Below are 55,117 nucleotides of genomic sequence, written 5' to 3'. Positions count from 1 at the left end.
ACATCAATTAACCAAGATCGAGGTACCAGCGGACGACTCCAGTGAGTTGACCAACAATTCCATAGCCCGTAATTCGTTCAACAACAATTGCAGCCATGAAGCCCAGCATTGCCGCCCGACCATTGAGCAGCTCAACCTCTCCAAGGGCTGAGCGATTCCACGGACGAGCTGTGGTTAACGATTCGCCGAATCGTTCCGGCGTCTCATATTTAAAAGTCTGACGGGTCATGGGAGCGAGCACATCCAGGCGACCTTAACGGGCGTGTCGGGTCGACTGGGATAGGCACTCCATCTGCCGATCGAATCCTGGCGATCCATCCGTCCTGCATCACAGTCTGCGCGCATCGGTATCACCTTGGCTTTCCACTCCGACTGATCAGCACGTTTTAACAGCAGACCAGCTTCGATCTCCACGACAATCCCATCCGATCTGGTCGTCGAAACACGCGGCGAGCGCAAGTATTCCGCCGCTTGGAGCTGAGGTTTGGCCATGGCATCAACAAACGTCCAACCCCCACCAGGGAGATGCGTTTTCCGCAATTGACTCCAGAAGATGGGTTCGGGCTCGGGATGCCAATTGGCACGAACAGGGCAAGAAATCATTGCGACCAGCCCACTCAAGCAACACAAAGCGATGGATCGACACGCCAACATGGGAGAACTGATTGGTAAAGGGACGCTGACACAGACACGAATCACTTTGGCCGAGCTGCTGCGAAATCATCCAAGCTCGGAAAAGATTTTCGAACTCGTTCAGCAGCTTGAGCAGGAACAGCCGGCAGATCTCTCCGATCAACTCGATCAGTTGACCGGCACTTGGGAGCTGCGATGGAGTAGCTCAAGTCAACCGTGGTTGAAACAATCACCAGGGCTTCTCAACCTACAAATCCTTGACCCCGACCAAGGCCGAGGACGCAACATTCTTCAATTGGGTGGTCCGCTTGGACAATTTGCAGGAATCCAGGTTGATGCAGACATCAGCGTTGCTAGTCAGCAACGGGTGAATGTGTGCTTCAAACGGGGCGGTTGGGCTGGACCAAGCATTGCAGGACGGAAACTTCAGCTCTTGCGCTCTATTGAACAAAGTTTCCCGGCTTGGCTTGATATCACCGTGCTGGATGATGCATTGCGCATCTGTCGTGGGAATGCTGGAACCATTTTTGCCTTACTCAAAAGACCCGATATCCATCTTCCAGACTGGACTCAGTAGCTCGCTGCACAACATGTTGGCGCAGTCCACATCCCATCAACCAAGCAAGAAAGCCTTCAACAAAATTCGACTCATCAAAAACCAATTACAAGGGTCAATCCAGAACCGCCCCTAGACGTTCATCCATCTAGGTTCAAGTTATGTATACTTTTTAAACGTTGAACCGATAGTTGTCGGTTGCAGTTAGAGCCAGGTCACGCAACGGGGTCCTGGTCGCTGTGGAGACTTGTATGTCACCTCTCGCCCTCGCTCAACGCCTACAGAAGCGTAAGCATCGCCTCAACGAGGCTCAAATGGCACATCTGCGCCAAACCGCTTATCGGGGTGTTAATACCACCGCCCACCAAGCGCCAACGAGTCAGTTTGAACAGACGATTTGCGTTCAACGCGGTATCTCTTACATCAACTGATCCAAATCAAAAGCCCCACCGGGGGCTTTTTTTTTGAGTCACCGTTAAACGGTTGTCATCCTTGAAAAAGGGAGGCCGCCCCTCCCGGATGGAAGAGACGGCCGATCTCGCTCGTTTGTTCATGGATCTCCCAAACAAGGCTTGAAGTGAGAAACCAGCCCACCTACGACAGGGATGGGGGGATTTCTCGTATTCCTCGCTTCCGAAACCACTGCTTCCTCTTCCAAAAAGCAGAGATCATGTCGTAGTTCAATCACTGAAAGAAAGTGAACTGAAAGAAGAAGAGCGAAGCGACTGGCTTGGTGGCAAACCCTGGGGCCATTGCGACCAGGTGTGAAACCTCTTTTCCTGCTGGGGCACCTCAACGATGCAGAGGAAAGTCGACTGGGTTGACGCTCAGCGTTGTCGCGCCAGACGGACGGCTCACGGATGGGTTGAAAGTTGGAGCAGGGGCCAGAAAAGTCAGCGTGCTTCTAGCGCTTGCTCAGGTGGAGTTTCGGCCGTCATGGGCACCTCCGATTTCGATGCCCATACTTTTGCCCAGCACAGCTCGTTTGCCATCGGTGTTAAGGCGCATTGCCCTCTCAAGCAAAACCTCCGACAGTGGAAACGGCGTGCTTAGCAACCGCAATACAGGCCAAACGACCACTGCCTTGAAACTTCCACAGCCCCCAATGGGCCGGAAAGGCCTAAAACTCTCTTTCCCAGCGCGAACCGGACGGAATCTTGCAAACACTCAATCGATCGATACTATTTGAGAAGGATTTTCACAGCCAATGATGCCCTTAAAATCATCACTAAAGAATGCCAAGACATGGTTAAAAGGTCTTATCATTAGTCGTCAATCACAATTCAAATCAACCGAAACGTCAAACCATAACATGAACGCATTAACTCAATATCCAATTCAATGGGTAGAAAAGTAAACTGCACATCCATCACGCTTGCCAATAAACAATTGTACTCAAATTGATTTGCATTTTAGAACAAAATAATTGAGTCTTTGCTCTCTACTTTCAAAAACGTGTTTATTGGTATCGTAGATAAGCTCAACAAAGAAATGACAGTTTTTCTAAATGGCAGCGCCAAAATCCACAACCTGCGCAAATGAACGCTGTTGGGTTTGGTTCAAAGGTGATCCACTGAAACAAGACGGCTCATGGAAAGCAGGCTTCTATGGAGCTCCTTCTATTCTTGGTGGAATACGCATTGAAAGCCCAGACTTTGTACCTTGTCGTGTGCCTGAATGGCGCGTGCTCTTCAAGGAGCCCAAAGACCTTAAACAAACTCCAGATATCCCAGAGGGTGATTGGAAACTCTTTCCAACTGAACCAAAGTAAAGCCAATAAACTTAATTTTTTAAAACAATTATCTTTTCGGCCTTCATGCTTAGGACACAACCTATATTGATATCATTTCAAACAGACTAGTAATCAATCACATTGTACGATCTTCCTAAGCTAAAACCAAACACAACGGAGTTGATTCACCCATGGCTAATTTCCTTGACGAGCCAACCCGAGGTGACGGAACATCCTGGAAGCTAACCAAACAGAACTTTAATAAACCACCGCACTTTCATGATCCAACCATCGAAGAACTAAGAAATCATTTAGAAGAGCAAGGTACGAAGGAAAGCACGCGCGACAGTTTTCTCGCAAAGAGCAATGAAAATGTGCGTACTCCTGCAAAACTTGAATTATTGCTTCGAAGACCTGGCAAGGGATTATTTGCACAAAAATACAAAAATGGCGCACAACTTTGTTGGATGAGTGGATTCTGGTGTGGATCCCTTGAGCTAGAAGATAGTGAGGGAATCGAGGACACTTATCCACGGTGGAGTCTTTCAGTTTTAGTTGGTGACTTTTACAAAACCGGGGCCAAACAAATTCGTGAAGCCATCGTCACAGGCCACGGAGATAAGGCCTATGGGCAGTGGAAGCGGGCTGTTTTGGAAGATAAAAAAGGACGAACAGAAGTGCTTGACGCAATTGCTCATACCTGTGGGAAGAGGAAGAAGTTTGCTATCGGTTTTACCAAATCGGATTCATCCAAACGCCTTCTCAAAAGCCATGGGATTCGCATTGATGAAGATTGGACTTTTTTGTATCCCCACTACAAAGGAAACTGGAAACCGGTTCGTAATCCTTATACAGAGGTCGAGAAGAATACTAAACAGACATAAATGCATCTGAGTGCCAGCCAACAAAGTCACTATGCATCACCGAAACCTTTCTTATCGGATTTATTTTGACTTAGCTTTTTCTTCTTGGGTACGGAGATTTGAGTTTCATCATCACTAAATATCTGCCCATCAATCCAAATCGTTAGAATGTAGACAACAAGCAGGACGGGAACAATAACAAACCATTCATTCTCAAATTCATAAGGAAGTTGCCTTACGCCAAAAATGGCTAGGTATCCCGTGATCAAGGTCAATATAAATCGTCGAATAGAAGCTGGATTCACCTTTCAATCTCGGGTCTTTAAGCTTAGTCTGTTCATGGGAGAACACAATTAATCAATCAGCTCTCGACCCAACCAATGTTCAACGGCTTAACGGTTGAACGCACAAGGCTCCTAATCAGAAAACTCAGACTTAAGTGCAGCGATTAAAGCCTGGCACGAACGCATCGGCATTCCATTATCAAGGCTCGGTTGCAGTTGATCTTCCAGATCCTGAATAATTTGATCCGCAGGTTCACCACGGCTTACCAACTCTCGAACCGCGAGAATGGCAGCCTCTTCCGTGAAGCCGAGCAAATATTCCTTTAATTGCTGGGTAGAGGCTTGGGCAATAATCGAAGCCGTTGGATGCGGCATACCACATTTCCAATGGACAAAATTCTACGACCTAATTGATAGATTAATTCCAAACCACTCGGATCAAATTAAAAATTCATCAATCCATCGACCCACACCAATACACAACGTTCGACCGATAAATAAAATCATTGCATGCAGATCTAAACAATAGCTATCAATACACTTTTAGTTTCGTTTTATTTATATTTATGCTCGCAATTATTGTTCTCAGCATTATTTCTTACCGACGTGTGACATGAAATCTAGATTTTTTTCTTGTTCTGAGATCCAGCCATGCTGACAACAGGGATTTGTGTTGACACACTCAATTGAGGATTAAACCGCTTATGGACCATTCAGATCTGCTCTCCCTCGTTGAAGATATCGGCAAGGGAAATGTCCTCGACTCAGAAATGCTTCAGGGCTGCAGCGTTGCTGCCCATGAGTTAGATGAGATGGATGAGGTGATGGCGGCCAGCGTTGCGGCTCATGTCTTTCAAGAGCTCTACGGCCACAACGTTCAATCCATCAAGGGTGAACAAGCCGATCCAGATGAAGGAATCTGGACAGGCCAGGTGGAGGATTTTGATTTCCGCATCACCCGCAATATTGAAGGTGACTTGATCGTGGATTTTTTAGTGCGCGAGTAAAACCGTGATTTAACGCCTGATTAGACATTTCTGACTGATTTACCAGGCTGTTCCATAACTTCATGAAGCGTTGAAACGCAAACATGAATCAATAGCTATGGCGCCAAGCCCACACCAAATGCCACGGTGAAGTCATACGGGGCATCTTTCATGGCCAATCCGATTCAGGGCCGCAACCCCTACACCGTTCGGCATAAGACTTCAGACGGCGAGAAACTTGAATCTTGTTTCTATGCCAGCGACGCTTTCGAAGCGCGGATGTTGGCGATGGAATTCAACGCCTACATTCGGGCTCACCCCAATTGCATCGATTCGATTCTTAGGACGGAGGTTTGAGCGCGGTTCGCCGCCTTTCAACCTGCACAAAAATCAACCAAGCCAAACTGGCTAGGCCAGCACTCGTCCAATCACTGCGCAACAGTTCGAGGATGGCAATCGTGCTCGCTCCAATCCTGAAACCGCGCAGGATGAAGCTAGTGATCAGCTCTTTTCGGCTCGGTTCCGGTTGCATGGCTTCGTTCCGGAAAGATGGCTGCACTGCTTCGCACCATGATCACAACAGCACCGCGTCCCGATAGAGCAACTCTGTTGAATCTCGAGCGAGAAGCTCGTCGCAAGGGCAGTGGTATCCAAGCAGACCAACTTCAAGGATGTTGGAGACTTCAAACCACATGGAATCGTTCAGGCGCCCCCTCAACACCGGGAACGGACGCTTGTCTTCGGGCCTTCGATGCATGCTTAATTCTCACGGTCTCGCCTGAGCTCGACTCGCCTCAGTCCGAACACATACAGATCGAGAACCGAGTTCAAGTTGCCGGATTTCGGCTCAGTTTTCAGGGGGCAGCTCAGCTCAAAGGAAATCGCCCACTGCTGTTTTTCAGCTTTAATCGCGTCCAGCTAGAAGTTGCAGACAAGGTCTGGTTCAGCAAAGCGATCGACACACCTTCGATACAACGTATGCCCTTTTTTGCACTGATTCATCTCGACCCAAGCCAGGGTTTGTTGATTGCCCGCGGTCGTGGTGGTGGGTTAGCTCTTTGGAACAAACGTTCGATCGAAAGCGAATGAAACGCGAGGTGGCTTTGGCCGTTCTCGAACGCGACGGAGCATGGCTCCTACAACTCAGAGATGACAAGGAATCGATTCTCTATCCCGGCCACTGGGGACTGTTTGGAGGCCATCTTGATCCTGATGAAACACCTTCAGAAGCCGTACATCGTGAATTGCTCGAAGAAATCAATTGGAAACCAGCCTCTCCGCTGAAGCACTGGTTCACAAGTCAAGATGGACCTCGCATTGCCCATGTCTTTCGCGGTTGGCTCAGCGTGCCCGTGGAACAGTTGACGTTGCTAGAGGGGCAAGACCTCAAACTCACGTCCAAATATGAGCTTCGTCAAGGAAGCATCTGGAGCGATCGACGCAGTGAAGCCCGACCGATTGCCCCAGGTCTCGACCAAGTGATTAAACGTTTGCTGATTGATTGATTTGGGCTCAACTACCTGGCTCGAGATCCGCCACGGAGAAGCCTGGCTAGGAGGAGCACCTGTGCTCCACGACATCAACCTCGACTTGAGGCTTGGTGAGTCGACCACTGTTTTGGGCCCCAATGGTGCAGGAAAGAGCTGTTTGGTGAAGCTGATTGATCGTTCGCTGCACCCGATCGTTCAAGACCAGGCCTACCTGCATCTATTCGGACGTTCAAGCGTGAATCTTTGGCAACTGCGACAACGCCTCGGAATTGTCAGTACTCCGATGGAGGAGCGCATCCCAGGAGCGATCACCGCCCTTGAACTAGTTCTTGCTGGATTTTTTGGATCGACACGCCTAGGGCACGACCAAAACCCAACCGATCGTCAACGCATCCGAGCAAGACACGTTCTTGAACAGCTCAATCTTCAGTCGATTTCTGATCAGCCCTATGGCCAGCTCTCAGATGGCCAACGGCGACGTCTGCTGATGGCCAGAGCCTTAGTGCATGAACCAGACGTTCTTGTTTTGGATGAACCAAGCCGGGCATTGGATTTGAGGGGATGCCATCAGCTGATGCACACCCTTAGTGCTCTCTGCCGTCATGGCACCACCCTTGTGCAAGTCACCCACAGGATCGACACGATTATTCCAGAAATGAAGCGGGTTCTCTTTCTTCAAAAAGGGCGCATTGTTGGTGATGGAACGCCCGCTGAGATGCTCACATCGACGAAACTCAGCGCGTTGTACGACACACCAGTAGCGGTGGTGGAAGCCCATGGATTTCGGCAGGTTTTTCCGGCTTAACAAACCCTTTTTTGGGCGCAACTCCACAGCAGGCTGAGCCACGCGCCAGGATGTAACAAATTCGTTACATCCACCCCATGACTGTCGGAGAAGTTGTTCTCGAATCCTTAACGACCGGTGTTATTACAGAGGCTGAGGTCGGTTGGCTTGCATCCCATCAAGAATCGTTCAGTCGCGCTGAAGAAGCCGCCGCCATCCGCCTTGGTCGTCTGATGGACGACGGAGAGGTGAATTTGGGCTGCCGGATCGCGAATTCCGACACAGCCAGGGCCCAATCCCACCATCAGCACGTTTTGATCGATTGGATTGAACCCCTGGGACGAAATCGAGGAGCAGTAGCAGCCTGAATCTGCTAGCTAGCGCCTGAACGCTTTCGGACGACACGAGGAGTTGAGCGGGATTCTTCGACGACCACGGTCTTATCTTCGCCAGTTTGTTCGCTCTGCTTTGCGTCAACCGGCTCATCGTCAGGTTCCTGAGCCTCGATCACGCCAAGAATCATGGCGGCCTGAAGTTGATCGCTGATATCTCCGAGTGTCAAAAGGGCTTTAAGGACCAGTTGAGCCCTGGGGGCCTTTGGTAATCCGGGACGGAGCTTCTTCGTGGTGTTCCAAAGCTCCAACGCCACTTCCTTGAGCAGCTCCTTGTCAGCGGTCATTATTTGATGGATGTATCCATACAAGGAAGCACATCGGATGGACCATGACAGCGACTATCGCGAAGCCTGGGCCGATGAGGGAACGAAACGTTCACGTCACGCCAGTGAGTTTCTGTTCCGAGAAGCAGGTGTAGCCAGGTTTAACGATGTGTACGACGACGATGAAGCAGATGAGGAGATGGCTTAGCACCAACAACAGCATGTCTTTGTCCCCACACCAGATGGATCCCACCGAACGAGCGCTCAGGGCATCTGGTCACCGTCATTGGTGTCACCACTAAGCGACGGCATCGCCGCGTAACGACGCAACACTCCATGCCGGGGGGCAAACAAGAAAGCGCAGAGAAATTGCGCGGTTTGCACCAGCACGATGCACCCCGCCGTTGAGCTGTCGGTCCAATAACTAATGAAAACCCCCAACAAGCTCGACAACACACTGCTAGTGACAGCTAGCAATGTCATTCGATCAAAGCGATCGGTTAAGAGATAAGCCGTGGCACCGGGAGTGACCAACATGGCCACCACAAGAATGATTCCAACGGTTTGCAGTCCTGCAACAGCCGCGAGGGACAGCAGTCCGAGCAGCATGTAATGCAATACCCCTGTGTTGATGCCAATGGAGCGTGCATGCGTGGGATCAAAGCAGAACAGCATCAAATCCCGACGAAACACCAACAACGTCACCAAGACCAAAAGCGAAATCAACAAGGTTTGAACGATGTCGGCCGCGTTAATACCGAGCACATTTCCAAACAGGATGTGCGTGAGATCAATATTGCTGCGTGTTTTCGACACCAGAACTAAACCGAGGGCAAAAAATCCGGTGAACACCAAACCGATCACGGTGTCCTCCTTCACCCTCGATTTCTGCTTCACAAAGCCAATCGCGGCGACTGAACCCACCCCAAATACAAACGCTCCAAGCGAAAACGGCAGGCCAAGGGCGTAGGCCACTACAACACCGGGCAACACCGCATGGGAGACCGCGTCACCCATGAGCGCCCAACCCTTGAGCGTCATATAGCAAGACAGCAACCCACAAACCCCACCAACCAGAGCACTCACCAACAGGGCACGCAACATGAAGGCGTGACTCAGGGGTTCCAAGAGAAGGTTCATCGAATCAGTATGGGCGTGTCACCCGCAGGCACGATGCCCCGCGTCTCAACCCAATTCGCTCGTCCTGCCTTACGACGGTTGCCCACCAGGTCCAGCCGTCCAGTCCAGAGCCTTGTCGGTCGACTACTACCCATGGTCTTCCGCGTCCAAGGGTTAGAGGTCTGCAATGGAAATGCAGCAGAAGGCTTGGCCAAAGCCTTCCAAGCGCACCAAGCCGGAGAAACCACCCTTTTGATCGCCTTTCGGCATCCCAGCACTCGGGATCCACTCGTGCTGGCTGATCTGTTTTGGAACCGGACAGCCAATACAGCTCGCCAGCGCAACAGTCCATTGGCTCGCCCTGTGGAACTGCGCTTTTTGTATGACCGTGGCATTCCCATTTGGGCTGGACCGTTGATTGGCTGGCTACTGCAACGTTGTGGCGGAATCGCAATTCATAGAGGACGACTCGACCGTCCCGCTCTGGCCGAAGCACGTCAGGTGCTAGCCCAAGGTCGCTACCCCCTCGTGATTGCCCCGGAGGGAGCCACCAATAATCTCTCCACCGAGATGGCCCCCCTAGAACCGGGAGTTGCCCAACTGGCCTTTTGGGCGGCCGAGGATCTCGAAAAAAGTGGGCAAACCCAGGACCTTCAGGTGCTCCCCGTCAGCCTGACCTACAGCTGGAGGCATCAGAACTGGACCGCTCTTGATGCTCGCCTTCAGGCACTTGAACGCCATCTCGGGGTTCAGGGAGAACCGCTGAATGAGGAATGGGATGACCCCCACCAAGTGCACCGTCAGCGATTTCTGCGGATCGGTGACGCCCTGATTGATGCCCTTGAACACCTGGAGCGGCTACAGCACGAGCCAGACCAGCCGCTGGTTCATCGCATCACGACCTACCGCTTGCATGGATTAGCCAAAGCCGAATCCCATTTCGGTTTAAAAGCAGCGGGCACATTGCAGGAGCGCTGTCGACGCATTGAACAGGCGGCATGGGACCGGATTTATCGCGAGGGTCTTGAGCAGCTGCCCCCCCTTGAACGGAGCATTGCCGACTGGGAGGCCAGAGAAGCGGACCTCCAACTCAGCCGCATGCGGCTGGTGGAGCACTTCATTTGTGTGACCGGCCAATCGATTAGCGATGAAGCCAACTTCGACCGATTAGCAGAAATGCTTTTGTTAGTGGAAGAGACAATTGGCTGGATTGAGGACCGCCCCTGGAAGAGTTCCCCATCGCTAGGTCCTCAACGGGTGGAATTGAGCTTGGGGGAACCCATGGCAGTCCTCCCCCGGTTGAACTCCTATCGCCACAACCGTCGTCAAGCTGTCCAAGCGTTCATGGCAGACCTCCAACAAGCGCTCCATCAATTAATGGATGGGGTTTGAACATCAATGCTGCCTAGCGATCTGTTCAAATTCTCAGCCGGCATCGCTCTCATCAGCCTTTCGCCTCCTGAAAGAACAATCCCACCAACCCGATGATGATCAGGCTGGTAGCTGATCGCCCGTGGAATAGCCCGCACAACGCTGCTCATCCAGATGAGAAATATGCTTACGCTCCGTGTAATAAAGCTCTTGATAACGCAGAGCATCACGATTCAAATCATCGAATAACGCTTGGATTCGCATCTCCATATCCGTGTTGTCGTGGGGGTCGGTGATCTGCTGGATCTGATCGATCAGAACAGCAATACAAGACTCCAACGTTTGCAACCGCTGACCACCCCATGCCTCCAAGAGATGGCGGCAGCGCTTCAAACTTTTCTGACGCTCCAACAGCGCTGCCGTGCCACGCAGGAGCTCCAGCGGCTCCGCCAACGAGACCCGTTGGAGTTCTCCAGGTTCCAGCAAGGGCGTCAGACGCGAGACCAAAGCACTGTTTTCCAGCAAGAGTTGATCGGTCAACAAACGGGGTAGATCCAGATCATCCAAACCGTCTCCGGCATCGTCACAACGACTAATCGCCTCCAATCGACCCACCCCCAGATTCGTTTCCTCGAGTTCGGTAATGGCAGCCCATAGATGGCGATGGTGCTGGATAGCGAAATCTTCCAGCTCCCGCTGACGCAACTCCTGACGAATCACAGCTCGATGGCGAGGGCAATGCAGGTACAACCGCAGCAGATCGGCTTCGGAACGCTCTCGCTGGCTGATCTCACCGGGCTGCTCATGGCGGCTGGATCGGCCATGCCAACGCTGCCCCTTCACTTGTTGACGCAGGTCTTCCTCGAGCTGCAAGGCAAGGCGTCCCTGACCTCCGCTCAGCCGCTCTGCCACCCGCTGGAGGTAATGGGTGCGCACGGCCGACTGGGGCAGCTTCCCCAACAACGCCACCAGCGAACTGACCGCTTGCTGAAATTGATCTGCACGACTCAGATCACGATCAGCCAGAGCCTGCTCGATCTGCCAATCGAGCCAGAGCGGCGCCTGATCCAAAAGCGCCCGGTAATCGCCAGCGCCGTGATCTTTAAGGAACTCATCAGGATCCTTACCCGTGGGCAAGTGAAGAACGCGCAGCTCCAGTTGACCCTGAAGCGAGAGTTGCTCCACCTCACCGATCGCTCGATTCGCCGCACGAACCCCAGCACCATCTGCATCGAAATTGAGCACGATGCGCTTGCTGTCGGTAACGCGACACAGCTGGGTGATTTGTTGACTGCTGAGGGCCGTCCCGAGAGATGCCACCGCATTGGTGATTCCGGCAGCGTGAAGGGCGATGACATCGAAATACCCTTCGACAACCACGGCGCGGTCATCCTTTCGGATGGCATTGGACGCCTTATCAAGGCCAAAGAGGTGTTTTCCCTTCTCAAACACCTCCGTTTCTGGAGAGTTGAGGTATTTCGGCTCACTGCCATCGAGGCTGCGACCACCAAAACCGATCACGCGCCCCTGGCGGTCGTGAATCGGCACGATGACGCGGTGACGAAAACGGTCGTAAAACCCGTTTCCCCCCTTACGGGGAACCACCAATCCAGCCGCTTCGAGCAAGTCTGGAGCCAGTCCCTCCACTTGCTGCAAATGATTCAGCAGGCCATCCCATTGATCCGGGGCATAACCCAATTCAAAGGCGTCCTGGACGGCCGGACTGAGTCCACGTTGTTCCGTGAGGTAGTTGAGGGCCTCATGACCAGCTGGACTGCGCAACTGGGTGCGAAACCAACCCGAAGCGAGGGCCAAAGCGCGTTGGAGCTTGTCGCGACGCGAGAGCTGTTGGCGTAATCGTTCCTGCTGTGGACCATCAACCGTCTCAATCGGTAGCTGGTAGCGACGCGCCAAATCCAGCACCACATCGCTGAAGCTCTGACGCTGAAACTCCATCAAAAACTTGATGGAGTTGCCCCCTGCCCCGCAGGAGAAGCAGTAGTAGAACTGTTTAGCGGGAGACACCGTCATCGACGGTTTGCTGTCGTCATGGAAAGGGCAGATGCCGACGAACTCGCGTCCCTTTTTCTTCAGAACAACGTGCTCACCAACCACGTCAACGATGTCGGCCCGCTCCTTCACGGCCTCGATCGTTCGGGGATGTAAGCGGGCATTGACCATCACACCATTCTGCGAAGTCGCAGGACACCGTCTACCCCGCGATTCTCAAACCGATGCCTGACCCCCAGACGGCCTCCCCTTGGTGGGCCAGTGAGCAGGCAAAAGGCAGTCGCTCCCTGATTCTCAGTTCGCTTGCCTTCAGTTTGATGACCGTCTGCGTCAAGCAACTGAATGGCCGAATCCCTGTCACTGAAATCGTGCTCGTTCGGGCAATCATCAGCTTGGCGCTCACCGGGATGGGCTTGCGGTTGGCGGGGGTACAACCGTGGGGCACCGCCAAAGCTCGCGGACTTCTCTTCGCAAGAGGGATCGCAGGGAGCATGGCGTTGCTGTGCTTTTTTCAAGCCATCGACACATTGCCCCTCGCCGCTGCAACGGTGCTGCAGTACACCTACCCAACGTTCACCGCCCTCGCAGCCCTGTTCTTGCTCGGGGAATCCTTGCGCAAAAGAATTATTTTTGCGGTGTTGCTTGGCTGGGTGGGTATCACGTTTGTGGTTCAACCGGACTGGTTAACCGGTGATGTTCAAGCGTTGCCTCTAACGCCAGCTCTGATTGGCATCTTGGGTGCGCTGTTCACAGCCTTGGCATATGTGAGTGTGCGCCGGTTATCGGCCACCGAACACCCCCTGGTGATCATTCTGTATTTCCCACTCATTTCTGTTCCGATCACTCTCCCTTGGGTCATCGGAACAGGGGTTTGGCCCATGGGAGTGGAGTGGATATGGCTTCTGGGCGTTGGCGTGCTCACGCAGCTAGGCCAAATCTGGGTGACGGATGGGCTGCGTCGCCTCCCCGCGGCAAGGGCCACATCGATCAATTACATCCAGGTGGTTTTTGCTGCGAGCTGGGGTTGGCTGTGGTTTTCTGAATCGATCAGCCTTTGGCAAATTGGCGGAAGCGGTCTTGTTCTGATTGCGACGATGATCAGCCTCTCTGCGAAAAACAATCAGCCAACTTGAAGGATTGAATCAATAATCAAGGCCAGTGATTCCACCTCAATGGCTTAATTTTAGGGGAATATTGAGAATTTTTTTCGTTCAGACATTCTCGGACCTAATAACTAAAAACTTAAGACCAAGGACGAGTCAAATCCTACTAAAAGAACATCAATAAAATAAAAATGGTTGATCAGTTCATTCGATCAAGCAATGGAGGCAAACAGGCAACATTCAAACGATGGGCGCTAAGCCTTGCTCTGACCCAGCGGATACAGCAACCAAGACTGTTGATCCTGGTCTGGACCATTTGGCCGCGCCAGCCGCCAGCTCTCGCCACGCTCACCCCGCTGTAGATAAACCTCAAAAGGACTATCGACCTGCACGCGATCGCCGGGCAGCTGCCAATCAAACCGGCCTGACACCCGAAGGCCACGCTCCTCCCCAAGATTGAGGGCTTCTTGTTCCTCGACGCGCACACGGCTGACGTTGGGGGTCAACGAAATGGGTGGAAGATTCAAGGATTTTGAAATGGCCGTTTGGGTGAGTTGAATCTGCAGGGAGAGCGCCTCATTCAACAAAGCCCTGGGGGGCTGAGATCCGCCACAAGCCGTCAACGACAAAAGCAGCAAGAGCACGCACAACCCATGGACGACGTAGCGCCAAAGAGCGCTGCCAGGATGGGATTGGGACGGGACAGACAGAGACAGCTGCGGCAACATGACGCGGTTGATTCGTTTCTCCATGATCGGCTGGCTGCAAGGACGGCACATGGAGTGCTGGACCCAGGGAAATCGCAGCGGAGTGCTGCTGGTGTGTGCGGGAGTGGGCTACGAGGTGCAACTCACCTCACGCCATCAAAAACAACTCCAGCCTGACAGTGAACTCACCCTTTGGATCCACCAAGTGCAACGGGAGGATGGAAGCAGCTTATTTGGCTTCCCCTGTCGCCAAGAACGGGACCTGTTTCGCCTGCTGATTGGCGTCAATGGCGTTGGGCCCCAAGCCGGTTTAGCGCTTCTGCATGAATGCAAGCCTCATGAATTGGTCGCAGCGATTAGCGGTGGAGACCTCAAACGGCTTTGCCAAGCCCAAGGCATCGGTAAACGCACAGCCGAGCGCCTCGCCGTCGACCTGCGCACCCCGATCGCGGCATTTGGCGGGCTCGATCCCCAACCATCCCTCGTGGAGGGACTGGCCTCAGAACAAATCCCCGAAGCGGGAGAGGACGTGGAAGCCACGCTGATCAGCCTGGGCTACGACGAACTCGAAATTCGCCGAGCCATACGCGCCATTGCCGATGGGGCCAGTGGTGTGCCGCCCTCCGGCACCGATCAAGACGGTTGGCTACGGAGTTGTCTTCAATGGCTGAGCAGGGAATCCGCTTAATCGGAGACTTCGCGTCGAAAAGGGGGCCATCAGTCGGTAAGATGCTTTTTTGCAATGACAGGGCCGCCCCCCGCGCATGTCGCTTGATACCACCGAAAAGCAACAGCTGATCAACTCCCACCAGACCCACGGCACCGACACCGGCTCCGCAGAGGTTCAGGTGGCCATGTTGAGTGAGCGCATTAATCGCCTCAGCAGCCATCTTCAGAACAACATCCACGACTTCTCTTCCCGTCAGGGACTACTGAAGATGATTGGACGCCGCAAGCGCCTTCTCAATTACATGCGCAGCAAGAGCGAGCAGCGCTACAGCGAGACCATCTCCAAGCTGGGCATCCGCGGCTGATCGGGATCCCTCATGGCTGAGCAACGCAGCCCGCTTCCCTTTGAGCCAAAAGGCTCAGGGAAAGCGGCAAAAGAACCTGCTGGGGTGAAGCAAGAAGCCATTCCCCGTTATGTCGCAGACCGGATGGCCCGTCGCGTCGCGATTTTTACAGGACTTCCGTCCCTTGCGGGCATGGGGGTTTTTGTTGCCAGCTACTTCGTTGTGACACGAGATATTGCAGAGATACCACCTGGTGCAACGTTGGTTGGATCGGGTTTTTTCTTTGTTCTTGGCCTCGTTGGCCTGAGCGTCGGGGTCCTAACGGCCAGCTGGGACAAGGAACCTGGATCTCTTTTGGGATTCGAGAATTTCAAGCCAAATGTTCAACGCATGCGTGAATCGATTCGGGCGCAAAAGCAGTCAAAGGGAAACGGAAAAGATCAATAAAACAAAGAAATCTGTGGACAATAAAATCCCTTCCCCAGCATACAAAAATCCTTAAACAAATTAATTACCTTATGAAATCAATGCAATAACTGATAACAATAGGCCATAAAAGCTTAAAGTTAACATCTATTCGCCAATATTTCTGTTGAGCCAGGTCTAGCAATCAGCGCTATACATCAACCCAGCACAAGCCGATCACTACAACGCGCTGTAAACGATTGATCATTCAATGCTTGCACGGCAGCAACTGGATCTCGCACACAGAATTGTGCACCAAGCCGAACATAACGAACCGAGTCTCCGAGACAAACCTCAGCCACCACTGGAACTTTCACGCCGAGCTCATCGCGCTCAGGACGATATTGCGTCAAACATTCACGTAATTTATGTTGAACAGCGATGTCATTAGCTTGATCAGAGGGAATCTGAACAAGGAGCAATTTGAGGTCATCAATGGCACGACAGTCGTCAATGATCAACTGAACACGTTCATCGCGTCGATCGACGCCAGCCCACACGAGCAAGCGAGCTTCTGCCATCAGATGGTCGGCCAAGCGGGCATAACTTTTGGGAAACACAACCGCTTCACAACTACCGGTGAGATCTTCAAGTTGCAAAATGGCCATCCGATCGCCTTTTCGCGTCGTGACTTGACGCAATTCAGTGATCATCGTGATCGCGCTGACCTTGGCTTTATCCGGCTGCTCCTCCAAGGAACCCAAGCCAATGGGTGCCAACAAACGCGATGAAGGAGTGAGCTGTTTAAGCGGATGATCTGAAAGATAAAAACCAACAAGATCTTTCTCCAGTCTGAGCTTTTCAGAGGGGGGATAGTCCGGAACAGGCGCCGCTTTCGGCGCCATGCTGAGATCCGTCGGACCATCGTCCTCCGCTGGGGCAGCCATGAGGTCGAACAGATTTCCCTGACCACTATCTCGATCCTTTGCTCGAGAGGAGGCCCAATCCAAAAGCAGATCGAGATCTGCCATTAACTGCGCTCGGTTGGCATTCGGATCCATGGCATCCATTGCTCCGCAATGGATTAAGGATTCCAAGCCACGGCGATTCAAAACGCTGGATGGAAGGCGATCACACAGATCTGCCAAGGAACGGAACGGACCATCATTTTCACGGGATTCGATCAAGCGCCGGATCGCACCATCTCCAAGATTTCGAACCGCCGACAAGCCGAACAAAATTCGATCGCCGTTGGGAGTGAAATCGATGAGTGAGGCATTCAGATCGGGAGGCATCACCTCAATCCCCATGGCATTGCAATTGGAGATGTAGCGCTGCACCTTGTCGGCGGCGCCAGCATTCACGGTGAGCAAAGCCGCCATATAGGCCACTGGGTAGTGGGCCTTCAAGTAGGCGGTTTGATACGTCACCGCTCCGTAGGCAGTGGAATGACTCTTGTTGAAGCAGTACTCGGCAAAGAGCACCATCTGATCAAATAATTCGTCGGACACTTTCACATCGACACCGCGCTCTTTCGCACCCTCCACAAAAATGCCGCGATGCTTTTGCATCTCGGACACCTTTTTCTTACCCATCGCCCGACGCAGGAGGTCTGCCTGCCCCAGGGAATATCCCGCTAGATCTTGCGCGATCCGCATAATCTGTTCCTGATAAACCATGATTCCGTAGGTTTCACTCAAGATCGGCTCAAGAATCTCGTGGGCAAAATCAATCGCCTCGCGGCCATGTTTTCGATTAATGAACTTTGGAATCAAGCCGGCATCAAGCGGACCAGGCCGATAGAGGGCCAGAATTGATGAAATATCTTCAAGGGATGAGGGCTTCAGATCTCTAACGATCTGACGCATGCCGCTTGATTCAAGTTGAAAGATCCCCTCTAAATCACCACGAGCGAGCAACGCAAAGGTGTCGGCATCCTGGGGAGGAAGCTTGTCGGGATCGATGCGTGTCCCGCTACTAACCTCAACAAGTTCCAGCGTCTTATCGATCATTGTGAGGTTTTTAAGCCCAAGAAAATCCATCTTGAGTAAACCCATCGACTCAACATCTTCCATGAAGTATTGAGTAATGACCTGACCATCGTTGTTGCGCTGGAGGGGCACAAGTTGATCGAGGGGATCAGCAGCAATCACCACACCTGCCGCATGAACACCAAAGGTTTTGTTAGTACCTTCAATCCGCATCGCCATATCAACCCAGTGCTTCACAGCAGGGTCACCTAAGTATTTTTCGCGAAACTCCGGATTGGGCGACTCATCTCCGATCATGGCCTTCAATTTGGCCGGCTTACCCCGAACGACAGGAATCAACTTGGCGAGACGGTCGGCATCTCCATAGGGAATATCGAGCACCCGGGCCACATCCTTGAGGACGGCCTTGGATGTCATCCGGTTAAACGTGATGATCTGGGCAACTTTGTCGTCGCCATAGCGTTCAGTCACATAATCGATCACTTCACACCGACGTTCAATACAGAAATCGGTGTCGATGTCAGGCATGGACTTCCGTTCTGGGTTGAGGAATCGCTCAAACAGCAAGCCATTGCTCACCGGATCGATGTTGGTGATCCCCAGGGCGTAGGCCACCAAGGAGCCCGCAGCAGACCCCCGACCTGGCCCCACTGGGATGCTCTGCTCCCTCGCAAAACGGATGTAGTCCCAAACCACAAGGAAGTAGGTGGGGAAACCCATCTGCTCCATGATTTCGAGCTCATGGCTCATCCGATCGGCATAGTTTTCAGCAATCGGATCGTCGGCCTTGAGCTCCAGTCGGTCACGCAACCCCTGCAGCGTCACCTCACGGAGATAGGTCACTGCCGTGTGCCCATCGGGGATGGGGAAGCGTGGCATTTGGTACTTACCGAGGATGTCGTAGTCCTCAACCTTCTCCGCCACCTTGGCAGTGTTCGTAATGGCCTTTTGGACAACATCAGGGTCTAAATGATCCGTAAATAAACGGCCCATCTCTTCTTCTGTCTTGATGTATTCCGTACCGGTGTAGCGAAGCCGTTTTTCATCGCTAATTAACTTTCCAGTAAGCACGCAGAGGAGCGCATCGTGCGCCTCCACATCCTGTTTCGTGAGGTAGTGGGCATCATTCGTGGCCACCAATTGAATGTTGAGTTCCTCGGCGATCTTGACAATTTCGGAATTAACAATTCGATCTTCAGGAGAACCATGATCTTGGATTTCTAGATAAAAATCGTCTCCAAAAACGTTCTGATACCAGCGGGCAACATCGCGAGCGACTTCGGGACGACCGCGCAAAATCGCTTGGGGAATCTCTCCTCCAAGACACGCCGTGGCAATGATGAGCCCTTCGCTATAGCGCTGGAGTAAATCTTTATCGACGCATGCCCGGGAAAAGATTCCACGGCCCCGCATGCCACGCAGATGACTAATGCTGGTGAGCTTCACCAGATTGCGGTACCCGATGGCATTCTTCGCCAAAACAACGAGGTGATATCGCTTCTCTTTTTTCGGCTGAGGATCATCAATCGAACCATTGATGACATACATTTCGTTGCCAATGATTGGCTTGAGATCGGTTCCCTTACAAAGTTTGAGCAGTTCAATCGCGCCATACATCACACCGTGATCGGTGAGGGCGATAGCGGGCATGCCCAGCTCCTTCGCCCGTTCCACCATCGACGGCAGCTGAGACGCCCCGTCGAGCAGGCTGTAGTCGCTGTGGTTATGGAGGGGAACAAATGCCATGGACCCAGATTAGGGCCCAACGCAAGATCAAGCGTATCGCTGCACGACCAACCACCACATCTGGCGCTTTTTAAGGCACCAAAGCGGCCTGCGGGCGTTGGGACAACACATCAGCCGCTTGTTCGTATTGGTGGGCAACCTGCAACAAACGCGCCTCATCGAGCACATTGCCGATCAACTGCACGCCGATGGGCAGCCCCGCCTGACTAAAACCGCAGGGAACACTGATCGCAGGTAAACCAGCCAAATTGACGGGGATTGTTAGGAGGTCCGCCAGATACATGGCCAAAGGATCATCTTTATGGGCACCAGCCTTGAAGGCCGTCGAGGGCGCCGTAGGGGTAAGCAGCACATCCACCGATTGGAACGCGGCATCAAAATCGCGGCGGATCAAGGTGCGCACCTGCTGTGCCTTTTTGTAGTACGCATCGACATATCCCGCGGAGAGTGCATAGGTGCCGATCAAGATCCGCCGTTGGACCTCTTCACCAAAGCCTTCAGCCCGACTGCTCGAGGTCATCGTGGCCAAACTCTCCGCATCCGCAGCCCGAAAGCCGTACTTCACGCCGTCGTAACGAGCCAAATTGGCCGATGCTTCTGAGGGAGCAATCACGTAATACGTAGCAATGCCATCGTTAAAACGAGGGCAACTCACCTCAACCAATTCAGCACCAAGGGCCTCAAGCTGTGCGGCTGCCGCCTGTACAGATGCTTTGACTTCGCCATCCAACCCCTTGGCGTCAAAGCATTCCTTGATCACCCCCACCTTCAACCCCTTGATCGACTGATTCAGACCTGCTGAATAATCGGGAACGTCGACGTTCAGACAGGTTGAATCGCGCGGATCAGGTCCGGCAATCACCTGCAACAGCTCAGCCGCATCGGCCACGGTCGTCGCAAAAGGGCCCACTTGATCAAGGGAGCTCGCAAACGCCACCAGACCCCAACGACTTACGCGGCCATAGGTGGGTTTCAAGCCAACAACACCGCAGAAAGACGCTGGCTGACGGATCGATCCGCCGGTATCAGAACCCAGCGACGCAATACAACTGCCAGAGGCAACCGCCGCCGCACTTCCACCAGAGCTACCGCCAGGAACGTGGTCGAGATTCCAAGGGTTGTGCGTCGCCCCAAACGCCGAGGTTTCAGTCGAGCCACCCATCGCAAATTCATCGAGGTTGGTTTTACCAACCAGTACGCCTCCGGCCTGCCACAGACGCTCCGTGGCGGTGGACTCATAGGGCGGAACGAAATGTTCAAGCATGCGGCTTGAACAGGTGGTTCGCACACCTCGGGTGCAGAGGTTGTCCTTAATCGCCAGCGGCAAACCAGCTAGCGGACCAAGCGATTCACCGGCGGCACGGGCAGCATCGATGCGATCCGCATCGGCCCGAGCTCGCTCAACCGTGATCTCGTTGTAAACACTGAGGGCCGGCTCAGCTGATTTCAGCCTGTCGATGTGCTGATCAACAAGCTCACGGGATGAAATATCACCGTTCTGCAGTTGCTGACGCCACGCGCTGATCGTCATGGTCTTGCGATCCATTGCAGGGCCGACGCTATCAGCCGTCTGTCACCCCTCACTGGTGATGGTTAAGGGTTCACCCCTTCGTGTGCGCAGCAATGAATGGCTGATGGACTGGGGATGCTCGGAATTGATGTCGTCCAAGAAGGTGGACAACTGGGACTCCAAACCTGATTTGCTGATAAACGGACCGAACCAGTAGGTGACATCTGGCCCAGACGTTTGGATCCGAGCCCACCAGGCAACACCGAGGCCATTGGCGAGGCTTCGCAGTGGCCGAATCAGGGGGCTCATTGGGGCAAAGGTGAGTAAGAGCATTTTGACCTGCGGACAGGCCATTGAGCTCATCAGTTATGGGGAAAGCTTGATGCTCTGATCGAACTGAAGGTCCAGTTCAGGTTTAGATCCGGTCAAATCAAGCTCAATCGTGGGTGCAAGGGGAGGGGAATCCTCTTGAGGAGACTCCGTTTTCATCACATCCGAGTGTTCAGAACCCGTATCGGACAACTGTCGATTGAGCGATGCGTTGTCTTCGCTTGCGTGGTCAGATGCTGATAGTTCAGTGTTCGAAGGATCAACATTCGACGGATCTGTCTTCGACGACTCTGCCTTAATCGTTTCGAGCACGGGCGTTTCAGACACGGGAGGAACCGGGGGGGAGACCACTTGCGTTTTCACCTGGGGACGCACAATCGGCGGCGACGGAGCCTGGCCATGAATGTCCTTCATCCAGTTGCGACGAGCCACCTCGTACACACACATCGCAGTCGCTACCGAGGCGTTCAAGCTGGGGGTGATACCACGCAAGGGAATCCGCACCAATTGGTCGCAATGGCGCCGGGTGAGCAACGACAGACCCTGGTCTTCTGAACCAGTCACCAAGACGAGCGGACCATCTAAATCCACATCCATGAGCGTGACGTCTCCCTCGGCGGCGAGGCCGATCACCCTGTACCCCGAATCCTTGAGCTTCTCAAGGGAGCGATTGAGGTTGACGACTCGAGCTACTGGCAGATGTTCCATGGCACCCGCAGCCACTTTGGCGGCTGAGCCCGTTAAACCTGCACTCCGACGTTGTGGCAGAACAAGACCATGGGCCCCCATCGCCTCGGCAGACCGGACGACGGCACCAAGATTGTGGGGATCGGTGATCCCATCGAGGGCAAGCAACAAGGGGGGCTCACCAAGCTCGGAGCAACCATCGATGAGGGCGTTTAGATCCAGGGTGTCTGCAGCGGCGGTCTGGAGAGCAATGCCCTGGTGAACAGAGCCTCCTGTGACTTGCGCAAGCCTCGCCCAGGTGACTTCTTCCACCAACACACCCGATGCTTTGGCTTCCCGGAGCAATTGGAGAAATTTGGAAGCACTGCGCATCTCTGGCGTGCACCAAATCCTGTGAATCGGGCGGCCTGATTCAAGGGCTGCCTGGGATGCATGGCGCCCCCAAATCAAATCATCTGCAGGCGGCGTCGAGGCTTCAGCCTCGGGCGGCAGATTGGGACGCTGGGAACGGGGAGCCGAGTCGCCAAAGCGGGGCCTTTGGGACGACTGGCGACGTTCATCGCCGGAACGGTATCGATCGGGTGATCGTTCAGAACGATCACGGAAGCGTCCTTGGGCCGAGCGATCCGAACGGAACCGATTCGGAGCCGAGGAACGCGCGCCCTGGTCATCACGACGTTCATAGGGACGCTTGCCATCGTCATCAGGGCGACCTGAAAAGCGCGGAGAACGATCTTCTCGGCGATCTTCTCGGCGTCCATAGGGGCGCGATCCCTGCTGATCCCTTTGGCCGTAGGGGCGAGGGCTAGAGCCGTCCCGGCGTCCGTAGGGACGATCGCCTGATGAACCGTAACTGGAGGGTCGCTCTCTCTGAGGACGATTACTAGACGAACGATTACTGGAAAAGCGATCTTTCGAAAAGCGATCACCCGATGGGCGGTCGCTTGACGACCGATCGGAAGGGCCGCGATCGCGAGAAAAGCGGTCATTCGTAGAACGATCGTTCGAATAACGCTCAGTTGATGAGCGACTGCTGGATGAACGATTCCCATAAGGACGATCACCGCTCGGGCGCTCCCTCGACGGTCGGCGGTCGTCATATCCCCGCGGCGATCTGCTGTCGGAATTCCGGCTGGAATAACCAGACGATGACGGGCGTCCTCCAGACGAGCGACCACTGCCAGACCCTCCCTGGCGACCATCGCGGGAGGGGCCGCCGGAACGACGTTCAATGCGAGGGCTCATGGAGTTGGGGGCGGGGTTATCGAATTGGATCCGGCCATCTCCAGTTGATCAAGGAGCTCAGCCAGCCGGACTGGGTTGTTCAGAAACAGCCAGCCAACCATTGTCTCAAACCCTGTGGCCCTTCCATACACAGCCGCGTCCGCTCGCCGCGGACCACGCCCCGCACTATTACGACCCCGTCGGACCAGATCAAGCTCGTCATCGTGAAGCAAATCATGTTGTTCAAGCCAGGCCAAAAGGTTCGACTGGGCATCAGCGCGAACCTCGGCGACGACAGCCTTATGCAATGCATCGGAGCGTCCTGGACGAGCTCCCAGACGAAGGCGCTGATGCAGCTCCCAAACAGCATCCCCAATCCATGCAAGCTGAAGAGGCCCGAGCTGATCAGCTCCACCGCGTCCAGCTTGGGCTCGAATCCAATCGCTCAAGCCGACAAGTTGCTAAGAGCCGTCGGCACATCATTGACGAGGTGAAGGAACTCCTCAAGGCGCACCAATTTGATGGTTTGCGCGACGCGGGTGTTCCCTACAAGTTGAAAGGCACGTTTGGAATCGGTGCACTGCTTTGCAAGCTGAACCAGAGCACCCAATCCAGACGAGTCGACAAAGTCGATCTTGCTGAGATCGAACAATGCAGGAAGTTTGTTGGCTTTCAACACATCAGAGGCGTATTCCGAAAATTGTTTTTCGGAATACGCATCGAGTTGCCCGGTGAAATGAAACACCAGACATCGATCCTTTTGTTCAAAACCGCCGCGAAGTGAAACGGTGAGTCGTTGAAGCTCGCTGATGGGTTCAAGCCCCCCGGGCATTCGGCACGAATTGTAGTGATGGTGTCAGTGATCAACCACCCACTCGACGTCGTTCAGACATCAACGCCACGAATCGGGAAAAGTGATGGTCTGCATCGTGGGGCCCAGGGCTTGCCTCTGGGTGGTATTGAACGCCAAAGATGGGTTTCTCACGGTGGGCGATGGCCGCGACGGTTCGATCGTTGAGATTGAAATGGGTGACATCGATCTGATCCGACGCAAGGGAATTCGCATCGAGAGCGAACCCGTGATTTTGGCTGGTGATCTCCACCTGACCCGTGGTCCCGCAGGGATGGTTCAAACCGCGATGGCCATAGGCGAGCTTGAATGTGGAGCCCCCCAAGGCCAAACCAAGGATCTGGTGCCCCAGGCAGATTCCAAACACTGGAAGATTTTCTTCCTGTAGAAGATCCTTAGCCAGGGCAATGCCTTGGGTCACAGCGGCTGGATCACCCGGACCATTGGAGAGAAAAACACCATCGGGCTGGTGGGAACGAACCGTGGCGACATCGCTATTCGCTGGCAGCACCGTGAGCTCGCAACCGTGGGCCACTAGACGATCCAAAATGGCGCGCTTAATCCCAAAATCGATCGCCACCACGTGGAATGGTCGATTGGGATTGTTGTGTAGGCGCTGATCAAAATCGACGCGGCAAGCCTTGGTCCAGCGATAGGACTCTTTTGTCGACACACGACTGGCCAGATTCAATCCCTCCATCAAAGGAGCGGCCCGCAGTTCTTCAAGCAGCGCAGCCGGGCTGCGGCCATCACTGCAAATCACACCGTTCATTGCACCGCAATCACGGAGATGGCGAACAAGGGCGCGCGTATCGACGCCACAAATACCCACTAGTTGATGGTCATCCATCCAGGATTCAAGGGAAGCCTGGCCACGCCAATTGCTGAAATTAGGTGCTAGTTGCCGGGCGATAACCCCACGAGCATGAGGAGAGTCAGCCTCCTGATCATCGGCATTCACACCGGTATTACCCAGCTCGGGATAGGTGAACGTCACCAGCTGACCTTCATAGGAGGGGTCGGTCAAGACCTCCTGGTAGCCGGTCATCCCGGTAGTAAAAACAACCTCTCCAACCGCTGTTCCGCGGTGTCCAAAACCGATGCCACTCAGAACCGTGCCATCGGCGAGAACGAGGTGCGCTTCGCCGGACGGGGAACCAGGCATTGGGACCGAAGACAGGGTCATCTTGCTTTCATTGTCCATTTTCATGGGACAAGACCCGTTGAAGGCCTTGAAGTTTTTGCCAAGGCAGACCCTCGCGGAGAGTGTCTGACGCCCGTCGAGCGGCTGTTTTCAGATCGAGTTCAACACCAGCAACCCAGAGAACCAAGGCCGTGTTGAAGGCCACAACATCCATTTGGGCAACGGTGGCCTGGCCCTTCAGGACGTTCTCAAGAATGCGCTGATTGTCTGCCAAATCACCACCACGCAATGCCTCGAGCGGTGCAGCGGCCAGCCCTAAATCGTCGGGTGAGACCAAGCGTGTTGCAATCGGTTGCCCTGCTTCGATCATGCGTAGTTCGTTCGCACCTGCCAGGGAGGCTTCGTCCAAACCGCCAGCGCCATGCACCACAACGGCACGATCTAACCGCAGTTGGTGGAGGGCTCCAGCCATGGGATCGAGTAGATCAGCTCGCGCAACTCCAAGCACTTGGGCCTGAGGTTGTAGAGGGTTCACCAGTGGGCCCAACAGGTTGAACACGGTGCGAACGCCAAGACTGCGACGTAGGGGAGCCAGGTTCACCAGGGCTGGATGCCACGCCGGTGCAAATAAAAAGGTGACTCCCGTTGTGGAGATGGCATCCACAACGGAGGTGAGAGGTGCTTTGAGGTTGAGGCCTAACCCTTCCAACACATCTGCTGAGCCCACTTTGCCGCTCGCACTGCGATTGCCATGCTTGGCCACATTCACACCAAGGGCGGCAGCCGTGAACGCCACGGCCGTGGAGATGTTGAAGGTGTCAGCACCGTCTCCGCCGGTGCCACACGTATCCACCATCGCTAAATCGGGGCGGTCGCAGGGTAGTGGGCAAGCCCCACGCAACACAGAGGCCATGGCGGCCAGTTCATCGGCCACTATCCCTTTGGCACGCAAACCGGCGAGGAAGGCACCTGTTTGAACAGGTGATAACTCCTCCGCCAACCACGCTTGCATCAACGACGCCGCCGCAGTCGCCGATAGATCCTGCCCCTGCAGGAGCTGCTCAAGACGCTGGGGCCAAGAAATCGTGGAGGGCAGTTCAGCCATGACAGCCAGAAAAAAAGCCCGGGTGCGATGCACGCCGGGCCAGGTGATGGGGACACTTCCACTATTACCAATCAGCCGGTGGCTTGCCAGGGTTGCTTCGGCAAATGCCTAGGTTGTTCAACCAAACGGACCTCCGCATGGCCGCATTCCGTCTTGATCTGATCGGCCGTTATTTACGACCCCATCGAAAAACGGTGGTGATCGGAGCCATCGCGCTCGTTCTGGTCAATTTCCTCAGAGTCACCATTCCGCTTGAGGTTCGTAACGTCGTTGACGAGTTACAGCAGGGGTTTTCATACACAGGAATCCTTCGGCAAGCGGGTTGGATCGTGGTGCTCACCAGCACGATGGCGGTGATTCGATTGATCTCACGCCAGCTGGTGTTTGGGATTGGTCGCCAGGTGGAAGTGGATCTCCGACAACGTTTGTTTGAACACATGTTGCGGCAGGAGCCGAACTGGGTTCAAACCACCGGTAGCGGCGAAGTGATCAGCCGGGCCACCAGCGATGTTGAAAACATTCGCCGATTGCTTGGATTCGCCATTCTCAGCCTCACCAACACGCTTTTGGCTTACGCCATGACATTGCCGGCGATGCTGGCGATTGATCCAAAACTCACCCTGGCTGCTGTAGGGCTTTACCCCCTGATGCTTGGCACGGTGCGCTTGTTTGGTGGTCGGATGATGCGCCAACAGCGGGCTCAACAACAAGAACTTGCGGGGTTAAGCAACCTGATTCAGGAGGATTTATCCGGGATCGGTGCGATCAAAATTTATGGACAAGAAGCATCAGAACAGGATGCATTTTCGGGGCGAAACCGGCGCTATCGCGACAGTGCGATCCGCCTCGCACGGACCCGCAGCACACTCTTCCCGCTGCTGGAGGGAATCTCATCGATTTCGCTGCTGCTGCTGCTCGCCATCGGTAGCGGCCAACTCGAGTCAGGAACGCTCAGCATTGGCGGTTTGGTGGCTCTGATCATTTATGTGGAGCAATTGGTCTTCCCCACAGCGCTGTTGGGATTCACGCTCAACACCTTTCAAACCGGACAAGTGAGTCTTGAACGCGTGGAAGAACTTCTCCAACGCGAACCAGCGATCCAGGATCGAACCTCCACAATTTCTATTACCAAGCAGGAGCATGAGCCCCGCGGCCGATTCGAAGCTCGCAATCTCAGAGTTCGCTACGACGGGGCTGATCGCGACACCCTCAACGGACTGACGTTCACGATCGAACCCGGCGAGTTGGTGGCGGTGGTTGGCGCTGTTGGCTGTGGGAAGACAACCCTGGCCAGGGCCTTCGGACGGATGGTGCCTGTGGCGGAAGGAGAACTCTTCCTCGATGGAGTCGACATCACCGATCTCGCCCTACAGGAGCTACGCCACGACGTGGCCATCGTTCCCCAAGAGGGATTTCTGTTCACGAGCACCCTGGCGGACAACCTCCGTTACGGGGAGCCGGAGGCCGACACGGCTCAAGTGGAAACGGCAGCAACTCAAGCACGATTGGCTGACGACATCAAAGGCTTCCCCGACGGCTACAAGACGATCGTGGGAGAACGGGGAATCACGTTGAGTGGAGGGCAACGCCAACGCACGGCCCTCGGTCGCGCCCTCCTGGTGGATGCCCCAGTTCTGGTGCTGGATGATGCCCTCGCCAGCGTGGACAACAACACGGCCGCAGCGATTCTCGACTCCATTCGTGCGCAAGATGGGCGCACAATTGTGATGATCAGTCACCAACTCTCAGCAGCAGCTGCTTGCGATCGGATTCTGGTGATGGACAACGGTCAAATCGTTCAACAAGGACACCACAACGAGCTGATTCAGATCGCTGGTGTCTATCGCCGTCTTTGGGAACGAGAGCAAGCAGTGGAAGAGCTCGACGCGATGGCTTCTTAAAGAAGTAGGACACGGGCCGGCCAAATACGCCGTTCGGGGCTTAGCTAATGCAAGGCGACTGAATGTGATGACAGCCGGATCCCCCCTCGCGATGCGCTGCACGCTCTCCTTCGGAGACATCTACGGCCAAGTTTTGGCATGGATGGTGGTGATCTTTGTCAGCCTTGCTGCCGGATTGGCGCTGATGGGTTCATCACGTCCCTTATTTGCATTGGTGGGTGTTGGTTTGATCCTTGTGCTCAGCCTTCCCTTTTTACTGTTTGCCTTTGTGACCACCCTGCTGAACCACATTCAGCTGGAGCCAGTCACCGAAAACGAAGGAGCTGCTTAGGCTCAGCTCCACGATTGAATCACCATGCTTCCCTCTTGGCTGTCTTCTGGTGGCAGTGACGAGCAACAAAAGGCTGCCATCCACGCGGTGTTGGGGACAGCTCTACGGGCTCCATTAATGGATGACCAAGAAGAAGCGGTGTTTGCCTGTGGATGTTTTTGGGGAGCCGAAAAGGGCTTTTGGCGCTTACCAGGTGTGGTGAGTACTGCCGTGGGCTATGCCGGCGGAACCGTTGAGAATCCTTCCTACAACCAGGTGTGTTCAGGTCGGACTGGCCACACGGAAGTCGTCCGGGTGGTTTGGAGCACGCCAGCGATCGATTTCAGCGATCTTTTGAAATTGTTTTGGGAATGCCATGACCCAACCCAAGGCAACCGCCAGGGCAACGACACGGGCAGCCAATACCGCTCAGCGATTTACACCACAACAGAGCAGCAATTGCTCCTCGCCAATGCGAGCAAAGAGGCTTACCAAGGTGAATTGAACCAGCGTGGTTTCGGACCGATCACCACCGAAATCTTGGCGGATCAACAGTTTTTCTTTGCCGAGGAGTACCACCAGCAGTACCTCGCCAAACCAGGCAGCCGCCCCTATTGCTCAGCCATGCCGACCCAGGCATTGCTAGCGGATTTTTCTGGCGCCACCTACAAACTTCCAAACAAAGTTTGGGAGAACTACGACTGGAGCATTCAGCACTGCGTTCTTCGCGGCGACAACAGCCCAATCCCGAAGCACTAACGCAACAAATGCCCAATCAATTGACCGATCGCCAAGTTTTGGCTGCCATTGCACTCACATTGGTTGTGGTGATTGGCTTGGTTCTAATGAGTGTGAAGCCAGAACAAGAGCGAGAGCCTGGTTTGCTCTGGAGAGACCAACCCGACCAACCGACGAAGTCGTTGGCCATCTGAATCAATCGGGGGGCAAATTGATGCAGCGATGCCATCGTGGAATAACTAGAGCGCCTCGAACAACCCAGTGAGTGCGCAACGACCTGATCAATCAGAGCAACGGCGCCTGCATCCACTTCCGAGGGGATTGGTTGAGCTGTACGGACTCATTGCTGTTCTGGTTGTGCTGATTCCTGAGTGGATCGCCGACGGAACCATCAACTTGGGGCAAATCAATGGGGTCGATTCGCTACCGATGCGAGCTCGGGCCTGGCGGACCTTGCCAGAACTTCGATTGGCTTCAATGAGCCTCAGCGAGATGCGCAACTTGGCGCGCGAGATGCGTCTTTTGCACTACGCCATGGACACCCGGTCTCGGCTCAACGCTCGGCTTCTACGACGACTCAGACGCCGGAATGCACTGTGATAGCTTTGGTTTGACGGGGCGTGGCGCAGCTTGGTAGCGCACTACTTTGGGGTAGTAGGGGTCGTGGGTTCAAATCCCGCCGCTCCGATTTTTTGAATCGACCGTCAAAACCTCAACAAGAAGCCACCTTCCAGCAATGGGGTGGCTTTTTATTTGGCTAATCAAACAACCCAGCGCTCGTATCAGTTTTTAGGCAGCTCAAAAAATCAGTAAGCGTCAATCAAAGACTTCGAAACTTACAAAAATCAAACCTGAGGCCTCAACAAAATGAAACCCCCGGAAGAATATTAAGCAGCGAATAAGGCTTGGTTAAGAGCAATTTAAGCGATCAATATACCTGGGCTATTTTCCATCCGCAGGTGACATAGAACACTTAATTGGAACATTTTTATGTATAAAATGAGTCGGGTTTGACAATCAAATCCGCTTCCTGTGTGAGGAACTATTCAATGAAGCTTTTCCAGCAAATGCTGGTGGCTCCTGCCACCCTGGGCCTTCTGGCCTCCGGCGCCAATGCCGCCGAGCTCAACATCAACGGCGTTTCTGACTACGCGGCTTCTGCCGATCAAGTCACCAGCGTTACCCAATTCTCCGACGTTTACCCAACTGACTGGGCCTATCAGGCGCTCAGCAACTTGGTTGAGCAGTACGGCTGCGTCGCTGGTTACCCCAACGGCACCTTCCGCGGCAACCGGGCGATGACCCGTTACGAGGCTGCAGCACTGCTGAACGCATGTCTCGACCGCATCACTGAAGTCACCGACGAACTGCGTCGCCTTCTTGAAGAATTCGAAACCGAGCTCGCCATCCTCCGCGGACGCGTTGACGGCCTCGAAGCTCGTGTTGGCGAACTGGAAGCAACCCAGTTCTCCACCACCACCAAGCTCAAGGCAAAATCTGTCTGGGTCATGGGTGGCACGCAAGCCACGGGAGACAATTACAAAGCAGAGAGCAAAAAATCGGAAGGTCAGCGGTCGGCCTACAACGCTGAGTACGGAGCTTTCTCCCTCAGCTACGACCTGCGCCTTGGCCTGAAGACCTCCTTCACTGGCAAGGATCTGCTGTACACCCGCATGCGCGCGGGCAACATGGGCGACGACAGTGTTTGGGACGGCAACGGCGTTGGCTTGAACAAGCTCGACACGGCAGCCCCCGGCGGCAACCTTGTTGAAATTGATCGTCTGTATTACCGCTTCCCACTCGGCGAAGGCTTCACGGTGCAGGCGGGTCCGTTAACTCGTAACACCGAGATGATGGGCTACAAGGCGACGGCCTACGCCAAAGGCGGTCAGAAGGTCTTGGACTTCTTCGGAGGATCCTTGGGTGTCCCTGGCGTTTGGAACAAAGAGACCGGCGGCGGCTTCGGTCTGATGTATTCCAACAAGAAGAATGTCGACAAAGGCGACGCCTACTTCACCGTCGCAGCGAACTACGTTGCTGACTCAGGCGAAGCGAATGACAGCAACCCCAACGCGGGCGGCTTCATGACCGACAACTCCGAGGGCAACATCACCTCACAACTTGCCTATGGCAACAAGCAGTGGGGTCTGGCAGCCGGTTACCGCTATGGGCAGTGTGGAGCCAAGTTCCGCACCGGCACTGAGTATGCGTCTTCCGGCAAGTGGGGCACGCCCTGCACCGTCACCAACAAAAACGGTGAGGACGTTCGTACGAATGCAGACAGCCACAGCTGGTCTTTGAATGCCTTCTGGCGTCCTGAAGACTCTGGTTGGATGCCTTCAGTCAGTGCAGGCGTGGGTGCGTCTTACTTGAACGGCAACTCGGCCTGGGAAAACAACACCAGCAAGCGCGAGATGGCGAGCTGGATGGTGGGCCTTACCTGGAACGATGTGTTCATGGAAGGGAACGCCCTTGGCGCCGCAGTTGGTCAACCTCAGTTCGTGACTGAAGTCGACAACAATGGCGGTGACAACCTCGACGATTCGAACTACGCGATGGAGCTTTGGTACAAGTTCCAAGTCACCGATAACATCTCTGTGACGCCCGCGGTGTATTGGTTGTCTCGCCCCTATGGCGACGACACCCAGAACTTCAAAGGGAACGACAAGTCCCTGGGAGTTTTCGGTGGCTTAATTCAAACCACCTTCAAGTTCTGATTCGAGAAGCATCCGCTTCAGTTCAGACGATTGACCAAAGCGCCCTACGGGGCGCTTTTTTTATCAACTCAAACAACACGTAATGGCAACAAGATACTCAATGAACCAATTCAATCGAAATGGAAATCACGATCGACAGACAGTCAATCGACAAGAGGCCACGATTCAAAAAAACGATCAATTTGACTATTAAATAGTAACAATGTGGAAGGGGTAAGAGTCAATGATTTCATTCATTGATCAAGACAACATCATTGGCAGATCAAGATCCACAAAACAAGCATTCATCGAGAGGTTAAGCGTGGGTTAAGCAACTCCTAAGCAAGAATGGGCGGCTAAAGTAAACGAGCAGATCATTTCACTCCCTAGTGAAATTCCTAGCGATGGCCCAATCAGCATGACCACGAACTTTTTCGACATTTCTGATAATCCTCGCGTACTGGTCCTGGAACAAAACAACGCAACACAAGATTCACTGTGCGACGTACTTAACGATGAAGGCTTTATAACCACAGCTGCGAATGCTAAAAATGCTAGAGATTTATTAAAACAAGACGCTTATGAGCTAATCATTTTAGATCGAAAAACAAAAGGACTGAACTGCTTCGATCTATGCAGGGAGCTTAGGATGAATAATATTCAATCCATCATTCTTATTATCAATGATGAGAATGTAGAGTCCGATTGCGTTTTAGGCCTTGAGGTGGGAGCCGACGACTATCTCGTTAAGCCATTTGGCAATCGGGAATTCGTTGCACGCTGTCGAGCCATGTTGCGCAGACACCCCTTGAGTCGATCCTTACTGGACAAATTTGAATGCTGCGATCTGGAACTTATTCCTGAGGAATGTAGGGCTACCAGAGGTGGTAAAGACCTCAAACTGTCACCCAAAGAATATAAGCTCTTGGAATTATTTATTCAGAATCCTAAACGAGTTTGGAGCAGGGATGATTTAATTGACCAAATCTGGGGAGTTGATTACATTGGCGACAGAAAAACAGTCGACGTACATATTCGCTGGTTACGTGAAAAGATTGAAGCCAATCCTTCAGATCCGACCAAGTTATCAACGGTACGGGGATTTGGATATCGCTTTTGCTAACCAAAGCTGACAATTAATTCATCAGACGCCAACAAAAAATCATTAAAATTTTCTTTTGGGTAAATGTTTCACAATAATTCTTTGGTCTTTATCGTGTAGCAACCAACCCTGATCTTTGAGAATACCCATCACCCTCGTCACTGTCACGCGAGTGGTGCTAAGAGCATTAGCAATTTCCTGATGCGTGATTCGAAGCGTCAGCAGGAGTCCCTGGTCACAGGGTTGGCCGTAATCTTGAACAAGCAATTCAAGAAGACCACAAACACGATTTTGTACTCCCCGCAGACCCAACAGGGCAATAAAAGATTCTGATTGACGGTACCGATTGATCAGACAATGCATCAAGTTGGCACTCAAATGAGGAGTCGATGTAATTTCGTCCATTGATATGCACAACAGATCGCAATCGCTCAAGGTCTTGGACTCACAAAGTTCGAGATCTGTGAATGGTTCGCCAAAGCACTGATTAGGACCCAATATCCCAAGCAGAGTGTCTTCACCCTGCTCATTGAGACAACTCAACTTGATCATTCCTCGGACAACGATCCAAACATGATCAGGCAACAAAGGGATTGAGGAACCAGCTATAAAATGGACAATATTTCGACGTTGATAACTATTTTCTAAATCGCCAAGAAAGTCATTCGCGCTGTTTGGAGTGAAAACCATACAAAAGCTCCTGAGCTGCACTGAAGCTAGGCAACATGATGCGTTCACGGACTAAGGGCAAGCAATCATCGGGTTAAGAACCTAAGAGCTATCCACCGCACAAAACCTCCTGATCCAAGCAGAAGACATCAAAAGATTCTCTTATCTATAAGGTCTAAATCAGTTGTGTCAAGGACATTCTTTTTGCAGTTCTAACGTAGAAGCAAAAAACTAGAGGATCAATCTGGTGATGAAGCCATAACAGTTCCAAAACCTTAACCCAACCTGAACTAAACACAGCAGGAGTTTGAGTTTTAATAGAACGATTCGTAGTTTTAGATTCGATGCGGGTTGGCATTAATGGTTTTGGTCGAATAGGGCGTCTCGTCTTTCGCGCTCTTTGGGGTCGTCCAGGCATCGAAATCGTACATGTCAATGAATGCGCCGGTGATGCTGCTGCAGCGGCTCACCTTCTTGTATTTGATTCTGTTCATGGACGTTGGACACCATCCACTGAAGCGAACACAAAAGGTTTTTTAGTCGAAAACCAACTGGTGAGTTATAGCTGTGAAAGTGATCCAACTGTTGCTCCCTGGTGTGAGACAGGAGTTGAGATGCTGCTGGAGTGCAGCGGACAATTTAAAAAACCAGAAATACTCGAATCAATCTTTGAGAAAGCAAAACTAAAACAGATTGTGGTGGCCTGCCCGGTGAAGGGACATATCAACGATATAGAGATCTTAAATATTGTTTATGGTGTGAATCATCATCACTATGACCCGGGTTATCACCGCGTGATCACAGCTGCATCCTGTACAACCAACTGTCTAGCCCCAGTAGTGAAAGTCGTTCACGAAAAATTTCGAATAAAACATGGCTCGATTACAACTCTGCATGATGTGACGAATACGCAGGTTGTCGTGGATGGATTTCATAAAGACCTACGGCGATCCCGTTCCTGCATGCAGAGCTTGATCCCAACAACCACCGGATCGGCAAAAGCGATCAGCATGATCTTTCCTGAATTAGAAGGAAAGCTCAATGGCCATGCGGTCAGGGTTCCTCTTCTCAATGCCTCCTTAACGGATGCGGTGTTTGAACTCGAGCAAGAGGTCACGGTGCAGGAGGTGAATATTGCCTTCGAAGCTGCTGCCAATGGAGAACTCCATGGAATCCTTGGATACGAAACACGTCCGTTGGTGTCGGTGGACTACGTCAACGACAGTCGCAGCGGCATCATTGATGCTCTTTCCACGATGGTGGTGAACAAGACACAAATTAAGGTTTATGCCTGGTACGACAACGAGTGGGGATATAGCTCCCGCATGGCCGATCTTGCCTGTCATGTTGCCGAAAATCTAGGATCATGAATTTATCCCCGTTAAAGCAATATGGCATCGTCACAACAAATTATTGGGCATTCACGCTCACGGATGGAGCCATGCGCATGCTGGTGCTGTTCCACTTCCATGCCCTCGGCTACTCGACACTGGAGATTGCTTTTTTATTCTTATTTTACGAATTTTTTGGTGTTGTTACCAACCTATATGGCGGATTAATTGGTGCTCGATATGGATTACGCCTAACCCTATGGGTTGGAACATGTCTTCAGATTCTGGCATTGTTGATGCTAATGCCAGTGTCTAGTAGTTGGCCCAAAGTATTAAGTGTGGTCTACGTGATGATAGCTCAGGCCATCAGTGGTATCGCAAAAGATCTCAACAAAATGAGTGCAAAGAGTGCTATCAAAACTGTTATTTCCGAAACCCCAGAGAATCTTCAAGTTGGAGAGAAAAGATTGTTTAAATGGGTTGCGATCCTCACTGGGTCAAAGAATGCCCTAAAGGGAGTCGGTTTTTTTCTTGGTGGCTTACTTCTCATGTCGATGGGATTCAATTCGGCCATGGGGTGGATGGCAGCCGGCTTGGCAATGGCATTAATCCCCACGCTGGTTCTCCCGGGGCAGATGGGCAAAATGAAAGTCAAGCCTGCATTGTCATCAATCCTGTCTAAGTCTCAAGGAATCAATGTTCTCTCCTTGGCACGTTTCTTCCTGTTCGGAGCTAGGGACGTGTGGTTTGTGGTTGCATTACCGGTGTTTTTGGAGGAAGCGCTGGGCTGGAACTTCTCGGAAATCGGCGGATTCCTGGGGCTTTGGGTTGTTGGGTACGGGATCGTCCAAGCATCAGCACCGGCCTTGCGACGATTCTGGGGACAATCCCAATCTCCTGGTGCCTCTGCCCTGCAATTCTGGAATGGCTTATTAACAGCAGTGCCGGCTCTTTTAGCTGTTGCGCTATGGCGCGAGGTGGATGTATCGATTGCAATTACCGCTGGTTTAGCTCTGTTTGGAGTGGTGTTTGCCATGAACTCTTCGATCCACTCGTATATGGTTCTTGCCTACACAGATTCCGAAAGCGTAAGCCTGAACGTCGGTTTTTATTACATGGCCAACGCATCTGGACGATTAATAGGAACGTTACTGTCGGGAGCTATTTTTCTTCTTGGAGGAATGCAAGCCTGTTTGTGGACGTCTTGTTTACTGGTGGGGTTAGCTTGGCTTACCAGCCTTCGCTTACCACCAACGTTGAGATCATCGTCTTTATTGCCAATTAATTAATCGTTCTAAGATAACACCCTTTGAATTGATATAGCAAATCAAATCAGCCTTGATCAGGAGGCATTATTGGCCAGTTAACAAGAAAAATTCCCAAATTTTTCACGCTTAAGAAGTCAAAATGCCGATATCTATTGATCAACTAACCTCAACTTCCCATCAAAGATGGATGAATCATTACAATTGCAATGGGCTATTTCTTGGCGCAGACATCTGTTGACAAGCTGACAGCGACCAGATGACACGTTATTGGCAGAATCTCTAGTGGCATCGCAATGGCTACTAGAAACTTCAATGCTTTTGGCAACAACAAAAAGCCCTACGCACAGTGGACGCAGGGCTCTTGTTAGTGTTTGCTTTAGAAGAAGATTAACTGTCGACTAAAAACGATACAGAAATAAAAAAAGCATTTTTCAAAGCCTTCTTTATTTCAATTATTTACCAATCTTGTTAACAGCAGCTTTAGAAGCCTTCAAGATATCTCCCTTCAGGGGGACAAATCCCAGATCAGGAGCTATGGCCTGTGCTTTAGAGCTCAGCATGTAATTGAAGGCATCTTTCACAACCTTGGCATTAGCACCATTGCCAGTTTTATAGGCCAAGGCCCATGTCAAGGTTGAGATCGGATAGGCACCCTTTGCAGAAGGATTGGGATTTTTTCCTGCTAAATCCTTATCCAGCGTAATCCCGTTCAAAGCACGAGCTCCTGCATCAACAGAGGGCTTCAGGAATTCACCAGACTTGTTTTGCAAAGCAGCTGCCTTGACATTTCCCTTGATGTAGGACTGGTTGACGTATCCAATGGCACCAACGCGATTCTGGATCACTCCAGCAACGCCAGAGTTACCTTTAGCGCCAACACCAGCTGGCCACTTCACAGATTTACCAGTACCAAGAGTCCATTCTGATGAAAAGGCCTCCATCGAATTGGTGAATGCTTTTGTGGTTCCGGAACCATCTGAACGATGGACCCAAACAAGAGTTCCAGGCTTACAGCCAAGTTCTTTCCAATTTCTGACCTTACCCATCGCCACGCTGACGGCTTGGGTTTGAGTCAGCTTTAAATCACAACCAGGCTTGTTGAAGCCAAAAGCAATCGTGCCACCCACCATTGGGATTTGGACAACACCACGGCCAACCTTACCCATATCTTTTTTCTTCATCGGATCATCCGATGCAGCAAAATTGACTGTTTGATCGATAAATGCCTTACGGCCTGAACCAGAGCCAACGGATTGATAATTCACTTGTGGCCCACCAGATCTCGCCAAATCAGCGAACCAACGCTGATAAATTTTGGCAGGGAATGATGCACCAGCACCGTTGATTCTTGGTGCTGCAGAAGCTGACATGCCTGCCCCAAGGGCGAGCAAAGAAGAAAGAACAAGAATCTTCCTAGAGACGCTCATGAGAAAATGATGCGAAAAACGCAATTGCGCTTCTTAATAATGCTTGATCCAATAACATTGAAGATCAAGGCACAAAGAAGATGTGTTTAAGGCTTGATTAAGAAAACCGTCGAGCAAGACATCTGTATCTAGAAAATAAAGGTCTTCGGCAATTCATAACAAAGCCGGAAATAGCAGAGGTAAAATAGACTCTTCAGAAAGGCTACGATGAATTAATCAATAATCTATCTTTCTGGATGCAGGGATTAAATCTATAAAAACATTCATTATGAGTACAAGTTGCACCAAATCGAACACCTCAGTTCGTGAGGACTAGTCTTACTTCCTAAGAAGCTATTCACTAATCTTGTTCACGGCAGCCCTAGAAGCCTTCAAGATATCCCCCTTAAGAGGAACAAATCCAAGGGAAGGCGCCTTGTCTTGGGAACCATCAGACAACATGTAATTCAGTACATCTTTAACAGCCGATGTTTTATCACCGTTGCCTGTTTCATAGGCCAATACCCATGTGAGGGTCGCGATTGGATAGGCACCTTCTTTGGTTGGGTTTGGATTTTTACCGGCGAGGTATTGATCGAGTTGAATGCCATTCAAGGCAATCGCCCCAGACTCCACAGAAGGCTTCAAAAACTCCCCTGATTTGTTCTGCACTGCAGCTGCCACCACATTGCCTTTGATAAACGACTGATTCACATATCCGATCGCCCCCTCACGGTTTTCAATCACACCTGCAACACCAGAATTTCCTTTGCCGCCGACCCCTACCGGCCATTGAACAGACTTACCCGTGCCGAGGGTCCACTCAGGCGAAAACGCTTCCATGGAATTCGTGAAGGCTTTGGTGGTGCCAGAACCATCCGATCGATGCACCCAAGTAATCGTTCCGGCTTCACAGCCAAGATCGCCCCAATCCTTGATCTTGCCGATGGCAACTTGAACAGCTTGCTGTTGCGTGAGCTTTAGATCACAACCGGGTTTGTTGTATCCGAATGCAATGGTTCCACCCACCATTGGAATTTGAACCACACCCTGTTCAACCTTTTCACGATCAACTGCCTTGATCGGATCATCCGATGCTGCGAAATCAACGGTTTGATCGATAAATGCCTTGCGGCCTGAACCAGAGCCAACCGCTTGATAGTTCACCTTGGACCCACCGGACTGGGCTAAACCGGCAAACCAGCTCTGATAAATCTTGGCGGGGAACGTTGCACCAGCTCCGTTCAGAGGTTTCGCGCCTTGGTTGCCACTGCATGCAGCCAGACCCACGCAACACGCGGCCAGCGAAACGCGAACCAGAACCCGATGCATAGCAGTCATGAATGACATCCAAGGCGTTGAACAGCAGCAGCAGCTTAATTAATGCAGTTGCATGCTCAGTTGTGGATTGACGAAGGAGCCGTCATTGTTGGCAGAAATCCGAGGTTGGGTCAGTCGCCACGGGTGTGAACCGTGTGGAGGTGGAGTAACAGTGCAGCCAACGGTTCACCCGTTGGCGATGCTCCGGGGGCACCTCTTCCAGCAACTGGGATAACTCGAGGGCTCCAATCCGGCGCAGGGCACGGACGTCGACATGCCATAGCGCCTCTGCCTCACGAATCAGCCGAGCCCACGTCCGCACCTGCTGCCAGTGACGCAACCTTGAACGGAGCGGCCGTTGCTGATGGTGCCGGAAGCAGGTCATGCATTCAGATTGCTGGGGCTCGATTCAGTCGGCGCAAAACAACCCAGTCGCTTCGGAGTGATAAAGCAAATACGGAGGAGATTGGACGGAGGATCAAGTTTTGCTGTCCCCGGCCTCCAGATCCACAGGCACAACGGGAAACGACAGCTCTTGGATCTCCCGCGCGCTCATCCGTCGAGCCCAGGCCCCTTTGATCGGGTCATTCCAGCGAAATCCCGCATCACGGGCGAGCTGGCGGTCGTCGTACGACACCTTGGCGCGCACCAATTGCCTGGGTTCTAAGCCTTGGAGCAAGAGCTGTTCCAGGTCGTCACAACGGGCAAACACTTCCGCCAGGTAAATGCAATCGGTGAGAGCCCGATGGGCCGCCCAAACGGGAACCCCGTAGGCCAACGCGAGATCACGCACCGAAGGCCGTGAACGCAATTGCCGATCCGCCGGCCAGCGCATGTCCTCCATGGAACACAACCAGGGCTGGGTCACCGCCGGTAACTCGCCTCGCCCAAACCATTGGCGGTCGAAGGCAGCATTGTGCGCCACCAAAACATCGGCCGCATCTAGAAGATTTTGAAACCAAAGAAGCGCTTCCTTCCACGGTTGCGAAAGACGGGTGACTGCTGCTGGGATCCGGTTAATCGGCTCTGCGGCATTGGTCTCGGCGGGCAACAAAAATGATTGCTGCGCCAAGACAGCCCTGGATTGCACATCAAACAAAATGGCGCCCACCTCGACGCAACAATGATTTTCAGGCTCTAAGCCGGTGGTTTCCGTATCGATGATCAACAGCGTCCTCGGGACGACGCTCGGTGGAGACGCTGCTCGGGTTTCGCTCTCCTCAGGTTGGCTGTCCTCAAGTGGAGGGCTTGGTACAGCTGCACGCGGTTTGGAGCTGGGTGCACTTGCGCGCACCGTGGGTTGCAATCCACCCAGCAGATCCAGTTGATCAGCCATCCCCAGAAAACCAGTCCCGACGTTGATTCTGGTGCCCGGTGGACAGCAAAAGCTGCCTAAGGTCGTTCACATCGCACAAACAACCATGGGCCTCGGCATCGGTGATCGCTTACCCAACTTCAGTGTTGAGGATCAAAACGGAGATCAACGCTCTTCCGAATCCGTGCAAGGCCGCTGGCTGGTGCTCTTTTTCTATCCCAAGGACGACACGCCAGGTTGCACGGCTGAGGCCTGTAGTTTCCGGGACAACAGCAGCAATTTTGCGGCGCTGAACGCCGAAATTTGGGGAGTCAGTGGAGACGATGCGGTGAGTCATCGTCGTTTTGCCGAACGCCACACCCTGTCGTTTCCTCTTTTGTGCGACCGGAACAACGCCCTCCGACGCCAGATGGGTGTGCCCAAGGCCTTAGGGATGCTGCCCGGACGCGTGACCTATGTGGTGGACCCAACGGGTGTGATTCGCCATACATTCAGCAATCTCCTGGACGGCCCTGCCCACGTCCGAGAAGCCGAACGCGTCCTCAAGGAATTGCAGTCCTGAGCGATGCAAAGTTGGCGACAGCAAGGAAGCATTTGGCAACTCCGACCGAAGCAGCCCCAGGGACTGATTGAGTTCATTGGTGGTAGCTACCTCGCGGCCACGCCGCAGGTGAGCTACCGACGCATCCTCGAGGATCTATGCGACGCAGGCCTAGCGATCCATGCTTGGGCCTATGTGCCTGGCTTTGATCACCAAAGCCAGGCGAAGAAGGCCTGGATGGCCTTCCGTCAGTCGCGGCGTCAATTAGAGGATCGCTGTGGAGTGCTCCCCGCTCCTCTGCGTCTGGGACACAGCCTTGGATGCAAGCTGCATCTCCTTGCCCCAGATGGAGGCCGTAGCAGCCATGGCCTGGTGGCCCTGAGCTTCAACAATTTCCAGGCAGATCGATCGATCCCGCTTCTTGGTGAACTTGCACCAAGGCTTGGGGTCGAAACGGAATTCAGTCCGAGCCCGCAGGAAACCCTACGGCTGATCACCCGTTACTACATCCAAGAGCGCAATCTCGTGGTGCGGTTCGGTCGCGATGAGCTCGACCAAAGCGATGACCTCCTTGAAGCTCTAAAAAAGCGCAGCACCGACAACACCGAAGCGTTGCAGTTGCCAGGCGATCACCTCACGCCGGCCAGTGCCGGACTACGCCGGAGCCTGCTTGGCGCATGGGCGGATGACCCAAAGCGGGTCGAGGTGATCCGCCGCCTTACGCAAACCATTGGCCAGTGGGCTGGTTAGGTCAGCCCACGACCGATTTTTAAGCCCGTAGTCGATCGAGCACGGAGCGATCTTCGAGGGTGCTGGTGTCTCCGGTGACCTCTTCACCAGCGGCGAGGGCACGCAGAATCCGCCGCATAATTTTTCCACTGCGGGTTTTTGGGAGCGCGTCACTGCAGCGGATTTCATCGGGACGGGCAATCGGTCCGATCTCTGTACCGACATGCTTCCGCAATTCAGCTTGGAGTTCCGCGGAGCCTTCCCGACCCGTTTCCAGGGTGACGAAGGCAACGATTCCTTCCCCCTTGAGATCATCAGGACGCCCCACCACCGCAGCTTCTGCAACGGCGGGATGGCTCACAAGAGCTGATTCGATTTCCATCGTGCCCAGGCGATGTCCGGACACATTGATGACGTCATCAACCCGTCCCATCACCCAGAAGTAGCCATCGGCATCGCGGCGAGCACCATCGCCAGCGAAATACAGATAGGAGCCATCCGCTGGACGAATGTGCTCCCAATAACTCTCCCGGAAACGCTGGGGGTTGCCATGCACCGTGCGCATCATTCCCGGCCAAGGAGCACGCACCGCGAGATAGCCCCCCTCGTCATCTCCACAACTGTTGCCCTCAGCATCAATGATGTCGGCCTGAATTCCAGGCAAGGGCAAGGTTGCAGAACCCGGTTTGGTTGGCGTTGCCCCAGGCAAGGGGCTGATCATCACGCCACCGGTTTCGGTTTGCCACCAGGTATCAACGATCGGACAACGGTTTCCACCAATCACGTCGCGATACCACATCCAAGCTTCTGGATTGATCGGCTCACCGACGGTGCCCAGCAGACGAAGGCTGGACATATCGAACTGATCGGGCACCGAACGTCCGCCCTTCATGAAGGCCCGAATCGCCGTTGGTGCGGTGTAAAAGATCGTGATGCCGTGCTTTTGAATCAGCTCCCAGAACGCCCCTGGCTTAGAGGGACGTGGGGCGCCCTCGTACATCACCGTTGTGGCTCCATTGGAAAGGGGGCCATAAACGATGTAGCTGTGCCCTGTAATCCAGCCCACATCGGCTGTGCACCAAAACACGTCGTCGTCGCGACAATCAAAAATCCATTGGAAGGTGAGATGCGCCCAAAGGTTGTATCCAGCCGTGGTGTGCACCACGCCCTTGGGTTTTCCTGTGGAACCAGAGGTGTAGAGAACAAATAAGCGGTCTTCACTCGCCATTGGCTCAGCCACACAGGCGTCGCTTTGGCCCGACACCAACTCATGCCACCACTGATCGCGACCCTCGACCATCGTCACGCCCTGCTTGGTGCGCTGAACCACCAACACGGAGTGAACGGTTGGGCAGGCCCCATCGGCCAGGGCAGCATCGACGGCTGGCTTCAGCGAAACAGGTTTGTCTTTACGGAAGCCACCATCGGCGGTGATCACCGCCTTCACCTCGCCATCAATCAACCGATCTCGCAATGCTTCGGCCGAGAAGCCACCGAACACCACGGAATGGGGCGCCCCAATACGGGCACAGGCGAGCATCGCAATCGCCGCTTCCGGGATCATCGGCATATAGAGCGCCACCAGATCGCCCTTGCCGAGGCCCATGGCCTTCAAAGCATTGGCAGCCTTACAGACCTCGGCATGCAATTCGCGATAGGTGAAGCGACGCACATCACCAGGCTCTCCCTCCCAGATCAGAGCTGTCTTGTCGGCCGTAGGGCCCTCAAGATGCCGATCGAGGCAGTTGAACGACAAGTTGGTGGTGCCCCCTTCAAACCAGCGGGCGAAGGGGGCATCGCTCCAATCCAGAACCGTATGGAATGGCTCAAACCAATGCAGTTCGCGACGGGCTGCGTCTCCCCAAAAGCTGTCCGGATCAGCCTTCGCCGCATCGGCCATGGCCCTGTAAGCCTCAAGGCTGCTAATCGAAGCCTCTGCAGAAAAGCTCGCGGGAGGTTCGAACACACGCTGCTCCTGCAGCACGCTTTCGATCGATGGGTTGGTGTTCGTCAAGGAAGGCTGAACGAGGCGCTTATCGCTCAGGGTAAGGAGCAGATCCATGGTTCTTGCAGACGCTTATCAATCCGTCGAATGCCGTTGAACCGCTTGACTAGAGAAACCGAACCTCCCCTACAGGGATGACGCTTCCACCGGTGGCCTGCTTATTTGACTTGGATGGGCTCCTGCTCGATACGGAGCCGTTCCATGGGATGGGCTGGCGTCAGGCCGCTGCCCAATTCGGTGGCGAACTGAGCGACGAACAATTACTGCAGCTCAGAGGGCGTCGGCGCAGGGACTGCGCTCAGCAAGTCGACGATTGGCTTCCAACCCCCATTGGAATTGACGTTCTCCTGGCGGTTCAACAACCGATTGTTCGAGCATTGCTCCCACAGGCCCCCGCGATGCCGGGGGCAGAAGGATTGGTGCAGCACTGCTGGGATCACGGCATCAAAACAGCCCTCGTCACCAGCAGCAGTCGTGAGGCGGTGGCCTTTAAAACCAGCCACCACCCTTGGGTTGAATCCATCAAAGAACGCATTTATGGCGATGATCCGCAGTTAGCAGCAGGAAAACCAGATCCAGCGCCGTATTTGCTGGCGGCCAAGCGGCTCAATGTGGATCCCAGCGATTGCTGGGCCTTTGAAGATTCAAACGCGGGAATGCAATCTGCTGTAGCCGCAGGATGCCGCGTATGGGTTTTATCGAATGAATCTCAAAATGACCCTCTAACTCAAAATCCCTGCCGGGTTGAAAGTCTTGAGGTTGTTTTAGACCAGCTCGTTAATACAAGCGGCTAAGGACAAAATCAGGCAGCTCGAGCAAGGCCCGCTTCGAGGGTGAATCAGCCATCCAAGCAATTGATTCGCGAGACTCGCGGGCAAATTTCTCGGCTAGTTCTCGGGTCCGAGGAATGGCTTGGGACGAACGGACGAGTTCGAGAGCCTGCTCAAGATCACCAGCTTCGCTGAATTCACGATCGATCAACGTTCCCAGCTCCGGATTTTCTTCCAGTGCATAAAAAGTGGGCGCTGTTAAGTAACCAGTCGCTAAATCACTGGCAGCTGGCTTACCCAACTGCTGATCACTACCCGTGAAATCAAGAATGTCGTCGACAACTTGAAAAGCCAAGCCCAATTGGCGACCGAATTGATAGAGAGAATCCAACTGTTGTGGATTGCACTCACTCAAAACACCGGCAGCTCTCGAGCTATTGGCAATTAAGGACGCTGTTTTGCAATAGCTTTTTTCGAAGTAGGTCTCAAAACTCTGGGACGTGTCGAATCGATAGAGCCCTTGTTTGACCTCGCCATCAGCGAGATCCATGATCACACGACTCAATAATTTGACGACATCCAGATCATCCAGATTGGCAAGATGCCAACTTGCTTGAGCAAAAAGAAAATCGCCAGCAAGAACAGCAACGCGTGCATCGAATCGACTGTGAACGGTGTCCACACCCCGACGGGTCGATGCTTCATCCACCACATCGTCGTGAACCAACGATGCGGTGTGGATCATCTCAGTGATTTCAGCCAAACGCCGATGGCGCTGTGTGAGCTCTCCATCAGCTGCGAGGGCTCTCGAGATCAACAAGACAATGCCAGGGCGAATTCGCTTCCCGCCAGCACTGAATAAATGTTCCGCTGCAGCTTGAAGGATGGGGTGTCCAGCACCAATCAAATTGCGCAAATCGCCGAGCAAAGTCTCGAGATCGGTCTCAACCGGTTGCAGTAGCTCGGTGACGGTGATCATGAAACCCCTCGGCGCCGCGATCCTAGTGGCCTCAGCTTCAGGATTGCAGCACTTCAAGCTGGACGCGTGGACGTTCGCCGAGCCAGGGGGTCGCCCGCGTCGCGAACCCATCCGGATCAGCCGTGACACAGAAACGGCAATCATCAAGATGAAGCCCTTCCCCAACGGATAGTTTCGGAGCTCCGAGAACCGAATCCAGCTGACGCGCCACACCCACAGCCGGATCAATCAACTGGACTGAATCCGGTAACAACTGGCGCAGCACTGGCTCCAACAACGGGTAATGGGTACAGCCCAGCACGATCGACTCCACCGAGGCTTCCAGCAGGGGATGCAAGTACTCCTTTGCTGTACGGCGAAGCTCATCGCTGCTCAAGTCGCCGGACTCAATCAGGGGCACAAACTCTGGACAAGCCTGTTCAACCACCAGGGTGCCGGGATGAAGCGCTTCGATGCTGAAGCGATAGGCCTCGGAGGCAACCGTCGCTGGCGTCGCCAAGACGCCGACCCGTGAGGTTTGAACCATGGCCGCCGCCGCACCGATCAAGCCAATGACCGGCCCCCCTGCCTGCCCCTCGGCCACATCACGGGCCAAGGCATTGGTGGTATTGCACGCCATCACCACGGTGGAGACCTGTTGATCGCGCAACCAAGCCACCACCTCCGCCGCAATCAAGCGAATTTCAGGGGCCGAACGGCTGCCGTAGGGGACGCGGGCCGTATCGCCTAAATAAATGCACTGCACCGGGCCGTGACGTTCCAACACCTGACGAAGCACCGTGAGGCCACCGATGCCGCTGTCGAAAAACCCCAGAAGCGGTGTCATCGCACCTCCTGCTTCAGATAGTTCAAAGTGCCCGCCGCAATCGCTAAGGCCAAGCGGCGACGGTGATCGGCGCGGGCGAGACGCGGTGAATCAATGGCCCCGGTGACGAATCCCATTTCCACCAAGGCTGACGGCATGGTGGTTCGACGAATCACAAAAAATCGGCCCCGCCGTACGCCGCGATTGGGGGTACCCGGCGACACATCCATCATTTGCTGCTGCAGATAGGTCGCCAGACGTCCAGAGCGTGGATCCGAGAAGTAGAAGGTTTCAATCCCATTCACATCCGGCCGTCTCATGCTCAAGGCATTGGCATGAATGCTGATGAAAGCTGTGGCCTCGAATCGATTGGCCAAGGACACCCGCGGCGGTAAATCCACATCGATCTCACTGGTGCGCGTGAGCCGAACATCCACACCGCGGGCCCTCAGCAACGCGGCAACCTGCAGCGATACATCCAGCACCACATCGGATTCGCGAAGCCCACGAATTCCGACAGCGCCAGGATCGGGGCCGCCATGGCCGGGATCAATCACGACCCGATAGCGATTTTTTGGAACGGTTGGGAGGCCCGAGGGGTCGACGGGGGTTCGCGATGGTGCGAACCGGGGGGAGGTTTGCCAGGCCGTCGCCCGTCCCGTGAGATCTCCTTCTCCCATGTCGTTGAGCCCCCGGATGGGTAAGCCGACAAAGGCCATTTCCCATCGATCCGGTGCCGTCCCCCGAAGCCGCAAATCCTCTGGATTCAGATCCACATCGGAGCGAAACTCCACCACGAGCCGGGTTGCCCCAGTCCGCGGTTTACCGATGCGGATTTCCTTGACCGCACCCCTGCCAGCCAGACGGCGGGGAAAGCGCAATTCACCGGGGAAGTCGATCCAGACCCGGGTTCCACGGCCATCACCTGCGGCCTGAAAAAAGGCTTTGAGCTTGGCATTGCGACTCGTACGCAGCTGCAAGACGCCTTGATCCGTCATCGCCCATGCCGCCAGTGCACTCGCCGCTTGGGCGGGCATGGCAGCCAATAGAGCTGGGCACTGCAACACGGCAGCAAGCAGCCAGGCCATTCGGCGTGAAGGCGCCGCAACCATCACTCAGAACAGGGCGGGCTTGCGGTGACGCAGGCTCGGCATCTGATTACGAACACGGCTGAGATGGTCGGTGTTCACCGGGGCAATCGCCGCACCGGTCTGAACACCAGCGTCGGCCAAGACCGTTCCCCAAGGGTCGATCACCATCGCGTGGCCATGGGACTGACGACGGCCGTAGTGAACACCCGTTTGCGCGGGAGCGAGCACATAGGCGGTGTTTTCAATGGCACGAGCCTGGAGCAGAACATCCCAATGATCTTTTCCAGTGAAGGCTGTGAATGCGGCGGGAATCATCAACAAGTCAGCCCCGGACGCCACGAGATATCGATACAGCTCAGGGAAGCGCACGTCGTAACAAATGGACAGCCCCACCCGACACAAACCTGGGATCTCCACCACCGGCGGAGGCGCCTGTCCAGATTTAATCGTTGCTGATTCCCGATAGGTATTGCCGTCGGGCAGATCAACATCAAACAGGTGAATTTTGTCGTATCGGGCCAGGAGCTGGCCATCGCGATCCACCAACTCCGAACGGTTCAACGTTTGGGCACCATCCCCAGCAGGAACAGGAAATCCACCACCGAGCAGGGCCACTTGATAACGCCGCGCCATCGTCACCAAGAAGCGGCTGCACTGTTCAGACAGAGCTGAAGCCATCTCCAATCGACGGGAATCGTCGCCCATGAAGGCAAAGTTTTCCGGGAGGCCAATGAGCTCTGCCCCACGACGAACCGCCAGGTCGATCTGCTCCTCGGCGGCGTTGAAATTCAACTCGGGGTCCTGACCACTGGTGAGCTGAATGGCAGCAGCCAGAAAATCGCTCACAGAATTACGGCAGTCGTTGATTTTTGGACTTTACGAGCGTCTATGCAGCCTTGAGAACTCCAGGTTCGCCTTGGATAGGAACCGTGCTCAGCTGATCAAGGCCGGCGCAACACTGAAAATCTGCATCGTGATTACCGATGCGAATGAGGCGTTGCCCATGGGTCGCCGTTCGCAGGCAAGCCTCGGGGTCGTGCATCCACTGTTTCCAAAGCGCCAGGGCCGCCGTGGCTTCATCATTCGCTGCAGCATTCGCAGCCGCATCCAGTTCCAGCAGACGATGAACCAAGGCCCCGGCAGCCAAGGAGTCTTCGAGCGAATACGACCCTTCCCAACCGCTGCCGACGATGGCAAGCGTGTCGGGCTTGTGCTGATGCAAGCGCTGGGCCACCGCTTCACGGTTAGGCAATGCGGCCGTCATCAATAGGGGAACATCACGAACCCGATCAAGGGCGCGGGTTCCATTGGTGGTGCTCATAAACAGGCGTTTACCAGAAACGATTTCGGGGCCCACGGTCACTGGGGAGTTACCCAAGTCAAACCCCTCCAATTTCTGACCACCTCGCTCCCCCACCAACAGGCGTGCGTCCGCAGGCCAAGCCGCGGCCGCAGTTTGCAAAGCATCGACATCGGCGAAGGCTTGGATGGCCTCGGCGCCGTTATGGAGGGCCCAAGCGATGGTGGTGGTGGCACGCAACACATCAATCACCACAGCAGCACTGGGATGAACGCTCTGCGGCATCTCAGCTGGCACATGGAAGTAAGAAATCTGCATGGCCACGCTGTTGAGCAACGTGCGACACAGTACCGAGATCGATCGCGCCGTTTCTGTCTCCCCATGGCTCTGTTCCAGTCCGGCCCGGCAACGCGTGATCTGAGGGGCTTCCTCAAATTGCTGGAAGAGCGTGGGCAGCTCAAGCGCATTACGGCGCCCGTCGATCCCGATCTGGAGTTGGCCGCGATCGCTGACAGGGTGCTAGGTCAGGGCGGACCGGCCCTGCTGTTCGAAAACGTGATCGGCTCTTCCATGCCGGTGGCCGTCAACACCCTCGGCACCGTCGAACGGGTGGTGTGGAGCATGGGATTAGAACGCGCCGAGCAACTCGAGGACTTGGGTTCGCGACTGGCGTTGCTTCAACAGCCACGTCCCCCCAAAGGCCTGCAAGAAACCAAGCAATTTGCGCGGGTGTTCTGGGACTTGGTGAAAGCCAAACCCGACCGAGATCTCAACCCTCCCTGTCGTCAACAGGTGTTCCGTGGCGATGAGGTGAACCTTGATGCAATCCCTTTAATTCGCCCATGGCCAGGGGATGCCGGTGGCGTCATCACCCTTGGGCTGGTGATCACCAAAGATCCAGAAACGGGTGTGCCCAACGTGGGGGTATACCGCCTGCAACGCCAGTCGGTGAACACCATGACGGTGCATTGGCTCAGCGTGCGCGGCGGTGCACGTCACCTCCGCAAGGCGGCTGCGATGGGTAAAAAATTAGAGGTTGCTGTCGCCATTGGCGTGCATCCCTTGCTGGTGATGGCGGCAGCAACCCCCATTCCTGTGCAACTCAGCGAATGGCTCTTCGCCGGGATTTACGCGGGGGAAGGCGTGCGCTTGGCACCGTGCAAAACCATCGATCTGCAAGTTCCCAGCCACAGCGAAGTGGTGCTGGAAGGAACGATTACCCCCGGGGAAGTCAGCCCTGATGGTCCGTTTGGCGACCACATGGGTTTTTACGGCGGCGTGGAGGACTCCCCGCTTGTGCGGTTCCACTGCATGACGCAGCGACGCGATCCTGTGTTCCTCACCACCTTCAGCGGCCGTCCACCGAAGGAGGAGGCGATGCTGGCCATCGCCCTTAACCGGATTTATACGCCGATCCTGCGACAGCAGATTCCCGAGATCACCGATTTCTTCCTTCCGATGGAAGCGCTCAGCTACAAGCTGGCGGTGATTTCAATTGACAAGGCCTATCCGGGCCAGGCAAAACGGGCCGCCATGGCCTTCTGGAGCGCCTTGCCCCAATTCACATACACCAAGTTCGTGGTGGTGGTCGACAAGCACATCAACGTGCGGGACCCTCGCCAAGTGGTGTGGGCCATCGCTGCCCAGGTGGATCCGCAGCGGGATTTATTCACCCTGGAAAACACCCCCTTCGACAGCCTTGATTTCGCTAGCGAGCAGCTGGGGCTTGGCGGACGCCTCGCCATTGATGCCACGACAAAAATCGGGCCTGAAAAAAATCATGAATGGGGTGAACCCCTCAGCCGGCCAGCCGACCTTGAACAACGGGTTTCGGAGCGGTGGTCTGAGCTGGGGCTCGACGATCTCGGCGATGGGGAAGCTGATCCGAGCCTGTTTGGCTACGCCCTTGATCGGCTCATCCAGGGCATGAAGCTGGGCCAATAGGATCAAAGAAGCATTGCCTGAGCCTTGAGCGCGTCCGCATCCCGAGATCTCAAGACTGGGGGATGCCTCCAAGGGCGCGTCAAAGTCCCCGGCGACAAGTCGATCTCGCACCGTTCCCTCTTATTTGGTGCCATTGCCGAAGGCACCACCACGATCGAAGGCCTCTTACCGGCGGAGGATCCGATCAGCACCGCTGCTTGCCTGCGGGCCATGGGGGTGAGCATCAGTCCGATTGAAGCGGGTCAACTTGTGACCGTGGAAGGGGTGGGCCTTGATGGTCTTCAAGAACCAGACCACATTCTTAATTGCGGCAACTCCGGCACCACGATGCGGCTGATGCTCGGCTTGCTAGCTGGCCGAGCCGGGCGGCATTTCGTGTTGGATGGCGACGCTTCCCTACGCCGACGACCGATGCGTCGGGTGGGCCAACCATTGGCCTCCATGGGTGCCGATGTGCGAGGACGCGACAGCGGCAACTTGGCTCCGCTGGCGGTGCAAGGAACCACATTGCGTGGAACCATCGTTGGAACGCCGGTGGCCAGTGCCCAGGTGAAGTCGGCCATCCTGCTGGCAGCGCTCACGGCCGATGGGCCCACCACCGTGATCGAACCATCGCAATCACGGGACCACAGCGAACGCATGCTGAGGGCCTTCGGAGCCAACCTGGAGGTGGGCGGAGAAATGGGGCGTCACATCAGTGTGAAGCCAGGGGCAACGCTTCACGGCCAAACCGTTGTGGTTCCCGGTGATATCAGTTCAGCAGCGTTCTGGCTCGTGGCTGGAGCCCTGGTGCCCGGATCGGATCTCACCATCGAGAACGTGGGGCTGAACCCCACGCGCACCGGAATCCTGGAGGTGCTGGATCAAATGGGCGCCAACATCGAAATAGTCAATCCCAGGGATGTTGCTGGGGAACCGGTGGGAGATCTCCGGGTGAAGCACGGCCCACTGAAGCCCTTCCAATTCGGGGAAGAAATCATGCCCCGCCTCGTGGACGAAGTGCCAATCCTCAGCGTTGCGGCCTGTTTCTGCGACGGGGAGAGTCGGATCAGCGGTGCAGCAGAACTTCGGGTGAAAGAAACCGACCGATTGGCGGTAATGGCCCGTCAGCTCAAAGCGATGGGGGCCGAGATCGAGGAGCACGACGACGGGATGACCATCCGAGGTGGCAGGCCATTGCATGGCACGGCCTTAGACAGCGAAACCGACCACAGGGTGGCGATGAGCATGGCCGTGGCGGCATTGATGGCCAATGGCCCATCAACCCTGGCCCGCAGTGAAGCGGCAGCTGTGTCTTATCCCACCTTCTGGGACGACCTTGAGCGATTGCACCGCTAAGTCAGGCGATTCGATAGATCTGGGGGAACTCCAGGCCTTTCCGACGGCCGATGGGAGCTTCAGTCTCCACAGCGTGCACTTTGGCGAAGCGTTCCACAACTCCGCTGGTGCGCTCAACGAGGCACGGGCCAAATTCGTTGGCCCCGCCGAACTCGACCGTTTTAAGGGCGGTGAACCGCTGCACATCCTCGATGTGTGCTTCGGGCTTGGTTACAACACCGCCGCCGTGCTGGGGTCCTTGCCGACACCAACCCCTGCCGTGCGTTGGTGGGGACTGGAATTGGATCGTCGCCCGCTTGAACTCGCCTTGTCGCAACCCAGGTTTCAAGCGCTGTGGTCTGAGGATGTGCTTCACAAACTGGCTGCCATCCGCGACCAAGGGGGCTGGTCGACACCAGGGGATGAGGGCAAACAACTCTGGGGGGATGCGCGCGAGATGCTTTCCACCATTCCCGAGGCGGTGCGCTTCGATCTGATCCTGCACGACGCCTTTTCCCCGCAGCGATGTCCGGAGCTTTGGTCGGAGGAATTTCTTGGAGCTCTGGCCCAGCGGTTGGCGCCCGGGGGGCGTCTGCTCACTTACAGCCGAGCGGCGGCGATCCGAGGCAGTCTGAAGCGGGCGGGCCTAGAGCTTCGATCGTTATCACCCGCTCCAGGCGAACGGACGGGATGGAGCAGTGGAACCGTTGCCATCAAGCAGGACAAGTCAGTAGTGGGATGCCGTCCGCTTTCGGCGATGGAACAGGAGCACCTGCTCACCCGTGCCGCGGTTCCCTTCCGCGATCCAGACCAGCGGGATCTGGCCCCCGTCATTTTGGAGCGCCGTCGACAAGAGCAACTGCACTGCGGCCTCGAAGCCACCAACAGCTGGCAACGGCGCTGGCGTGCTGCTGATGCGAACGGGGGCATAGGCAGCACCAAACTCTCCCGGTAGATTCCGCCGGACCCATTCCTGCTCCGCATGCTCGCTGTTGCCGTTCTTGCCGCTGGGAAAGGCACCCGCATGAAGAGTGCCCTACCGAAAGTGCTGCAACCCCTGGCGGGGGCAACGTTGGTGGAACGGGTTCTCGCCAGCGCCAAGAACCTGCAGCCTGAGCGACGCCTGCTGATCGTTGGTCACCAGGCCGAACGCGTTGAACAAACGCTGGAGCACTTGAACGGTTTGGAATTTGTGCTGCAGTCGCCCCAAAACGGCACGGGCCACGCAGTGCAACAACTTCTGCCGGTGATGGACGGATTCGAGGGAGAACTTCTCGTTCTCAACGGTGATGTGCCGCTCTTGCGGGCCGCAACGATCGATGCCCTCGTGCAAGGACACCGCAGTAGTGGTGCCGATGTGACGCTGCTTACGGCGCGGCTGGCCGACCCAACCGGCTACGGCCGTGTTTTCGCCGATACGGATGGCCAAGTGAGCAGCATCATTGAGCATCGCGATTGCAGCGAAGAGCAACGCGGCAACAACCTCACCAACGCCGGTATTTATTGCTTCAACTGGGCAGCCTTAGCAGACGTGTTGCCCCAACTCAGCACAGACAACGATCAGGGGGAGCTCTACCTCACAGACACCGTGGCGATGTTGCCCCGCGCTATGCATCTGGAGGTGGATGATCCGGATGAGGTGAACGGCATCAACAACCGCAAACAGCTCGCCCAATGCGAAGGGGTGTTGCAGCAACGCCTTCGGGACTACTGGATGGATGAAGGCGTCACCTTTGTGGACCCAACCAGTTGCACCCTCAGTGAAGACTGCCGCTTTGGTCGTGACGTGGTGGTTGAACCACAAACCCATTTCCGTGGATGCTGCTCGATTGGAGACAACTCCAAATTGGGGCCGGGAACATTGATCGACAATGCAAGCTTGGGCGATCGCGTCGAGGTCGTGCAGTCGGTGGTGCGAGAGGCAAAGGTGGGAGATGACGTAAGCATTGGACCCTTTGCTCACCTGCGGCCCGCTGCAGACGTCGGCCATGGCTGCCGCATCGGCAACTTTGTTGAAGTGAAAAAGAGCAGCTTGGGGGCCGGGAGCAAGGTGAACCACCTCAGCTACATCGGCGACGCCAGCTTGGGCGAGAACGTGAATGTGGGAGCAGGAACGATCACCGCGAACTACGACGGCGTGAACAAACACCAAACCGTGATCGGAGATCACAGCAAAACCGGTGCGAACAGCGTTCTCGTCGCGCCAGTCACCATCGGTGATCACGTCACGATTGGAGCCGGTTCAACCATCACCAAGGACGTCCCCAGCAAGGCGCTCTCCATTGGCCGCGCCCGTCAAATGACCAAGGACAACTGGGCAAATCGCTCGACCTAGATCCCCAGGCCTAGAAGGACGGCAACAGGGGAAGCAGCCGCTCAAGGGCCACACCGCGGCTGGCCTTCAGCAACACCACATCCCCGGCCCTGAGCCATTCCTTTAAAGGTTTTGCAGCGTCCTCCGGCGAAGACACCACAGCGAGATGGGGCAAGCCAGCGGCAGCGTTCGCCATCGCCCGCCCCTCAGCACCGCCATCCACCACCACCAAACCATCCAGCTTCAGCGCTGCAGCCTGCGTTGCCACATCAGCGTGAAGCTGCAGGCTTTGTGCACCCAACTCGAGCATCGTGCCGAGGACTGCAAACCGCCGACCGGGCTGGGACGACAACAAAGCAAGGGCAGCCATGACCGCTTCAGGAGAGGCGTTGTAGGTCTCATCGAGAAGCGTGAGTCTCCCCTGAACCAAACGGCGATTGCGCCCGCCCGGCACCGACACCTCCATCGCGTTGAGGGAGGCGCTATCAACACCGAGCTGGTCTGCCACCGCCAGGGCCAGCAAGACATTACGGGCGTTATGGCGCCCCTCCAAGGGCAACGGCAGGCGATGCGCACCAACCTCAAGGTGGCCAGCGTCGATGACACCGATGCAATCAGCCGCCACAGGGGTGTCGTCTGCCAACCGAACCCGCACAACCCGGCCGCTCCACACCTTCGAAAGGGCTGACTCGAGCAACGCATCACCGGCTGGGATCACCACCACACCATCGGGTTTCAGGGCGGCTGTGATTTCACATTTCGCGGCGGCGATCGCCTCCCGGCTGCCAAGACGGCCGATGTGGGCTGTGCCGATGTTGGTGATCACCGCCACATCCGGCTCGGTGCAGCGCGACAAGCGTTCAATTTCACCAGGACCGCGCATGCCCATTTCAATCACCAAGGCGCAATGGTGGGAATCCGCAGACAGCACGGTGAGCGGAACGCCAATGTCGTTGTTGTGTTCC

The 55,117-nt window shown here is 54.6% G+C and carries 61 protein-coding genes and 1 tRNA gene (1 of these 62 only partly in view); 32 read left to right on the top strand and 30 right to left on the bottom strand.

Annotated elements, in window-relative coordinates; all coding sequences use genetic code 11:
• The 3 genes in view from BL107_RS07395 to BL107_RS13095 are tightly spaced (at most 3 nt apart) and all read right to left on the bottom strand, a layout consistent with a single transcriptional unit that may run on beyond the window.
• A protein-coding gene (locus BL107_RS07395; RefSeq protein ID WP_037988284.1) for a methyltransferase domain-containing protein crosses the window boundary here: on the bottom strand, positions 1-4 show its beginning. Its footprint begins 650 nt before the window's first position; 4 of the gene's 654 nt are visible here — the first part of the coding sequence; its start codon is at positions 2-4; the stop codon falls past the left edge of the window.
• Positions 5-7: 3 nt separating this feature from the next.
• On the bottom strand, positions 8-229 hold the full coding sequence (locus BL107_RS07390; RefSeq protein WP_009789681.1) for a chlorophyll a/b-binding protein: 222 nt from the start codon (positions 227-229) through the stop codon (positions 8-10).
• Positions 226-492, bottom strand: coding sequence for a hypothetical protein (locus BL107_RS13095; RefSeq protein ID WP_232192834.1), 267 nt, complete (start codon positions 490-492; stop codon positions 226-228). Before BL107_RS13095 ends, BL107_RS07390 begins: the two co-directional genes overlap by 4 nt.
• Positions 493-553: 61 nt before the next feature.
• Between BL107_RS13095 and BL107_RS07380 the strand changes: the two genes are divergently transcribed.
• From BL107_RS07380 to BL107_RS07360, 3 genes are all read left to right on the top strand, one after another.
• Positions 554-1,210 (top strand): PAP/fibrillin family protein, encoded by a 657-nt coding sequence (locus tag BL107_RS07380; protein ID WP_232192829.1) that lies wholly within the window; start codon positions 554-556, stop codon positions 1,208-1,210.
• Between the two features lie 799 nt (positions 1,211-2,009).
• Entirely contained in the window at positions 2,010-2,378 is a 369-nt protein-coding gene (locus BL107_RS12640; protein ID WP_037988279.1) for a hypothetical protein, read from the top strand.
• A gap of 734 nt (positions 2,379-3,112) precedes the next feature.
• Entirely contained in the window at positions 3,113-3,805 is a 693-nt protein-coding gene (locus tag BL107_RS07360) for a hypothetical protein (RefSeq protein WP_009789676.1), read from the top strand.
• A 29-nt stretch (positions 3,806-3,834) separates the two neighbouring features.
• Here the strand turns inward: BL107_RS07360 and BL107_RS07355 are convergent, their stop codons facing one another.
• Together BL107_RS07355 and BL107_RS07350 are read right to left on the bottom strand one after the other, a co-directional pair.
• On the bottom strand, positions 3,835-4,089 hold the full coding sequence (locus tag BL107_RS07355; protein ID WP_037988273.1) for a hypothetical protein: 255 nt from the start codon (positions 4,087-4,089) through the stop codon (positions 3,835-3,837).
• Positions 4,090-4,200: 111 nt separating this feature from the next.
• A complete protein-coding gene (locus BL107_RS07350; RefSeq protein ID WP_009789674.1) occupies positions 4,201-4,443 on the bottom strand; it encodes a hypothetical protein in 243 nt (80 codons plus the stop codon).
• A gap of 329 nt (positions 4,444-4,772) precedes the next feature.
• Between BL107_RS07350 and BL107_RS07345 the strand changes: the two genes are divergently transcribed.
• A complete protein-coding gene (locus BL107_RS07345) occupies positions 4,773-5,075 on the top strand; it encodes a hypothetical protein (RefSeq protein ID WP_009789673.1) in 303 nt (100 codons plus the stop codon).
• Positions 5,076-5,225: 150 nt separating this feature from the next.
• On the top strand, positions 5,226-5,411 hold the full coding sequence (locus BL107_RS12230; RefSeq protein WP_009789672.1) for a hypothetical protein: 186 nt from the start codon (positions 5,226-5,228) through the stop codon (positions 5,409-5,411).
• On the opposite strand, the gene BL107_RS07335 is transcribed toward BL107_RS12230, so the two are convergent.
• Complete coding sequence (locus BL107_RS07335; RefSeq protein WP_009789671.1) at positions 5,395-5,586, bottom strand: hypothetical protein; 192 nt, start codon at positions 5,584-5,586, stop codon at positions 5,395-5,397. The two genes, BL107_RS12230 and BL107_RS07335, sit on opposite strands and share 17 nt — an antisense overlap.
• Positions 5,587-5,603: 17 nt before the next feature.
• On the opposite strand from BL107_RS07335, the gene BL107_RS07330 reads away from it, so the two are divergent.
• From BL107_RS07330 to BL107_RS07315, 4 genes are all read left to right on the top strand, one after another.
• Entirely contained in the window at positions 5,604-6,143 is a 540-nt protein-coding gene (locus BL107_RS07330) for a hypothetical protein (RefSeq protein ID WP_009789670.1), read from the top strand.
• On the top strand, positions 6,140-6,559 hold the full coding sequence (locus tag BL107_RS07325) for an NUDIX hydrolase (protein ID WP_009789669.1): 420 nt from the start codon (positions 6,140-6,142) through the stop codon (positions 6,557-6,559). The genes BL107_RS07330 and BL107_RS07325 overlap by 4 nt, the downstream gene beginning before the upstream one ends.
• Entirely contained in the window at positions 6,552-7,349 is a 798-nt protein-coding gene (locus BL107_RS07320) for an ABC transporter ATP-binding protein (protein WP_009789668.1), read from the top strand. Before BL107_RS07325 ends, BL107_RS07320 begins: the two co-directional genes overlap by 8 nt.
• Before the next feature lie 77 nt (positions 7,350-7,426).
• A complete protein-coding gene (locus BL107_RS07315) occupies positions 7,427-7,696 on the top strand; it encodes a hypothetical protein (protein ID WP_009789667.1) in 270 nt (89 codons plus the stop codon).
• A gap of 5 nt (positions 7,697-7,701) precedes the next feature.
• Here the strand turns inward: BL107_RS07315 and BL107_RS07310 are convergent, their stop codons facing one another.
• On the bottom strand, positions 7,702-8,007 hold the full coding sequence (locus BL107_RS07310; RefSeq protein ID WP_009789666.1) for a TIGR03894 family protein: 306 nt from the start codon (positions 8,005-8,007) through the stop codon (positions 7,702-7,704).
• A 10-nt stretch (positions 8,008-8,017) separates the two neighbouring features.
• On the opposite strand from BL107_RS07310, the gene BL107_RS12635 reads away from it, so the two are divergent.
• Complete coding sequence (locus BL107_RS12635; RefSeq protein ID WP_009789665.1) at positions 8,018-8,194, top strand: hypothetical protein; 177 nt, start codon at positions 8,018-8,020, stop codon at positions 8,192-8,194.
• Positions 8,195-8,250: 56 nt separating this feature from the next.
• On the opposite strand, the gene BL107_RS07305 is transcribed toward BL107_RS12635, so the two are convergent.
• Positions 8,251-9,126 carry a metal ABC transporter permease gene (locus BL107_RS07305; protein WP_009789664.1) on the bottom strand — a complete coding sequence of 292 codons (876 nt, stop codon included), beginning with the start codon at positions 9,124-9,126 and terminating at the stop codon, positions 8,251-8,253.
• Positions 9,127-9,135: 9 nt separating this feature from the next.
• On the opposite strand from BL107_RS07305, the gene BL107_RS07300 reads away from it, so the two are divergent.
• Positions 9,136-10,497 (top strand): 1-acyl-sn-glycerol-3-phosphate acyltransferase, encoded by a 1,362-nt coding sequence (locus BL107_RS07300; RefSeq protein ID WP_232192827.1) that lies wholly within the window; start codon positions 9,136-9,138, stop codon positions 10,495-10,497.
• Positions 10,498-10,596: 99 nt separating this feature from the next.
• Here the strand turns inward: BL107_RS07300 and dnaG are convergent, their stop codons facing one another.
• Entirely contained in the window at positions 10,597-12,657 is a 2,061-nt protein-coding gene (gene dnaG, locus BL107_RS07295; RefSeq protein WP_009789662.1) for a DNA primase, read from the bottom strand.
• A gap of 53 nt (positions 12,658-12,710) precedes the next feature.
• Here dnaG and BL107_RS07290 point away from each other — a divergent pair, with 53 nt between their 5' ends.
• A complete protein-coding gene (locus BL107_RS07290) occupies positions 12,711-13,619 on the top strand; it encodes a DMT family transporter (RefSeq protein ID WP_009789661.1) in 909 nt (302 codons plus the stop codon).
• A gap of 224 nt (positions 13,620-13,843) precedes the next feature.
• Here BL107_RS07290 and BL107_RS07285 read toward each other — a convergent pair whose 3' ends face one another.
• Complete coding sequence (locus BL107_RS07285; RefSeq protein ID WP_006169905.1) at positions 13,844-14,368, bottom strand: hypothetical protein; 525 nt, start codon at positions 14,366-14,368, stop codon at positions 13,844-13,846.
• Here BL107_RS07285 and ruvA point away from each other — a divergent pair.
• From ruvA to BL107_RS07270, 3 genes are all read left to right on the top strand, one after another.
• Positions 14,340-14,984: a Holliday junction branch migration protein RuvA gene (gene ruvA, locus BL107_RS07280; protein ID WP_009789659.1), complete on the top strand. Its 645-nt coding sequence runs from the start codon at positions 14,340-14,342 to the stop codon at positions 14,982-14,984. The two genes, BL107_RS07285 and ruvA, sit on opposite strands and share 29 nt — an antisense overlap.
• Before the next feature lie 76 nt (positions 14,985-15,060).
• Complete coding sequence (rpsO, locus tag BL107_RS07275) at positions 15,061-15,330, top strand: 30S ribosomal protein S15 (protein ID WP_009789658.1); 270 nt, start codon at positions 15,061-15,063, stop codon at positions 15,328-15,330.
• Between the two features lie 12 nt (positions 15,331-15,342).
• Entirely contained in the window at positions 15,343-15,756 is a 414-nt protein-coding gene (locus tag BL107_RS07270; protein WP_006169771.1) for a PAM68 family protein, read from the top strand.
• A gap of 176 nt (positions 15,757-15,932) precedes the next feature.
• On the opposite strand, the gene BL107_RS07265 is transcribed toward BL107_RS07270, so the two are convergent.
• The 8 genes from BL107_RS07265 to trpD form a co-directional block, all read right to left on the bottom strand.
• Complete coding sequence (locus tag BL107_RS07265; RefSeq protein ID WP_009789657.1) at positions 15,933-19,451, bottom strand: DNA polymerase III subunit alpha; 3,519 nt, start codon at positions 19,449-19,451, stop codon at positions 15,933-15,935.
• Positions 19,452-19,521: 70 nt separating this feature from the next.
• Positions 19,522-20,997, bottom strand: a complete 1,476-nt coding sequence (gene gatA / locus BL107_RS07260; RefSeq protein WP_009789655.1) for an Asp-tRNA(Asn)/Glu-tRNA(Gln) amidotransferase subunit GatA — start codon at positions 20,995-20,997, stop codon at positions 19,522-19,524.
• A gap of 27 nt (positions 20,998-21,024) precedes the next feature.
• Positions 21,025-21,270 (bottom strand): DUF1816 domain-containing protein, encoded by a 246-nt coding sequence (locus tag BL107_RS07255; RefSeq protein WP_037988870.1) that lies wholly within the window; start codon positions 21,268-21,270, stop codon positions 21,025-21,027.
• Between the two features lie 57 nt (positions 21,271-21,327).
• Positions 21,328-23,223, bottom strand: a complete 1,896-nt coding sequence (gene rlmB / locus BL107_RS07250) for a 23S rRNA (guanosine(2251)-2'-O)-methyltransferase RlmB (RefSeq protein ID WP_037988270.1) — start codon at positions 23,221-23,223, stop codon at positions 21,328-21,330.
• On the bottom strand, positions 23,220-23,651 hold the full coding sequence (locus BL107_RS07245; RefSeq protein ID WP_009789651.1) for a ribonuclease III domain-containing protein: 432 nt from the start codon (positions 23,649-23,651) through the stop codon (positions 23,220-23,222). The genes rlmB and BL107_RS07245 overlap by 4 nt, the downstream gene beginning before the upstream one ends.
• On the bottom strand, positions 23,648-24,034 hold the full coding sequence (locus BL107_RS07240; RefSeq protein WP_009789650.1) for an STAS domain-containing protein: 387 nt from the start codon (positions 24,032-24,034) through the stop codon (positions 23,648-23,650). The genes BL107_RS07245 and BL107_RS07240 overlap by 4 nt, the downstream gene beginning before the upstream one ends.
• A gap of 31 nt (positions 24,035-24,065) precedes the next feature.
• Positions 24,066-25,238: a glutamine-hydrolyzing carbamoyl-phosphate synthase small subunit gene (gene carA, locus BL107_RS07235; RefSeq protein ID WP_232192824.1), complete on the bottom strand. Its 1,173-nt coding sequence runs from the start codon at positions 25,236-25,238 to the stop codon at positions 24,066-24,068.
• Positions 25,239-25,245: 7 nt separating this feature from the next.
• Positions 25,246-26,301, bottom strand: coding sequence for an anthranilate phosphoribosyltransferase (trpD, locus tag BL107_RS07230; protein WP_009789648.1), 1,056 nt, complete (start codon positions 26,299-26,301; stop codon positions 25,246-25,248).
• A gap of 137 nt (positions 26,302-26,438) precedes the next feature.
• Here trpD and BL107_RS07225 point away from each other — a divergent pair, with 137 nt between their 5' ends.
• The 8 genes from BL107_RS07225 to BL107_RS07195 all read left to right on the top strand — a co-directional run bounded on the left by BL107_RS07225 (position 26,439) and on the right by BL107_RS07195 (position 33,069).
• Positions 26,439-28,202, top strand: a complete 1,764-nt coding sequence (locus BL107_RS07225) for an ABC transporter ATP-binding protein (RefSeq protein ID WP_037988867.1) — start codon at positions 26,439-26,441, stop codon at positions 28,200-28,202.
• A gap of 67 nt (positions 28,203-28,269) precedes the next feature.
• Positions 28,270-28,533 (top strand): hypothetical protein, encoded by a 264-nt coding sequence (locus BL107_RS07220; protein WP_009789646.1) that lies wholly within the window; start codon positions 28,270-28,272, stop codon positions 28,531-28,533.
• A 24-nt stretch (positions 28,534-28,557) separates the two neighbouring features.
• Complete coding sequence (gene msrA / locus BL107_RS07215) at positions 28,558-29,271, top strand: peptide-methionine (S)-S-oxide reductase MsrA (RefSeq protein ID WP_037988268.1); 714 nt, start codon at positions 28,558-28,560, stop codon at positions 29,269-29,271.
• An 8-nt stretch (positions 29,272-29,279) separates the two neighbouring features.
• Entirely contained in the window at positions 29,280-29,444 is a 165-nt protein-coding gene (locus BL107_RS12630) for a hypothetical protein (RefSeq protein ID WP_009789644.1), read from the top strand.
• Between the two features lie 67 nt (positions 29,445-29,511).
• Positions 29,512-29,850 (top strand): hypothetical protein, encoded by a 339-nt coding sequence (locus BL107_RS07210; RefSeq protein WP_037988266.1) that lies wholly within the window; start codon positions 29,512-29,514, stop codon positions 29,848-29,850.
• Between the two features lie 14 nt (positions 29,851-29,864).
• A tRNA-Pro gene (locus BL107_RS07205) sits at positions 29,865-29,938 on the top strand.
• A 361-nt stretch (positions 29,939-30,299) separates the two neighbouring features.
• The gene (locus BL107_RS07200) at positions 30,300-31,967 is read left to right on the top strand and encodes an iron uptake porin (protein WP_009789642.1); all 1,668 of its coding nucleotides are present in this window, start codon (positions 30,300-30,302) and stop codon (positions 31,965-31,967) included.
• Positions 31,968-32,364: 397 nt separating this feature from the next.
• Positions 32,365-33,069 (top strand): response regulator transcription factor, encoded by a 705-nt coding sequence (locus BL107_RS07195; RefSeq protein ID WP_009789641.1) that lies wholly within the window; start codon positions 32,365-32,367, stop codon positions 33,067-33,069.
• A gap of 42 nt (positions 33,070-33,111) precedes the next feature.
• Here the strand turns inward: BL107_RS07195 and BL107_RS07190 are convergent, their stop codons facing one another.
• Entirely contained in the window at positions 33,112-33,738 is a 627-nt protein-coding gene (locus BL107_RS07190; RefSeq protein WP_037988264.1) for a Crp/Fnr family transcriptional regulator, read from the bottom strand.
• Positions 33,739-34,061: 323 nt separating this feature from the next.
• On the opposite strand from BL107_RS07190, the gene BL107_RS07185 reads away from it, so the two are divergent.
• Both BL107_RS07185 and arsJ read left to right on the top strand, forming a co-directional pair.
• Complete coding sequence (locus BL107_RS07185; RefSeq protein WP_037988262.1) at positions 34,062-35,087, top strand: ArsJ-associated glyceraldehyde-3-phosphate dehydrogenase; 1,026 nt, start codon at positions 34,062-34,064, stop codon at positions 35,085-35,087.
• Positions 35,084-36,337 carry an organoarsenical effux MFS transporter ArsJ gene (gene arsJ / locus BL107_RS07180; protein ID WP_009789637.1) on the top strand — a complete coding sequence of 418 codons (1,254 nt, stop codon included), beginning with the start codon at positions 35,084-35,086 and terminating at the stop codon, positions 36,335-36,337. The genes BL107_RS07185 and arsJ overlap by 4 nt, the downstream gene beginning before the upstream one ends.
• 431 nt (positions 36,338-36,768) lie before the next feature.
• Here arsJ and pstS (BL107_RS07175) read toward each other — a convergent pair whose 3' ends face one another.
• The 4 genes from pstS (BL107_RS07175) to BL107_RS07160 all read right to left on the bottom strand — a co-directional run bounded on the left by pstS (BL107_RS07175) (position 36,769) and on the right by BL107_RS07160 (position 40,378).
• Complete coding sequence (pstS, locus tag BL107_RS07175) at positions 36,769-37,743, bottom strand: phosphate ABC transporter substrate-binding protein PstS (RefSeq protein WP_037988865.1); 975 nt, start codon at positions 37,741-37,743, stop codon at positions 36,769-36,771.
• Positions 37,744-38,076: 333 nt separating this feature from the next.
• Positions 38,077-39,054: a phosphate ABC transporter substrate-binding protein PstS gene (gene pstS / locus BL107_RS07170; protein WP_009789634.1), complete on the bottom strand. Its 978-nt coding sequence runs from the start codon at positions 39,052-39,054 to the stop codon at positions 38,077-38,079.
• A gap of 91 nt (positions 39,055-39,145) precedes the next feature.
• A complete protein-coding gene (locus BL107_RS07165) occupies positions 39,146-39,427 on the bottom strand; it encodes a hypothetical protein (RefSeq protein WP_009789633.1) in 282 nt (93 codons plus the stop codon).
• A gap of 93 nt (positions 39,428-39,520) precedes the next feature.
• Positions 39,521-40,378: a 3'-5' exonuclease gene (locus BL107_RS07160; protein ID WP_009789632.1), complete on the bottom strand. Its 858-nt coding sequence runs from the start codon at positions 40,376-40,378 to the stop codon at positions 39,521-39,523.
• An 85-nt stretch (positions 40,379-40,463) separates the two neighbouring features.
• Here BL107_RS07160 and BL107_RS07155 point away from each other — a divergent pair, with 85 nt between their 5' ends.
• On the top strand, positions 40,464-40,919 hold the full coding sequence (locus BL107_RS07155) for a peroxiredoxin (protein WP_009789631.1): 456 nt from the start codon (positions 40,464-40,466) through the stop codon (positions 40,917-40,919).
• Between the two features lie 3 nt (positions 40,920-40,922).
• Positions 40,923-41,648 carry a DUF1350 family protein gene (locus tag BL107_RS07150; RefSeq protein ID WP_009789630.1) on the top strand — a complete coding sequence of 242 codons (726 nt, stop codon included), beginning with the start codon at positions 40,923-40,925 and terminating at the stop codon, positions 41,646-41,648.
• Between the two features lie 19 nt (positions 41,649-41,667).
• On the opposite strand, the gene acs is transcribed toward BL107_RS07150, so the two are convergent.
• A complete protein-coding gene (gene acs, locus BL107_RS07145; protein ID WP_009789629.1) occupies positions 41,668-43,689 on the bottom strand; it encodes an acetate--CoA ligase in 2,022 nt (673 codons plus the stop codon).
• Between the two features lie 77 nt (positions 43,690-43,766).
• On the opposite strand from acs, the gene BL107_RS07140 reads away from it, so the two are divergent.
• Positions 43,767-44,426 carry an HAD family phosphatase gene (locus BL107_RS07140; RefSeq protein WP_009789628.1) on the top strand — a complete coding sequence of 220 codons (660 nt, stop codon included), beginning with the start codon at positions 43,767-43,769 and terminating at the stop codon, positions 44,424-44,426.
• Here the strand turns inward: BL107_RS07140 and sds are convergent.
• From sds to BL107_RS07115, 5 genes are read right to left on the bottom strand one after another with little or no spacing between them, the layout of a single operon-like run.
• On the bottom strand, positions 44,410-45,381 hold the full coding sequence (gene sds / locus BL107_RS07135) for a solanesyl diphosphate synthase (RefSeq protein WP_009789627.1): 972 nt from the start codon (positions 45,379-45,381) through the stop codon (positions 44,410-44,412). The genes BL107_RS07140 and sds overlap by 17 nt on opposite strands.
• A gap of 37 nt (positions 45,382-45,418) precedes the next feature.
• Positions 45,419-46,207, bottom strand: a complete 789-nt coding sequence (murI, locus tag BL107_RS07130; RefSeq protein ID WP_009789626.1) for a glutamate racemase — start codon at positions 46,205-46,207, stop codon at positions 45,419-45,421.
• Entirely contained in the window at positions 46,204-47,298 is a 1,095-nt protein-coding gene (locus tag BL107_RS07125) for an N-acetylmuramoyl-L-alanine amidase (RefSeq protein ID WP_037988256.1), read from the bottom strand. The genes murI and BL107_RS07125 overlap by 4 nt, the downstream gene beginning before the upstream one ends.
• A 3-nt stretch (positions 47,299-47,301) precedes the next feature.
• Complete coding sequence (locus BL107_RS07120) at positions 47,302-48,123, bottom strand: carbon-nitrogen hydrolase family protein (protein WP_009789624.1); 822 nt, start codon at positions 48,121-48,123, stop codon at positions 47,302-47,304.
• A gap of 40 nt (positions 48,124-48,163) precedes the next feature.
• A complete protein-coding gene (locus BL107_RS07115; RefSeq protein WP_037988249.1) occupies positions 48,164-48,895 on the bottom strand; it encodes a 2-phosphosulfolactate phosphatase family protein in 732 nt (243 codons plus the stop codon).
• 63 nt (positions 48,896-48,958) lie between these two features.
• Between BL107_RS07115 and BL107_RS07110 the strand changes: the two genes are divergently transcribed.
• The 4 genes from BL107_RS07110 to glmU are packed head-to-tail and all read left to right on the top strand — an operon-like array spanning position 48,959 to position 54,173.
• Positions 48,959-50,521, top strand: a complete 1,563-nt coding sequence (locus BL107_RS07110; RefSeq protein WP_009789622.1) for a UbiD family decarboxylase — start codon at positions 48,959-48,961, stop codon at positions 50,519-50,521.
• A 24-nt stretch (positions 50,522-50,545) separates the two neighbouring features.
• Positions 50,546-51,859 (top strand): 3-phosphoshikimate 1-carboxyvinyltransferase, encoded by a 1,314-nt coding sequence (gene aroA, locus BL107_RS07105; RefSeq protein WP_009789621.1) that lies wholly within the window; start codon positions 50,546-50,548, stop codon positions 51,857-51,859.
• A complete protein-coding gene (locus BL107_RS07100) occupies positions 51,840-52,793 on the top strand; it encodes a tRNA (5-methylaminomethyl-2-thiouridine)(34)-methyltransferase MnmD (RefSeq protein WP_009789620.1) in 954 nt (317 codons plus the stop codon). The genes aroA and BL107_RS07100 overlap by 20 nt, the downstream gene beginning before the upstream one ends.
• A 27-nt stretch (positions 52,794-52,820) precedes the next feature.
• The gene (glmU, locus tag BL107_RS07095; protein WP_009789619.1) at positions 52,821-54,173 is read left to right on the top strand and encodes a bifunctional UDP-N-acetylglucosamine diphosphorylase/glucosamine-1-phosphate N-acetyltransferase GlmU; all 1,353 of its coding nucleotides are present in this window, start codon (positions 52,821-52,823) and stop codon (positions 54,171-54,173) included.
• A gap of 10 nt (positions 54,174-54,183) precedes the next feature.
• Here glmU and murF read toward each other — a convergent pair.
• On the bottom strand, positions 54,184-55,117 hold a 934-nt coding region (murF, locus tag BL107_RS07090), incomplete at its 5' end, for a UDP-N-acetylmuramoyl-tripeptide--D-alanyl-D-alanine ligase (RefSeq protein ID WP_009789618.1).

The sequence above is a fragment of the Synechococcus sp. BL107 genome (assembly GCF_000153805.1).
Classification (GTDB): domain Bacteria; phylum Cyanobacteriota; class Cyanobacteriia; order PCC-6307; family Cyanobiaceae; genus Parasynechococcus.
The sequence above is the reverse complement of the archived record's forward strand: the minus strand, read 5'-3'. Positions and strand labels throughout refer to the sequence as shown.

What these genes read in the sequence shown, in the direction of transcription:
- BL107_RS12230 (WP_009789672.1), top strand. Translation starts at nt 5,226, where the DNA reads ATGGCCAATCCGATTCAGGGCCGCAACCCCTACACCGTTCGGCATAAG.
- BL107_RS07140 (WP_009789628.1), top strand. Translation starts at nt 43,767, where the DNA reads ATGACGCTTCCACCGGTGGCCTGCTTATTTGACTTGGATGGGCTCCTG.
- BL107_RS13095 (WP_232192834.1), bottom strand. Translation starts at nt 492, where the DNA reads ATGGCCAAACCTCAGCTCCAAGCGGCGGAATACTTGCGCTCGCCGCGT.
- BL107_RS07390 (WP_009789681.1), bottom strand. Translation starts at nt 229, where the DNA reads ATGACCCGTCAGACTTTTAAATATGAGACGCCGGAACGATTCGGCGAA.
- BL107_RS07330 (WP_009789670.1), top strand. Translation starts at nt 5,604, where the DNA reads ATGGCTGCACTGCTTCGCACCATGATCACAACAGCACCGCGTCCCGAT.
- BL107_RS07335 (WP_009789671.1), bottom strand. Translation starts at nt 5,586, where the DNA reads ATGCAACCGGAACCGAGCCGAAAAGAGCTGATCACTAGCTTCATCCTG.
- BL107_RS07350 (WP_009789674.1), bottom strand. Translation starts at nt 4,443, where the DNA reads ATGCCGCATCCAACGGCTTCGATTATTGCCCAAGCCTCTACCCAGCAA.
- murI (WP_009789626.1), bottom strand. Translation starts at nt 46,207, where the DNA reads ATGACACCGCTTCTGGGGTTTTTCGACAGCGGCATCGGTGGCCTCACG.
- BL107_RS07195 (WP_009789641.1), top strand. Translation starts at nt 32,365, where the DNA reads ATGACCACGAACTTTTTCGACATTTCTGATAATCCTCGCGTACTGGTC.
- BL107_RS07110 (WP_009789622.1), top strand. Translation starts at nt 48,959, where the DNA reads ATGGCTCTGTTCCAGTCCGGCCCGGCAACGCGTGATCTGAGGGGCTTC.
- rpsO (WP_009789658.1), top strand. Translation starts at nt 15,061, where the DNA reads ATGTCGCTTGATACCACCGAAAAGCAACAGCTGATCAACTCCCACCAG.
- BL107_RS07220 (WP_009789646.1), top strand. Translation starts at nt 28,270, where the DNA reads ATGACAGCCGGATCCCCCCTCGCGATGCGCTGCACGCTCTCCTTCGGA.
- sds (WP_009789627.1), bottom strand. Translation starts at nt 45,381, where the DNA reads ATGATCACCGTCACCGAGCTACTGCAACCGGTTGAGACCGATCTCGAG.
- dnaG (WP_009789662.1), bottom strand. Translation starts at nt 12,657, where the DNA reads ATGGTCAATGCCCGCTTACATCCCCGAACGATCGAGGCCGTGAAGGAG.
- gatA (WP_009789655.1), bottom strand. Translation starts at nt 20,997, where the DNA reads ATGGATCGCAAGACCATGACGATCAGCGCGTGGCGTCAGCAACTGCAG.
- BL107_RS07265 (WP_009789657.1), bottom strand. Translation starts at nt 19,451, where the DNA reads ATGGCATTTGTTCCCCTCCATAACCACAGCGACTACAGCCTGCTCGAC.
- rlmB (WP_037988270.1), bottom strand. Translation starts at nt 23,223, where the DNA reads ATGAGCCCTCGCATTGAACGTCGTTCCGGCGGCCCCTCCCGCGATGGT.
- BL107_RS07285 (WP_006169905.1), bottom strand. Translation starts at nt 14,368, where the DNA reads ATGTGCCGTCCTTGCAGCCAGCCGATCATGGAGAAACGAATCAACCGC.
- msrA (WP_037988268.1), top strand. Translation starts at nt 28,558, where the DNA reads ATGCTTCCCTCTTGGCTGTCTTCTGGTGGCAGTGACGAGCAACAAAAG.
- acs (WP_009789629.1), bottom strand. Translation starts at nt 43,689, where the DNA reads ATGGATCTGCTCCTTACCCTGAGCGATAAGCGCCTCGTTCAGCCTTCC.
- BL107_RS07185 (WP_037988262.1), top strand. Translation starts at nt 34,062, where the DNA reads ATGCGGGTTGGCATTAATGGTTTTGGTCGAATAGGGCGTCTCGTCTTT.
- BL107_RS07290 (WP_009789661.1), top strand. Translation starts at nt 12,711, where the DNA reads ATGCCTGACCCCCAGACGGCCTCCCCTTGGTGGGCCAGTGAGCAGGCA.
- BL107_RS07310 (WP_009789666.1), bottom strand. Translation starts at nt 8,007, where the DNA reads ATGACCGCTGACAAGGAGCTGCTCAAGGAAGTGGCGTTGGAGCTTTGG.
- BL107_RS07150 (WP_009789630.1), top strand. Translation starts at nt 40,923, where the DNA reads ATGCAAAGTTGGCGACAGCAAGGAAGCATTTGGCAACTCCGACCGAAG.
- BL107_RS07360 (WP_009789676.1), top strand. Translation starts at nt 3,113, where the DNA reads ATGGCTAATTTCCTTGACGAGCCAACCCGAGGTGACGGAACATCCTGG.
- pstS (WP_009789634.1), bottom strand. Translation starts at nt 39,054, where the DNA reads ATGCATCGGGTTCTGGTTCGCGTTTCGCTGGCCGCGTGTTGCGTGGGT.
- arsJ (WP_009789637.1), top strand. Translation starts at nt 35,084, where the DNA reads ATGAATTTATCCCCGTTAAAGCAATATGGCATCGTCACAACAAATTAT.
- BL107_RS12630 (WP_009789644.1), top strand. Translation starts at nt 29,280, where the DNA reads ATGCCCAATCAATTGACCGATCGCCAAGTTTTGGCTGCCATTGCACTC.
- BL107_RS07190 (WP_037988264.1), bottom strand. Translation starts at nt 33,738, where the DNA reads ATGGTTTTCACTCCAAACAGCGCGAATGACTTTCTTGGCGATTTAGAA.
- BL107_RS07380 (WP_232192829.1), top strand. Translation starts at nt 554, where the DNA reads ATGGGTTCGGGCTCGGGATGCCAATTGGCACGAACAGGGCAAGAAATC.
- trpD (WP_009789648.1), bottom strand. Translation starts at nt 26,301, where the DNA reads ATGGCTGAACTGCCCTCCACGATTTCTTGGCCCCAGCGTCTTGAGCAG.
- BL107_RS07345 (WP_009789673.1), top strand. Translation starts at nt 4,773, where the DNA reads ATGGACCATTCAGATCTGCTCTCCCTCGTTGAAGATATCGGCAAGGGA.
- BL107_RS07240 (WP_009789650.1), bottom strand. Translation starts at nt 24,034, where the DNA reads ATGCCCGGGGGGCTTGAACCCATCAGCGAGCTTCAACGACTCACCGTT.
- BL107_RS07160 (WP_009789632.1), bottom strand. Translation starts at nt 40,378, where the DNA reads ATGGCTGATCAACTGGATCTGCTGGGTGGATTGCAACCCACGGTGCGC.
- BL107_RS07165 (WP_009789633.1), bottom strand. Translation starts at nt 39,427, where the DNA reads ATGACCTGCTTCCGGCACCATCAGCAACGGCCGCTCCGTTCAAGGTTG.
- BL107_RS07300 (WP_232192827.1), top strand. Translation starts at nt 9,136, where the DNA reads ATGGGCGTGTCACCCGCAGGCACGATGCCCCGCGTCTCAACCCAATTC.
- BL107_RS07270 (WP_006169771.1), top strand. Translation starts at nt 15,343, where the DNA reads ATGGCTGAGCAACGCAGCCCGCTTCCCTTTGAGCCAAAAGGCTCAGGG.
- BL107_RS12635 (WP_009789665.1), top strand. Translation starts at nt 8,018, where the DNA reads ATGTATCCATACAAGGAAGCACATCGGATGGACCATGACAGCGACTAT.
- pstS (WP_037988865.1), bottom strand. Translation starts at nt 37,743, where the DNA reads ATGAGCGTCTCTAGGAAGATTCTTGTTCTTTCTTCTTTGCTCGCCCTT.
- BL107_RS07325 (WP_009789669.1), top strand. Translation starts at nt 6,140, where the DNA reads ATGAAACGCGAGGTGGCTTTGGCCGTTCTCGAACGCGACGGAGCATGG.
- BL107_RS07115 (WP_037988249.1), bottom strand. Translation starts at nt 48,895, where the DNA reads ATGCAGATTTCTTACTTCCATGTGCCAGCTGAGATGCCGCAGAGCGTT.
- BL107_RS07155 (WP_009789631.1), top strand. Translation starts at nt 40,464, where the DNA reads ATGGGCCTCGGCATCGGTGATCGCTTACCCAACTTCAGTGTTGAGGAT.
- BL107_RS07315 (WP_009789667.1), top strand. Translation starts at nt 7,427, where the DNA reads ATGACTGTCGGAGAAGTTGTTCTCGAATCCTTAACGACCGGTGTTATT.
- ruvA (WP_009789659.1), top strand. Translation starts at nt 14,340, where the DNA reads ATGATCGGCTGGCTGCAAGGACGGCACATGGAGTGCTGGACCCAGGGA.
- BL107_RS07225 (WP_037988867.1), top strand. Translation starts at nt 26,439, where the DNA reads ATGGCCGCATTCCGTCTTGATCTGATCGGCCGTTATTTACGACCCCAT.
- BL107_RS07305 (WP_009789664.1), bottom strand. Translation starts at nt 9,126, where the DNA reads ATGAACCTTCTCTTGGAACCCCTGAGTCACGCCTTCATGTTGCGTGCC.
- BL107_RS07200 (WP_009789642.1), top strand. Translation starts at nt 30,300, where the DNA reads ATGAAGCTTTTCCAGCAAATGCTGGTGGCTCCTGCCACCCTGGGCCTT.
- BL107_RS07125 (WP_037988256.1), bottom strand. Translation starts at nt 47,298, where the DNA reads ATGGTTGCGGCGCCTTCACGCCGAATGGCCTGGCTGCTTGCTGCCGTG.
- carA (WP_232192824.1), bottom strand. Translation starts at nt 25,238, where the DNA reads ATGACCCTGTCTTCGGTCCCAATGCCTGGTTCCCCGTCCGGCGAAGCG.
- glmU (WP_009789619.1), top strand. Translation starts at nt 52,821, where the DNA reads ATGCTCGCTGTTGCCGTTCTTGCCGCTGGGAAAGGCACCCGCATGAAG.
- BL107_RS07255 (WP_037988870.1), bottom strand. Translation starts at nt 21,270, where the DNA reads ATGAGCCCCCTGATTCGGCCACTGCGAAGCCTCGCCAATGGCCTCGGT.